Here is a 52510-nt window from a genome sequence, read left to right on the forward strand (position 1 = left end):
CAGGGCGCTGCCCTGGACCCGTCGGGGGGGGATAATCCCCCCCGAACCCCCGTATACCTGAACAAATACGGGAAAAGTACCTATTCGAATCGTCAAGGAGATCGTTATGGCCGTGTTGAACTTCATTCCCCTGGGGCTGCTGGCCTTCGTCGTCTACAAAGCCTTCCGCCAGGGCCGCACCTGGGATTATACCGACCGCTACTTCCAGGAAAACCGCCATCGCACCGGCCTGAAATTCTGCAACTGGTTCGGCATTCCCAAACCATGACCCCCTCCGTCCGTCTGATCTTCGCCGACAGTGAACGTTCGGCGGACATGTTGTATGCCACGGGTCTCTTCGTTCCGGATGCCTTTGTGTTCCTGCGGGAGGAGTCGGGGCGCAGCCACGCGATTCTTTCGGCGCTGGAAGTCGATCGGGCCAGACGGGTGGCCCGGGTCGATCAGGTACACGAATGGAGCGCCTTGCGACGGCGCTTTTTCCCCGACGAAGGAGCGGATGTCGGGGAGGAGCGCATTCTGGCGGCCCTGCTCCACGAGTGGGGCAACCCGCGTGTCGAGGTGCCGGAAGATTTTCCCTTGGGGTTGGCACGAAAACTGGAAGGGCTGCAGTGTGAGGTCGTTCCCGTAGAGGGGGCTTTCTGGCCGCAGCGGGCCATCAAGCGGGATGACGAGGTTGCCGCCGTCGTCGAAGCCTTGCGGATTACCGGGCAGGGCATTCAGGCGGGCATCGAGCGGATCCGCCAATCCCGCATCGGCGAGGATGGTTTCCTGTGGGTTGACGATCATCACCTGACCAGCGAAGAGGTGCGCGCCGAGATCCACGCCGCCCTGGTTCGCGAGGGGGCCGCTCCGCACCACACCATTGTGGCGGGAGGGGCCCAGGGTGCCGATCCCCACGAGGAGGGGCGGGGTCCGTTGCCGGCCCGTTGGCCCATCATCATCGACTGCTTCCCGCGTTTGGAAAAGAACGGCTACTGGGGGGACATGACGCGCACCGTCTGCCGGGGAGCGCCTCCCGAACGTCTGACACGGGCCTGGGAGGCGGTGCGGCAAGCGCAGGAGGTTGCTTTCGCGGCCATCCGTGAGGGCATCGACGGGGCCACGGTGCATGCCGCGGTCGCCAGCCATCTGGAGCAGGCGGGGTTTCCCACCGAAACGGATGCGGCGGGTCGTCAGACCGGTTTTTTCCACGGTACCGGACACGGCCTGGGACTGGAGATCCACGAAGCACCCCGCATCAACCGTTTGGGCAAGGCCTTGCAGGCCGGGCAGGTGGTTACCGTGGAGCCGGGTCTCTACTATCCCGATATGGGCGGGGTACGTTTGGAGGATGTGGTGCTGGTGACGCCGACGGGGTGCCGTAACCTGACGGAATTTCCCAAATTTCTGGAAATATAATGTCGTTGCCTTTTAATGTCTTATATTATAAGTATCAAAAAAAGAAAATGTTCTATTCTTTGAATTTTTCAGTTATCATCTTTTAGATATTCTGGCGAAATCTCAAACAGGTTTTGCAATTTATTCATAAGAGAGATGGCGTCTGGTGCAAGCGAAGTGCGAGACGCTATAATGGCCAGCCGCAGATCGGTGTGCCCCACTTTCGATCAGGATACGGAAGATGTCCAGGCAAGGAGCCCAGGCAAGCATGAGGGAACAACAGCAGCCGCAAAGCAGCAAGTCCGGTGGCAAATCCTCATCCAATCGGGAGCAGCAGTTTTTCCTGATTGCCGGCGGGCTCATCATGGGATTGATCGTGGTTGTTGTCATCTTCAACATGATCCAGGATCCCAAGCAGGGCATCGTCAAGGAAGAGACCGTCTCCCCCGCCAAGCCCATGGTGAAGGTTCAACAGGGGCATGCCGAGGAGTCCACCGGTCGGGGTGGCGCAGGCGGTTCCTGGCTGGATGGCAATGCCGTGGCTCCGGTCTTCCAGAATCTGCAGCCTCCCCCTTCGGGTGAGTCGGCCAAGAGTGACCCGGTTGGTTCCCTGGCCCAGAAGATGGCCAGCGAGGAACCGCCTCCCGAGGATGAGGATGAACCCCCGGCCAAAGCGGGCGCCAAAGCGGCTGCGGGCAAACCGGGTGGACCCGCCATGGGTCTGACGGGCGGTGCTCCGGGCGCCAAGCCGGCGGCGGGTGCTGCCCCGGCGTCCAAGGAGCATGCGACCGCGCCGAAAGAGACCAAGGAGTCGGCGCGTCATCATCCGGCGACGCCCCAGAAGGAGACGGTGACTCCGCAGCAGCAGCAGCGATTGGCCCAGAAGGAGAAGGAAGCCGCGGCCCAGAAGGAGAAGGAAGCCGCGGCCCAGCGCCAGGCGGCCCAGAAGGAGAAGGAAGCCGCAGCCCAGCGCCAGGCGGCCCAGAAGGAGAAGGAAGCCGCCGCCCAACAACGCCAGAAAGAGGCGCTGCAAAAGGAACGCGAGGCGGCAGCCCAGCAACAGCTCAAGGATGATGCCCAACGTGAGGCAGCAGCCCGGCAGCGTCAGAAGGGACCGATCCAGAAAGAGCCTCCAGCCACCCAGAAGGAACCTTCCCGGGAGAAGAACGTCGGAGCCGGCAAAGAGACCGTCGTTGCCCGGTCTGCCCAGCCCCCTGCCGCCAAACCGGCTGCGGAGACGCCGAACAAGCCCGCTCAGGGTGCCCCCGCCAAACCGGCGACGGCTCAGACTCAGAACGCATCCGCCAAACCGGCTGCCGCCGAAGCGCCGGCTCCCGCGGCAGCCAGGGCCGCTCCGGCTCCAGCGGCCGCTCCGCCGCCTTCCACCGGCTACACCGTGCAACTCGGCTCCTTCAACAGCCGGGAAGGGGCCATGGGCCTGCAGCGGCAGGTAGGCGCCCTGCCGTTCCGGGGGCGGGCCATGCCCGTGTTCCACCAACCCATCACCACCTCGGACAACCAGACCCGCTATCGGGTGCGCCTGGGGCCCTTCTCCAGCCGGGAAGAGGCGGAGCAGGCCGCCGTCCTGGTGCGCCAGGCCACGGGGGCCGGGGGGATGGTGATCTCTCCGGGTCGATGAGGGCGTGGCCACTCGATTCCTGAGGGAGGCCACATGGCCCTAGCCGCCCCACTTCAGCTTGAGGACATACACCACCGCTTCGGACGGCAGCGGGTGCTGACCGGCGTCGATCTGCGCGTGGAACGGGGGGAGTGCGTCGTCCTCTTCGGGGCCAACGGCTCCGGCAAATCGACCCTGCTCTGCATTCTGGCCACGCTGCTGAAAGTCCAGCAGGGGGCCTATCGTCTGGGCAAGCTGGAAGCGCCGGCTCAAGGGGACCGCATTCGCGACAGCCTGATCTTTTTGGGACATCGCACCCATCTCTACGGCCATTTGACCCCGGTGGAGAATCTGCGCTTCTTCGCCGATCTGCGGGGCGAATCCCCCACCCTGGCGCAGGTGCGCGCCGCCGTGGAACAGGTGGGGTTGGGGCGTTTCATGGATCGCACCACGGCGCGTTTTTCCGCCGGCATGCGCAAACGGGCCGCCCTGGCCCGGGTTCTGCTCCTCAAACCCCCTCTGCTGCTGTTGGATGAGCCTTATTCCGCTCTGGACAGCGATGGAGTGAACTGGCTGAACGCTCTTTTGTCTGACTACTTGAAGGAAGGTGGCATGGTGGTCATGGCCAGCCACGAACCGGAACGGGTCGCCTGTCTCTATCATCGCCCCATGTATCTGCATCTGGGACATTTAAGCGGGTGGCGCCCATGATGCTGCGCGCCGCCTATCGCATCGCCTGGAAGGACGTGATGGGGGATTTCCGCCGTCGCTCCACCCTGTCGGCCATGCTCTTCTTCGCCATCTCCGTGCTGGTGGTCTTTCAGGCCGCTTTCAATCCGGACCGTCGCGAGGCCATGCAGTTGCTTCCCGGATTATTATGGGTAACAATTCTCTTTACCAGTCTGGTCGGCCTGGGACGGGTCTTCCAGGCGGAAGAAGAGGATGGCGCTTTCGAAGGCTTGATGCTCGCTCCCCTGGGGCGGGGTGTCATCTTTCTGGGCAAGTGGTTGGGCAATCTGGTGTTGACGGTGGCGGTGGAGGTGCTACTGTTGCCGTTGATGCTGATTCTGTTCAACGTGGATGGTTGGAGCAGCCTGCCGGCGGTATTCGGCGTACTGTTGCTGGGCACCCTGGGTTTGACCGGTCTCGGGGTTTTGCTGGCCGCGTTGACTCAGGCGGCCCGTTCCCGGGAGACGCTGTTGGCTCTCCTGCTGTTGCCGCTGGTGGTGCCGCTGCTCATCGCGGGGGTTCAGGCCACGGCGGCGCTGCTCTCCGGCCAGGGTGAACTGACGGCCTGGGTGCGGTTGATGGTGGTATTCGACATGATCTATCTGGCGTTGGCGCCCTGGGCGTTCGGTTGGCTGGTGGAGGAGTAGAACGGGCATGGATCGATTGGCGCGGTTTCAACGCTGGACGGGGTGGTTGACCCTGCTGCTGCTGGGAGTGGCGCTCACTCTGGTGGTCAACGCGCCCGCCGATTTTCAGCAGAGCAATTCGGTGCGCATTCTGTTCGTACATGTCCCCTCGGCCAAGATGTCCCTGTTGATGTACGTGGCCGTGACGGTATGCAGCATCTGGGTACTGGTGCGCCGCAGCGAAACGGCGGACATCCTGGCGGCGGCAGCGGCTCCGGTGGGCGCGGCCTTCGCGGCGGTCACTCTGGCCACCGGCTCCATCTGGGGCAAACCGATGTGGGGCACCTGGTGGGCCTGGGATGCCCGTCTGACCTCCATGCTGGTGCTGTTGATCATCTATGTCGGGCTCATGGCTTTGCGCAGCGCCCTCGACGATCCCCAGAAAAGCGCCCGCGCCACGGCGGTCATGGCCATCGTGGGGGCGGTGGATCTGCCGATCATCCATTTCTCCGTGACCTGGTGGCGCACACTGCATCAACCGCCTTCCATCGCCGGACCCGGAGCGGGCAAAATCCATATTGCCGGACCGCTGCTCACCCCCCTGATCGCCATGGCCATCGCCTTCATCGCCCTGGGGGCCTATATGTGGTTTGTCAACGCCCGTTTGATCAGGGCCAGCCGTCGCCTGGAACAACTCGATACGGAGCATGAGGAGCATGGCTGATTACAGTACTTACGTTCAGGCCGTTTACGGCATTGCCCTGCTGGTTTACGGTGGCTTGATCCTCACCTGGCAGCAGCGCCTGCGCCGGGTGGAAGGGGAGTTGGCCTTGCGGGAAAAGGAGGGTCAACGTGGCGGTGCAGGGTAACAAACGTCTCTTGCTCATCCTGACACTGGTGATCGTGGGGGGGGCTCTGCTGACCCTGGTCTTCACCTCGTTCACCGACTCCCTGGTCTATTTCCTCACGCCGTCCGAGGTCAAGGAGAAGGCCGCCACCTTGACCGGTCGCAAGATCCGCATCGGCGGCATGGTGCAGGAGGGTTCTCTGGAGAAGGTTCCCGACACCCTCAAGATTCGTTTCCTGGTGACCGACGGCGCCAACCGGATTCCGGTTCATTACGAGGGCATGTTGCCGGATCTCTTCCGGGAAGGGCAGGGGGTGGTGGTGGAAGGCGTCTGGCAGCCGGAAGCGCCCTTCGCCGCCTCGACCATTCTGGCCAAACACAGCGAAGACTACGTTCCGGTGGAGATGAGCAAAGAGGGCGTGGCCAAGGCCAAGGAGTCGATCCTGAAGTCCTTGCAATAACGTATCCTGCCGACCGGGTTTTCGGCTTCCTTTTTTCGGACGGTGTATCCCGGAGGGTTGTCCCATGTGGATTGAAATCGGCCACTTTGCGGCCCTGACGGCCCTTCTTGCGGCTCTGGTGCAATGGGTCGCGCCCATTGCCGGCCTTCGTCTGCAGCGTCCCGCCTGGATACGGGTGGGGCGGCAGGCGGCCTTTGCCGGTTTGCTCTTGTTGAGTCTGGCCAGTTTCGCCCTGATCAAGTCGTTTCTCGATCACGACTTTTCCGTGGCCTATGTGGCCAATCACGCCTCCCTCAAGCTGCCCATCTTCTATCTGGCCACCGCCATGTGGGGGGGGCATGAGGGTTCCCTGCTGCTGTGGGCCTGGTTTCTCTCCCTCTTCATCGCCATCGCCGCCTGGCGCCACTGGCAGACCCATCCCGATTCCATGCCCTGGGTACTCTCCATTCTGGGGGCGTTGCTGAGTGGATTCCTCCTGCTGGTCCTCTTCCTCTCCAGCCCCTTCGAGCGCATGATTCCACCGCCTGCGGACGGGCGGGATCTGAATCCCCTGTTGCAGGATCCGGGCATGGTGTTTCATCCGCCCTTCCTGTACATGGGCTATGTCGGTTTCGCCATTCCCTATGCCTTCGCCATGGCGGCGCTGATCACCGGTCGGGCGGGGGAGGAGTGGATTCTGGCCACCCGACGCTGGACCCTCTTCTCCTGGGCCATGTTGACCACCGGCATCATCTTCGGCGGTTACTGGGCCTATTATGAATTGGGCTGGGGTGGCTACTGGGCCTGGGATCCGGTGGAAAACGCCTCCTTCATGCCCTGGCTGACGGCTACCGCCTATCTCCACTCCGTCATGGTTCAGGAACGGCGGGAGATGTTCAAAACCTGGAACCTCTTCCTGATCATCGCCACCTTCGCCCTGTCGTTGTTGGGTACCTTCCTGGTGCGGTCGGGGGTGCTTTCGTCGGTGCATGCCTTTGCCACCGATCCGGGTCGCGGTATTTACATCCTCGTTTTCATGGCGGTGGTGCTGGTCTTTTCTTTCGGCCTGCTGGTGCAGCGCTCCGACCAGTTGCGGACTCCCACCACGCTGGAGAGTTTGCTGTGCCGGGAGAGTGCGTTTTTGTTCAACAACCTCTTCTTCGTCGTGGCGGCGTTGACGGTGTTGCTGGGCACCCTCTTTCCTCTGGCGGTGGAGACGCTGACCGCTTCCAAGGTGACGGTGGGGGCCCCTTATTACAACAAGGTCTTCGTGCCCATCATGCTGGGCATGCTGCTGCTCATGGGGGTGGGGCCCATGCTGGCCTGGCGACGGGCGGCGGGTGGCCAGTGGAAACGCACCTTCCTTGTGCCCGGTGTGTTGGGATCGATTGCCATGGCGGGAGCCTGGGCGGCGGGGGTGCATCATCCTTACGGGCTGCTGGCGGTGCTGTTGATCTTTTTCGTGGGGGCTACCCATGTGCTGGAAGTCTGGCGTGGCGCCATGGTGCGGTCCAGACAGAGCGGGGATGGTCCCGGTACCGCCCTGTTGCGCATGATCAACCGCAACCGGCGTCGCTACGGGGGTTTTGTGGTACATTTGGGCATCTTGGTAATGGTTTCGGGATTTATCGGCTCGGGACTGTTCCAGGAGGAACGGGATCTGGTGGCCAAACCGGGGGATCGATTCCGCATCGGGGGCTGGGAGTTGAGTTTCGAGTCGATCCAGGAGACCTCCAAGCGCAACTGGACGGCCATGGAAGCGACGATTCGGGCCAGAAAGGGTGGGCAGGAGGTGGTTTTGCTGCCCCAGAAGCGGATATACAACGAACACTCCCAACCGACCACGGAAGCGGCCATTCATTCGGTGTGGAACGAGGATTTGTATGTGGTGTTGGGGGATGCGGTCGGAGAAGGCTTTGGCATACGGTTGTACCGCAATCCGCTGGTGGGGTGGATCTGGTGGGGGGCGGGGATTGTGATGTTGGGGGTGATACTGGCGTTGATGCAGGGCAGGGGATTGCCACGGAGGAAGGAATAACGGGGGTCCGGGGGGGATTATCCCCCCCGGCGGGGTTTGGGGCGGAGCCCCAAGGTGTTGCCGTGGTGGTTTTATTCGTGCGTTGTCTTTTCCTGGAATGCCATTCCAGGAAAAGACAACGCACGAAAAAATAACGGCAGTATCTTGGCGCACTCTCCCCAACTCTGCCGAGACGGATATATTTCTCCGTATCCCCCTTTCTCCTTCTCCGGGCAATTCGGCCTCTTGAGTAGCCAATCAAACAGACGATTGGCTACTCAAGAGGCCAATGGCGGGCTCGCTTTGGGCCATTTTACCGGGATGAGGCCCCGGTAAAATGGCCTTGAGCGGGGCGAGCCGAAAGGAAAGAGGAAGGGTCAAAGGAAGGGTCAAAGGAAGGGTCAAAGGAGGAGTCAAAGGAAAAGTCCTGAGGGGGCAGCGGAGCTCCCCCTCAGACTCCCCCAACCCTTTTTACTCATTAGAAGATTAAAAGAAACAACAGGATATCCAATACCATGTGGAAAAGTCTGCTTTTGGGGTCCATCGTCGCCATCCTTTTCCTCTTCGCCCTTGGATTGCGCAACGACCCCCGTTTCATTCCCTCCCCCCTGGAAAACCGTCCCGCACCCCACTTCATCGCCCCCACCCTCGACGGCAAAAACCAAGTCCGTTTCCCCCAGGACTTCCCCAACAAATGGGTTCTGGTCAATTTCTGGGGTAGCTGGTGCGGCGGTTGCGCCATGGAACATCCCTACCTGATGCTCCTGGCCAAAAAAACCCAAACCACTCCCGACTTCGCCATGGTCGGCGTCGATTTCAAGGATACCCTGGAAAACGCCAACCTCTTCCTGCGTCAATACGGCAATCCCGGTTATCCTCAAGCCTTCGATCCCAACCAACGCATCGCCATCGACTGGGGCGTCTACGGCGCCCCCGAATCCTATCTGGTCGACCCCTCCGGTCGCATTGTCCTGAAAGTCACCGGCATGCTCCAGGAAGGCTGGTTCGAAAAAGAGGTCCTCCCCCGCATTCAGGCAGGGAAAAAACCATGACTCCCATCCGTTTTCTCCTTCTGACGCTCCTCTGCATCGGCACCGCCACCGCCGCCGACCAGCAGGAAGATGCCCTGGAAGCCCAGGTGCGCGATATCGCCAAAAACCTGCGCTGCGCTGTCTGCCAGAACCAGCCGGTCTACGAGTCCAACTCCGACCTGGCCAAGGACATGCTCAAGCTGATCCGCGACAAACTCGCCGCCGGGGAGTCCCCGGCGGCGGTGAAACAATACTTCCATGATCGCTACGGCGACTACATCTACCTGGAACCCCCCGCTGCAGGCCGAAACTGGATCATCTGGATCGCTCCCTTCGCCGGCCTTCTCCTGGGTGCCGTGGCGCTGTGGCGGGCCATGCGGCGCTGGCAGGCGAAACCGGCGGGAACCCCAACGACCACTCCCACTGCGGACGCAGCCAAAAAGCGCATCCAACAGGAGTTGGACAAGGTGGATGTGTGAGGAGGTTTGACTATAACCTTTTAATATTTTGTCTTTTAAAGTATCAAAAAAAGGAAATGTTTTGACTTTTTCTTTTCTAGAATAGGGTGGCGTGAGTAGACCTGAGAAGATATTGTGTTGGTCTGATGGTGGAGTGAATAAGTGAAATTGGGAAGACCAAAACTAAGTGAAGTTAACTTGGCTGGATTCAAGTCAATCGGTCCAAGTGGTCAGACCATAAAATTGGGTGATATAACAATATTGCTTGGGGCTAATGGGGCTGGGAAAAGTAACTTGGTATCCTTTTTTTATCTGATTAACTTTATAACAAATAAAGCATTGCAAAAATTCATCGGGCAACAGGGTGGGGCCGATTCCATTCTTTATTATGGGGCAAAGGTTACGGAGAAGATTGACTTCACCCTCTCATTCGACCAAAAAGAAGGTGGCGAACATCAATCCTTTCGATACCAGGTTGCATTGGGTCACAGTCTGCCGGACAGGCTCTTTTTGGCGGATGAAAGGGTGATTTATCCTAGTTCAGAAAGCGTTGAAGAATATAGTATCGGATCGGGAAGTCAGGAATCAGGGCTTGCGGACCATGAAGAGCCGGCAGTAAGGTACGTTCATACTATTCTTTCACAAATGCGCACCTACCAGTTTCATGATACCTCCGATACGGCAAAAATAAAAGCCAGTGGTTACTTGGGGGATTGTCGTTACCTGAGAAGCAATGCAGGAAATCTGGCAGCTTTTCTTCGAATGATGAAATGCTCTGAAAAATATAAAATATATTATGATCGTATTATGCGGCATATTCAGAAAATTATGCCTCAATTCGGTGGCTTTGAATTGGCGGAATGTTCCAAAGAGGAAGATGCCGGATATGGGATGTTGAATTGGCATGAGATAAATCGTGCCTCCGAAGCTCTTTTCGGACCACATCAAATTTCGGATGGCTCATTACGTTTTATGGCCTTGGCGACATTATTGTTGCAGCCGCCGCAATTGATTCCGAAGGTGATTGTGCTGGATGAACCGGAATTGGGGCTGCATCCGGCCGCTTTGAGGGAATTGGCAGCCATGATCCGCATGGCCGCCGCCCATTGTCAGGTGATCGTCGCCACGCAATCGACCCGGTTGGTGGATGAATTCCAGGCGGAAGAAATTGTGGTCGTGGAACGGGATCTGTCCAACCGGTGCAGTGTGTTTAAACGTTTAAACACGGCGGCCTTGTCGGATTGGTTGGCTCGATACAGTCTTTCGGAGTTATGGGAGAAAAATGTTCTTGGAGGGCTTCCGTGAATTTCATTCGCCTCCATGTCACCGGGGAGGGACAAACGGAACAGGCTTTTGTAAAAGATTTATTGGCAGACTATCTCAGCCAATTCCATGTTTTCACGGATGCCCGATGTGTCTTGACAAGCAAAGATAATAAAGCTGCTAGAGAATATCGAGGGGGATTGATCAACTATCAAAAGGCTAGGCAGGATATTGTCAGCTGGATGAAAGAAGATAACCATCCGGAATGCCGTTTTACCACCATGTTCGATTTGTATGCCCTGCCGGATGATTTCCCAGGCTATCAAGATGCCCAGCGACAAACAAATCCTTATGTCAAAACTCGTATTCTTGAAGAAGCCATGGCGAAGGATATCAACGATTGGCGATTCATTCCTTATCTGCAATTGCATGAATTTGAAGCATTTATTTTTGCCGATCCAAAAAAACTGAACTGGGAATATCTGGAACATGATGAACCTATTGCCAAATTGGTGGCAATAGCCCTTTCCCAGGATCCGGAACTGATCAACGAAGGCCCGGAGACGGCACCATCCAAGCGGATTTTGACCCACATACCAGAATACGATAAAGTTGTTGGGGGCGGTATGACTGTTCAGAAAATTGGTTTAGAAACCCTGCGTGTTAAATGTCCTCACTTTGATGCGTGGGTGCGTAGTCTGGAGTCTTTAACCAATGCAACAAATAAAAATCTTAACGAAACCCTATGGCGCTTCTGATATGAAGAAATGCATCAACGTCAAAGGATAGAACATTTCCTTTTTTTGATACTTTAAAGGCAAAATATTAAACGTCAGAACCCGGAACCATTCCCCGCACCACCCGATCTCTTTGTCCGTAGTCCTTTAACACCGTTACCTCCTTGAAACCGGCTTCCTCAAACAGTCGGGAGACTCTCTCTCCCTGTTTCCAGCCGATCTCCACAGCCAGCAGGCCACCCGGTTTCAAGTGGGGCCGGGTTTGGGGAATCAGCTCCCGATAGATCATCAATCCGTCTTCCCCACCCCAGAGAGCTTCCTGGGGTTCCCAGCGATAGACTTCCGGCGCGAGGTCGCGCCATTCCGTGGCGTCGATGTAGGGGGGATTGGAGACGATCACGTCAAAGGTTTCGTCAGGCGTGAGAGGGGTGAGCAGGGAGCCGGAACGGAGGTCACAACGGGAGCTGAGTTTCAGGGTTTCGGCGTTGGTTTGGGCGCAGGCGATGGCGGTTGCGGAGATATCGGTGGCCACGCCTTGGCTGTTGGGGAAGTCGTGCAACAGGGAGAGCAGAATGGCTCCGCTGCCGATGCCCACGTCCAGGAAACGCCACGCTTTCTGGCGGTCCTCGCAGTGGTTGCGCACCGTTTCGACGAGGCATTCGGTGTCGGGACGGGGGATGAGGACGCCGGGGGTGATGTGGAGATCCAGGCTCCAGAAGCCTTTGTTTTGCAGGATGTAGGCCACGGGTTCGCGTTCGCCACGACGTTTGATCAGGGTGCGATAGTTGGCCAGTTCGTCGGGGGTCAGGGGGCGATCGGGATCGAGGAAGAGCCGCAGACGGTCGATCCGCAGGGCGTGGGCCAGAAGGAGTTCGGCGTCGAGGCGGGGGGAGTCGCAGCCGCGTTCCGAGAGCCAGGTGTGGCTCCAGGTGAGAAGGGTGCGAACGGTCCAGGTGGTAGGCATGGAAGTCCTTTTAATATTTTTCCTTTAAAGTATCAAAAAAAGAAAATGTTCTGTCTGTTGACTTTTTATTCTGTAACTTTTCAGATATACGGGGGTTCGGGGGGGATTATCCCCCCGACGGGTCCAGGGCAGCGCCCTGGGACTCTTCCGTTTGCTGTTGACTTCCGACCCCCTGGGGTCCAGGGGGCACCCCTGGGACTTTTCCTTTCGCCGTTGACCTGATCTTGTTGCACTGTGCAGGGGTCTGAATGGTTACTTTATTCTTTTCTATAAATATTTTATTTAATAAATAACAAATACAGAAAAGTCAAAGAATAGAACATTTTCTTTTTTTGATACTTAAAAGATAAAATATTAAAAATCAATATCCCCTGAAAACAAAAAAGGGGAGCTTGCGCTCCCCCTTTCAAGTCGACACACTTTCCCGACTACTTCCGGTGTGTATTGGCCGCCATGAAGGTCTTGGCGGAATTATCCAACAGAACCAGCAACGGCTCGCTACGGGCCTTGAAATCGGCAATGAACTTGGGCGCCACACCCTTGGCCGTCGGCAACTGCGCCGACAACGGATTGACCTGCTGCCCGTTGATGTGAACTTCGTAATGCAGATGAGGACCGGTGGCCGTGCCCGTCATGCCCACATAACCGATGACTTTACCCTGACGCACATAAGACCCGACATCCACATTGCTGGCCACCCGGCTCAGATGGGCATAAGCCGTGGAATAGGTGTCGTTATGGCGCACCATGATCAAATTGCCGTAACCCCCCTTGGGACCGACATACACCACGGTTCCGTTACCGGCTGCCCGTACCGGGGTTCCGGTGGGAGCGGCATAGTCCACACCCTTGTGGGCGCGGTTGAAGCCGAAGACCGGGTGCAGGCGGCTGTTGGAAAAATAGGAGGAGATGCGGGTGAAGTCCACCGGTGCGCGGATGAACATCTTGCGCACGTTGTCGCCATTGGCGTTGAAATATCCGGAACGTCCTTCGGGATCGGTATAGCGCACCGACTTGAGGACATTGCCCTGATTGATGAACTCGGCGGCCAGGATCTCTCCGGTACGCACCATCTTGCCTTCGGAGAAGAGTTCTTCGTAAACCACGGTGAAGCGGTCGCCGGCATGGATATCCCGGGCGAAGTCGACATCGTATTCGAACATCTCGGCCAGCTTGACGGTGAGCTGCTGGGAGAGACCCGATTTGCGGGCGGCGGTGAAGAGGGAATCGTTGATGATGCCGGAAATAGCGTTGACCTTGATGTCGAAACTCTTCATCTCGACGCGGGGTACATAGTTGCCGGAGGTGTTGCGGGTGACCCAGAGAACCTTGTCATCCCCGATGGGGTAGGAGAGTCCGGCCAGATCCCCCTTGCGGTCGAAGGCCAGCCGCATGATGTTGCCGACTTTGAGCTGCTCGGCCAGATCGAAGACCGGCTTGGCGGCTTTGCCCACTTCGACGGCCACGGTGGAGGGCACCTGACGACGGGCCAGCACGCGGGTCAGATAATCGCCGGAGAGAACCTTCTCTTCGATGACATGGGCCGACTTGTCGAAGTATTTCCGGGCCTGGGGGGAGATGGTGGACTTTTCGCTCTTTTCGGCGACGACGCGCTCCGGGGTCTTGCTCTCGGAAGCGGGCAAAGCCACGGGGGCCAGGGCGATGCGCTCGAAGGGGGTGGCCACGAAACCGGCCACGAAGCGGGGATCCTTGCTGGATTGGGCGATGAGCTGCAGGGTCTTGTTCTCGGCGACCGGAGCCACCAGTGCGACCAGGTTGTCGCTCTTGTCGAAGGCCAGCTTCAGGGTCAAACCGGGGGTCAGCTTCTTGGCCAGGTCGAAAACCTCCTTGGAGGCTTTTTCCGTGGCGAGGATGCGACGGGTGGGAACATTGTGACGCTTGAGCAGGGTATGAAGGGTGTCACCTTTGCGAACCGTCTCGGTGGCTTCCCGAACCGGCAGAATATCGGAGAAGAAGGAAGAGGCGCGCTCTTCACCCCCGTCGGCTTTTTTGGCGGCAGCGGGGGTTTCGCTCCTGGCGGAGCGGGGAGCGGGCACGGGAGTGGGCACGCCGTCGGCGTCGTCCTTGTTCTGGGCGGAACGAATGGGGGATGTCTCTTTTTTGACGCCGGACTGCGTCAAATCCGCGTCATCGGTGTCGTCATCCTGACTGACCGTGCGGGAGTGTTTGAGCTGCATGGCGGGGATTCGGGGCAAGGGGGGCGGCGAGGGGATACGCAGCTCCGCCTTGTTGCTGCCGGGTTCCGGGGTGGCGGTGTTGGCGGCCGTTCCCTGCTGCGTCAGCAGCAGCAGAACCGAGAGACCACCCAACGACCAGAGACCTTTTTGTTTCCGCTGTGCGCTTGATGCCACGCTGCTACCCTCCATGCCTGTTTGCACGTCCGTGTGCTGGTATCTGCTTGCTGCTCGGAAAACAGGATGCTTTCCTCACTTCTTATCGTTGAAGTGATGGACTCCTCCATATTGGTTCAGGGGCCAAGCAATTCGCGGACCGTTTTCCCTGGCCGTTCAGATTGTGTCGTTTTCCCCACATCTTGGCCAATCCGCCGATTATAGGGAAAAATTTTTATTACGCCAGGAAAAGATGCCGCTCTGCGGAAGAAAAGACCGAAGGGGGTCTCCGAGGCTTGGTGAAGATAGAGTAACATATTGTTTTCTCAACGTTATTCTTTACCGTTCATTGAATGGGATATAACAATTGATGCAGGCTTGCCGGGCAAAATTGATATGGGGATGAGAAAATATTATGGCCACCTATTGCCGATTCAGGGCGGTAAGCCAGGAAGAAAAGTCCTCTCGGGCTCGGGCTACCATGACCGTTTTGCGTTGCGCACGGGGTGTCTCCTCGGGCAGTGGCGTGAAAAGTCCGAAGTTGCAGTTCATGGGTTGCAACGGTCCCAGGGAGCCGACGGTGATGTGGTGCAGCAGGGCGCCCACGGCGGTGGTGGCCGGCGGGGGGAGGGTTTCGCGGTCCTGATACAGATCGGCCAGGAAACGCCCGGCCAGGGCGCCCATGGCGGTCGATTCCACGTACCCCTCGACGCCGGTGATCTGTCCGGCGAACAGAATGCGGGGATCCTTGCGCCAGCGCAGAACGCCGTCCAGCTCCTTGGGGCTCTCCAGGAAGGTGTTGCGGTGTACCGAGCCGAGGCGGGGAAATTCAGCCTGTTCCAGACCGGGAATGGTACGGAAGAGACGTTGCTGTTCCGGCCAGAGCAGACGGGTCTGAAAACCCACCATGTTCCACAGGCTGCCCTGATGGTTGTCCTGCCGCAGTTGCACCACGGCGTAGGGACGTCGCCCGTCCTCGAAGGGATTCTGCAACCCCACCGGCTTCATGGGACCGAAACGCAGGGTCTGCGGACCCCGGTCGGCCATGATTTCGATGGGCAGGCAGCCTTCGAAGAAAGGAATTTTCTCGAACTCCCGCAACGGGGCCCGCTTGGCGTTTTTCAACTCTTCGACGAAGACGCGGTACTGATCAGGACTCAAGGGACAGTTGATATAATCCGCCCCTTCGCCCTTGTCGTGACGGGACTGTTTCCAGACTTTGGAAAAGTCGATGGATTCGGTGGTGACGATGGGAGCGATGGCATCATAAAAAGAGAGGCGGTTGCGTCCCATGGCCGTTTCCAGCCAGGCGGCGAGGGTATCGGCAGTCAGCGGGCCGGTGGCCAGCACGACCCAGCCCTCCTCGGGCGGGGCGAACAACTCTTCGCGACGCAGGGTGATCAGGGGATGCTGCTCCAGCCGTTCGGTGACGAAGGCGGCGAAGGCCTCCCGATCCACCGCCAGGGCGCTGCCCGCCGGCACGCGATGGTGATCGGCGGCGGCCATGATCAGACTGCCCAGACCGCGCAACTCCTCGTGCAGCAGCCCCACGGCGCTGCGTTCCGCATCATCGGAACGCAGGGAGTTGGAGCAGACCAGTTCGGCGCAACGGTCGCTCTGATGCGCCGGCGATGAACTCACGGGGCGTCTTTCCACCAGAGTGACCGCGATGCCCCGTTGCGCCAGTTGCCAGGCGGCTTCGCTGCCGGCCAGGCCGGCTCCGACCACGGTGACGGCGTTCATCGGCGGTTCCAGGGATTTTTGGGCAGGAAGGCGGGTACGCCGGGGCGCACCCCCCGAAAGACCTGGGTGTTGACCAGACTCTGGTCGGCGATCTCCTCCCGAGGGATCTCCCGCAGGAAACGGGAGGGATTGGTGGGCATGGAGCCGGTGCCGAGCTGTCGCCAGCGGGCGTGGGTCAACACCAGCCGCTCCCGGGCCCGGGTCATGCCGACATAGGCCAGACGCCGCTCCTCTTCCAGATTGCCTTCGTCGATGGAGCGTTGATGGGGCAACAGCCCCTCTTCCAGCCCGGCCAGGAAGACCACCGGAAATTCCAGCCCTTTGGCGGCGTGCAGCGTGGAGATCACCACCCGGTCGATGCCGCTGCGATCGTCCTGATGCATGTCGGCCACCAGGGCGGCCTCTTCCAGGAATTCGACGATATTCTCCCGGCGGGCCAGCTCGTTGGCCAGTTCGTTGAGGTTTTCGAAACGCTCCTGTTTCTTCTCCTCGCCTTCCAGGTACTTCAGATAGCCCGACTGCATCAACACCATGTCGAGAACCTGATTCGGCGGCATTTGGGAATCGAGGGCGGCGCGTCCGTTTTCCAGCACGGCCACCAGCTCTTCCAGCCCCTTGCGGGCCGGTCCCTTGATGGCGGCGAGGCAATCGGGCGTGGCGGCCGCTTCCAGCAGGGAGCATTGGTGTTCGTTGGCCCACTCCCGCAACTTGAGCAGGGCCACGTTGCCCACGCCGCGACGGGGCACGTTGACGATGCGTTCGAAGGCCAGGTCGTCCCGGCTGGTCACCAGCAGACGCAGATAGGCCACCGCATCGCGGATTTCGGCCCGATCCATGAACCGCATGCCCCCCACGATCTGATAGGGCACCATCTCCTTGTTGAACGCCTCTTCCAGGGCACGGGTCTGGCGGCTGGTGCGCACCAGAATGGCGAAATCGCGGTGGGAGCGCCCCTCCTTGCGCATGGCCTGGCCGATTTCCCGGGCGATGTAACGCGCTTCGCCGTTGCTGTCTTCGGCGGCGTAGAGGGTGATCTTGGCCCCCTCCTGACCTTCGGTCCACAGCGTCTTGCCCATGCGGCCGGAGTTGTGGGTGATCAACTGCCCGGCCACCTTCAGAATGCGGCTGGTGGAGCGATAGTTCTGTTCCAGTCGCACCACCCGCGCCTGGGGAAAATCTTCCTGGAAATTGAGCATGTTGTCGATACGCGCCCCGCGCCAACTGTAGATGACCTGATCGTCGTCCCCCACCACGCACAGATTGCCGTGTTTGGCGGCCAGAGCCCGCAGCCAGCGGTATTGCACGGCGTTGGTATCCTGGTATTCGTCCACCAGCACGAAGTGGAAGGCCTCCTGGAACCGCTGCAGAATCTCCGGTTGCTGTTGCCACAGCAGCAGGCAGTTGAGCAGCAGGTCGCTGAAATCCATGGCGTTGAGCCGCAGCAACTCTTTCTGATAACGCTGAAACAGATCGACGATGCCGGCGAACTCCCGACTGGTGCGGAACATGTCGGCGTGGAGCTGGTCGGGGGTGATGGCGTCGTCCTTCCAGCGGGAGAGTCCGGCGGCGAGCTTGCCCGGCGTCCAGTAGACGTGGCTGAAGCCCGCCTCCTCCATGATGCGTTTGAGCAGCCGCTCCTGGTCCGAGGTGTCCAGAATGCTGAAAGGGGCCTGATAACCCAGCAGATGGCTGTGCTGACGCAGCATGCGGGCGCCCATGCCGTGAAAGGTGCCGATCCACATGGCGTGCAGATTGATTTCCGGAAGGGTGCGTTCCACCCGCTCGCGCATTTCGCGGGCGGCTTTGTTGGTGAAGGTCACCGCCAGAATCTGATCGGGCCGGGCCATGCCGGAGACCAGCAGATAGGCCAGACGATGGGTCAGCACCCGGGTTTTGCCCGAACCGGCTCCCGCCAGCACCATCAAAGGCCCTTTCCCGGCGCCCACCGCTTCCTTCTGGGCCGGGTTCAGGGAGTCCAGCAACGCTTCCGCTTGCAACATGAGATCACGCTCCCGACGCATTCGGACCTAAAGAACCGAACCATTCCGTCCGATAGATCCTTACAGAGGGAGGATAGTAAGCGCCCAGCCCTCCCGCCACAAGGACCACCGCTTTCCGGGGGAAGGTTGCATGAATATCCACGATGTCCCGAGCCGTCTCGCACCCGCCACGAATCCGAACCCCACCCGCTCCGGTCGGGTGACGGCGGCTTCCGCGCCCAACACCTTCGACAAGGTGCTGCGACAGGCTGTGGCCGAACTTGCGGCGCCGCGCATCGCCCCGGAAGAGTTCGACATGCACCTCTTCGGCCTGTTCATGCAGTCCGTTTACGGTGACGAGCAGAAGACCCCCTCGCCCCGGAGCCTGCTGGTCGATCCGGATCAGGAGAAGACCACGACGGAAAAGAGCCGTCCAGCCACCGATATCGTGGTGTAGCTCATGGGGCCACCCGCGATTCTCATCACCGGCTGTTCCAGCGGCATCGGGCGATGTGTGGCCCGGGGTCTCAAGGAACGCGGCTGGCGGGTTTTCGCCACCGCCCGTCGCGAGGAGGATCTGCAGGCTCTGCGCGAGGAGGGACTTGAAGCCCTCTATCTGGAGTTGAACGATTCGGCCTCCATCGCCGCCGTGGTGCACGAGGTGATGACACGTACCGGCGGGCAACTCGACGCCCTGTTCAACAACGCGGCCTATGCCCAACCCGGTGCGGTGGAGGACCTGCCCCGTCAGGCGTTGCGGGAGCAGTTCGAAACCAACCTCTTCGGCGGCCACGAGTTGATCTGCCGTATCCTTCCCTTCATGCGCGCCGCCGGAAAAGGACGCATCCTGCAGAACAGCTCCGTGCTGGGTTTCGTGGCTCTGCCCCTGCGCGGGGCTTATGTGGCCAGCAAATTCGCCCTCGAAGGTCTGAGCGACACCTTGCGTCTGGAACTCGCCGGTACGGGTATCCGGGTGATTCTCATCGAACCCGGTCCCATCGTCTCCCGCATCAAGGAGAACGCCCTGCTGGCCATGCAACGCCATATCGACCCGGAGAAGAGCGTGCATCGCGAGCGTTATGCCCGGCGTCTGGCCTCCCTGGAAGAGAAGGATGTGGTCTCCCGCTTCACCCTGCCGCCGCAGGCCGTTCTGGCCAAGGTTGTCGAGGCGCTGGAAAGCCCGCACCCACGAGCCCGCTATCGCGTCACCGTTCCCACCCGCCTCATGGCTTTAGCCAAACGGTTGTTGCCCACCTCCCTGCTGGATCGTCTGCTGCAACGCGGCCTCTGGTGATCCCCCTTGCGATGTACACCTTCCGGGGTGTATCTGAAAGCAGGAGCGTGGGTCGTCCGAATGAGGGGGATTTCTTTCTTGAACACCTTTTTGAGCCATGTAGACCGTCATACCGGCCAGCCGGGGCTTTTCTGCCGGGATTTGGAGCTGCTTCAGGTCAATCTGGGGCTGCGCTGCAACCTGGAGTGTCACCATTGCCATGTGGCGGCCTCGCCGCGTCGCAAGGAGGCGATGTCCCGGGAGGTCATGGATCAGGTGCTGGCCTTGAGCGAAACCAGCGGCTGCCGCAAAGTGGATATCACCGGCGGGGCCCCGGAATTGCACCCGCATTTCCGGGAGTTCGTCACCGCCTTGCATGATCGGGGGCTTGAGATTCAGGTACGCACCAATCTGGTGGTCCACCTGGAAGCCGGCATGGAGTGGGTGGCCCCGCTGCTGCGGGATCTCAAGGTGCAACTGGTGGGTTCCATGCCCTGTTACCTGGAAACCAACGTGACGGCGCAACGCGGTCCCGGAGTTTACCAGGGCTCCATCATGGCCATGCGCCGTCTCAACGAACTGGGTTACGGTCGCTCCGCCGATTTGCGGCTCGATCTGGTCTACAATCCCGGCGGTCCCTTTCTGCCCCCGATGCAATGCCGCCTGGAAGCCGACTACCGTCGCGAGCTGCATACCCGTTTCGGCCTCGACTTCACCTCGTTGCTGACCATCGCCAACATGCCCATCGGGCGTTTCCGGGCCGATTTGCGCCAGCAGGGCCGGGAAGACCAGTACCGCGCCCTGCTGCAGGACGCCTTCAACCCCGCCACTCTGGAGGGGTTGATGTGTCGTCATCAGGTGAGCATCGCCTGGGACGGCACCCTCTACGACTGCGACTTCAATCTGGCCCTGGGCCTGCCCCTCGCCACCGCCAACCGGCTGGAAGAGTGTCGGCCCGAGGTGTTGGCGCAACGCCCCATCGTTACCGGCGACCACTGTTTCGGCTGCACCGCGGGCAGTGGTTCCTCCTGCCGGGGGGCGTTGGTGGCCTGAACCGTGGAAACCCTCTCTCCCGATCTGTGTGTGATAGGTGGTGGTTCCGGCGGATTGTCCGTCGCGGCGGGGGCGGCTCAAATGGGCGCGCGCACCGTTCTGCTGGAGCGACATCTCATGGGGGGGGAGTGCCTCAACAGCGGCTGCGTGCCTTCCAAGGCGCTGCTGGCGGCGGCTCACGAGGTTCATATGGCCCGCAAAGCCATGGCGCTCGGCGTGGAGGTGGCCTCTTTCCGGGTCGATATGAACCGGGTTTGGCAACGGGTTCAGGAGACCATCGCCGCCATTGCGCCCCATGATTCCCAGGAACGTTTCGAGTCCCTCGGGGTGCGGGTCATTCGGCAGGAGGGGCGTTTTACCGCCCCCGACGAGGTGGCGGCGGGCGATGTGCGCATTCGCGCCCGGCGTTTCGTGGTGGCTACCGGCAGTCGTCCCGCGGTGCCGCCCATCGCCGGTTTGAAGGAAGCGCCCTTTTTCACCAATGAAAATCTCTTCACCAACCGGTTGTTTCTGCCCCATCTGCTGGTGTTGGGAGGTGGTCCCATCGGATTGGAGATGGCCCAGGCCTATCGCCGTCTGGGATCGGAAGTCACTGTGGTGGAGCGGGCGCGTCTGCTGCCCCGGGCCGACGCCGAGGCGGCGGAGGTGGTGCGCCAGGCTTTGGAAAACGAAGGGGTGCGCTTCCTTCAGGGCGTGGAGGTGAACGCCGTCTCGGGAGAACCCGGCGCCATCACGCTGCATCTGCGGCAGGATGGCCGGGAGAGGATTTTGCAGGGTTCCCACCTTCTGGTGGCGGTGGGGCGCAAGCCCAATCTGGAAGCGTTGGAACTGGCCGCGGCGGGCATTGTCCATACCCCCTCGGGCATCACCGTGGATGGGGGCATGCGCACCTCCAACCGACGGGTTTACGCCATCGGGGATGTGTGCGGCGGGCCTTTGTTCACCCATGCCGCCGGGTATCAGGCGGGTATCGTCATTCGTCATGCCTTGTTTCGCCTGCCCGCCCGGGTGGATTATACGGCGTTGCCCCAGGTGACCTACACCGATCCGGAGTTGGCCCAGGTGGGGCTTTCGGAAGAGCAGGCCCGGGAGCGGGGCCTGGTCGTTCGGGTGCTGCGCAAGCCCTTTGCGGAGAACGATCGCGCCCGCGCCGAAGGGACGCCTGCCGGTTTCGTCAAAGTGGTTGTGGAAAAACGCGGTCGCGTTCTGGGGGCCACCCTGGTGGGTGACAAGGCGGGGGAGTTATTGCAGCCCTGGATATTGGCCCTACACAAGAAGCTGAAAATCGCCGATCTGGCCACCCTGATTGCGCCCTATCCCACGTTGGGTGAGATCAACAAGGGGGTGGCGGGCGGATTCTTCACGCAAACCCTCTATTCGTCCCGCACCCGCAAACTGGTTGCCTTTCTTTCTCGTTTCGGATGAGGAAGCGGGGTACCCGCCCGGATTGGTTTGTGGTAAAAGAGGGGCGGGCGTTTCCCGGCAGCACGGGTGGAATTTTTTTCCTTTCAATATTTTATCTTTTAAATATCAAAAAAAGGAAATGTTCTATCCTTTGACTTTTCTGTTTTTCGTATAGGTTATTAAATTTTTATTAAAAATATTTACAATATAAAAAGATAAAGTCAAAAGACAGAACATTTCCTTTTTTTGATACTTAAAAGATAAATATTGAAAGTCAAAATAATTAAGAATATTTTCCCGCCGCACTTTGTCCTGGAGTTCGTTCATGGATCAAGACCGTTTGGACAGACTTTGCATCACCACCCTTCGTATGCTGGCAGCGGATGCCGTCGAAGAGGCCAAGTCGGGACACCCCGGCCTGCCCCTGGGGGCCGCGCCCATGGCCTACGTCCTCTGGTCGCGATTTCTGCGCCACAATCCCGGCAATCCCTCCTGGATCGATCGGGACCGCTTCATCCTCTCGGCGGGCCACGGTTCGGCCCTCCTTTACGCCTTGCTGCACCTTTTCGGCTACGGCCTGCCTCTGGAGGAGGTACGCCGCTTCCGCCAATGGCAAAGCCGCACCCCCGGCCATCCCGAATACGGTCACACCGTCGGCGTCGAAGCCACCACCGGTCCGTTGGGACAGGGCTTCGCCATGGGCGTGGGCATGGCCCTGGCGGAACGCCATCTGGCGCAATGCTACAACCAGCCGGAGTTTTTCCCGGTGGTCAACCACTTCACCTACGCCATCTGCTCCGACGGCGACCTGATGGAGGGCATCTCCTCGGAAGCGGCTTCCCTGGCGGGACAGCTCTGTCTGGGCAAACTGATCTATCTTTACGATAACAACGGCATCTGCATCGAAGGTTCCACCAACCTGACCTTCAGCGAAGACGTGGCCCGTCGTTTCGAAGCGTATGAGTGGCATGTGCAGCAGGTGGAGGACGGCGAGGATCTGGAAGCCATCGCTGCCGCCATCGAAGCAGCCCAGGAAGAGGAGGAGCGCCCCTCCCTGATCATGGTGCGCACCCGTATCGGTCACGGCAGCCCGTTGGCCGGAACGGCGGAAGTCCACGGCGCTCCCCTGGGAACGGCGGGACTGGCGGCCACACGGCAGTTTTACAACTGGCCGGAAGAGCGCTTTCATGTACCGGAAGAGGTGCGGGAGGCCTTCCGGGAGATGGTGCGTCGCGGGGTGGAGCAGGAGGAGGAGTGGCAGGCGCGGGTGGAGGCTTGTCGCACCCGTTATCCCGACGAGATGAGCTGTATGGAATCCCGTTTGCGGGGTGAATTGCCCACCAAGTGGGACACTGGTTTGCGGGCCCTGACCTGGAGCGACAAGGGCATTGCCACCCGGGCCGCGTCGGGCCAGGTGATCAACGCCATTGCGCCCCATTTGCCGGCCATGATCGGCGGGTCGGCGGATCTGGCGCCGTCCAACAACACCTGGATCAACTCTTCCGAAGCGCGCAACATCCATTTCGGGGTGCGGGAGCATGCCATGGGGGCCATGGCCAACGGCATGGCGCTGCATGGTGGTCTGTTGCCCTTCGTGGGCACTTTCCTGGTCTTTTCGGATTACATGCGCGGGGCCATTCGCTTGTCGGCTTTGATGAAGACCCCGGTGGTTTATGTGTTGACCCACGATTCGATTGCCGTTGGGGAGGATGGTCCCACCCATCAGCCGGTGGAGCATGTGGCCAGCCTGCGGGCCATTCCGGGATTGACGGTGATGCGTCCCGCCGACGGGCCGGAGACGGCGGCCTGCTGGCGTCAGGCGGTGACGGGTGGCTCGCCGGTGGCCTTGATTCTGACCCGTCAGAAGCTGCCTTTGTTGCCTCACGGGGCGGATGTGGATGCCCAGGTGGCGCGGGGCGCTTATATCGTGGAAGAGGGCGAGGGCGAGCCGGAAGCGATTTTGATCGCCACGGGCAGCGAGGTTGGGCTTGCGCTGGAGGCGCGTCGGGTATTGGCCAAAGAGGGGCGGCGGGTTCGGGTGGTTTCCATGCCGTCGTGGGAGTTGTTCGCGGCCCAGGGGGCGGACTATCGGGAGCGGGTACTGCCTGCGGCGGTCAAGGCGCGGGTGGTGGTGGAAGCGGGCACCTCTTTCGGCTGGCACCGTTGGGCTGGGGATGCGGGCCGGATGATCACCGTGGATCGGTTCGGGGCTTCCGCGCCCGGTGAGAAGGTCTTGGAAGAGTATGGCTTTTCCGTAGCCAATGTCGTGTCCGTGACCCGAGAAGTCCTGGATAAATAACCCAAAAGGGTTTTGCCTTTCAATATTTTCCTTTAAGTATCAAAAAAAGGAAATGTTCTGTCCTTTGACGTGCTTTTAATTATTAGTATACATAGTATAACTAATAATAGATTAACAAATCTAACGTCAAAGGACAGAACATTTCCTATTTTTGATACTTAAAGAAATATATTGAAAGGATGTGATTCTCATGGCAACGAATACTCAACGAGTGGTTTACTCTACCGAGCTTGGCAAAATGTGTCCGGAATGCGGCAAACCGGCAACAAACTGTATTTGCCGCAAAAAGGGTCCTGTTCTCCCGTCTGACGGGGTGGTGCGGGTGCAGCGGGAGACCAAGGGCCGGGGTGGAAAAGAGGTGACGGTGATCAAAGGCGTTGCCGGAGACCCCCTGTTTCTGGCACAACTGGGCAAGGAACTCAAAACCCTGTGCGGCTCGGGCGGCACCGTGAAGGACGGCGTGATCGAGGTGCAGGGGGACCATGTCGAACGGGTGATGGAACATCTGCAAAAGCGGGGCATGCGGGTCAAACGGGCGGGGGGATAAACCCGGCTGCTTGACCGGACCATCCCCCATCTTCCGAGGATGTTGCCAACAAGCAGCCAACTCGTCGGACAGGAACCATGACCGACCCGGATTCCGAAAACAACCTCCTGATTCACCGGGCGCGTCATGGCGACCGTCAGGCCTTCGGGAGTCTGCTGGAACGTCATTACCATCAGATCTACCGACTGGCCTATCGATGCTGCGGTATTCGCGAAGACGCGGAAGAGATTGCCCAGGAGGTTTGCCTCAAACTGGTGCGCTCCTTGGGGGAGTTTCGCGGTGAGGCCGCCTTTTCCACCTGGTTGCACGGTTTGACCCTGAATGCCGCCCGGGATTATCTGCGTTCCCGACGTACCCGCTGGGAACGGGAAGACGACGGGTTGGAACTGGATGCGCTGCCCGGTACGACCCTCGACCCCGAACGCCATCTTCTCTCCCGGTTGATTCTGCGCTGCATCGCCCTGCTGCCGGAAACCTTGCGCTCGGCGGTGCTGTTGGTTCACTCCGAGGGACTCAATCATCGTCAGGCGGGACAAGCCTTGGGCTGCGCCGAAGGAACCGTCTCCTGGCGTCTGTCGGAGGCGCGCAAACGCCTCTCCCTCTGTCTGGATCAAGGAGGTTGACGCCCATGAGCCCCCGTGATCTTCATGACGACGACCTGAACAAGGCCTTCCAGGAGACTCCGGTGCCCCCCGCCGGGGAAGAGGCCCGTCGCAAAGCCATCGAAACGGCCCTTTCGGCTTTTTCAGCCCAACCTCAAAATATTTTCCAAGGATTCCCGCCGCCGCCTCGTCTCAATCCCGTGAGAGCATGGATTCGACACCTCATGGGAGATTGGACAATGACCACCTGGCAAAATTGGAAAAACATCACGGCGTTGCTGGTGACGGCGGCCTGCGTAACGCTGCTGATCGTCCAGCCGGACATGAAACAGAGCCTGCAAACCGGCCGGATGCCGACGACTTCGCTCGAAGGCGCTCCTCCGGCGACGGTTCCCCTCCCGTTAGGGAATGTCCAAGACGGATTGACCGCCACACCGCAACAACCGGCGAAAGCACTTTCCCCTTCCCCGGCGCCCGCTCCACAGGGGGATCGCGCCATCAATCAGTCCCAGGACAGGGAGAAGGCCAACCGGCTTGCCCAACGTGAAGCGGTGCCGGGGCCGGAAGCGAAACGCGCACCCAAACCGGAACCCAGGCCGGAGCCCAAACCGGAGCCCAAACTGTCCAAGCCGGAGCCAATGCCATCCAAACCGATGATGTTCAATCTGGAATCGGCGATATTGAAGCATATGGCCGAATCGGCTCCGACCGACGCATCGATGGCAAGGACGACGGGTTCGGACAAAAAGACCGAAGCCCAGGCCATGCCGACGGTGTCGGGCTTGGCCAAAATCGCGCCTGCGCCTTTGGTGGTCGAGGAAAACCGGGATCGCTTTCGTGCCTTTGACGACAATCCGATGCAGGTCACCCGGGAGCATCCGGTTTCCACTTTTTCCGTGGATGTGGATACCGCTTCCTATGCCTTTGTGCGCCGGCTGATCAACAGCGGACAAAAACCCGCGCCGGATGCGGTGCGGGTGGAGGAGATGATCAACTATTTCGATTACGACTATCCGTTGCCAAAGGAGCGCACGGAGCCGTTTGCCACCTCGGTAAACCTTTATCCCTCGCCGTGGAATCCCGAGACGCGCCTGATGCAGATCGGCATCCGGGGCTATGAGCTGTCCAGGGAGAAGCGTCCCCAGGCCAATCTGGTCTTCCTGGTGGATGTTTCCGGCTCCATGAATGCACCGGACCGGCTGCCGCTGGTCAAGCAGTCCCTGGCCATGTTGGTGAACCATCTGGAAGCGGAAGACCTGATCTCCCTGGCGGTGTATGCCGGGAAATCCGGCACGGTGCTGGAGCCGACGCCGGTCAAGGAACGGAGCAAAATTCTCGCGGCGCTGGAGCAGTTGCAGGCGGGTGGATCGACGGCGGGTGGAGAGGGCATCCGTCTGGCTTATGAGCTGGCGCAGAAGAACTTCAAATCCGAGGCGGTGAACCGGGTGATTTTGGCCACGGACGGGGATTTCAACGTCGGCATCACCGATCCCGAGGCGCTCAAAGGCTTTGTGGCGGAAAAACGTAAGACCGGAGTCTTCCTGTCGATTTTGGGAGTTGGTCGGGGCAATTATCACGACCGGTTGATGCAGGATCTGGCGCAGAACGGCAATGGCGTGGCCAATTACGTCGATACCTTGAACGAGGCCCGCAAACTGTTGGTTGAGGAGGCTTCCGCCAACCTCTTTCCCATTGCCAAGGATGTCAAAATCCAGGTGGAGTTCAACCCGGCGCGGGTGGCGCAGTATCGCCTGATCGGATATGAAACCCGCGCCCTGAAGCGGGAAGACTTCAACAACGACAAAGTGGATGCCGGTGACATCGGTTCCGGACACCGGGTGACGGCGCTTTATGAGATTGTCCCGGTGGGCAGCCGTGGAACGATGATCGACCCGTTGCGTTATGGGGCGGAAGCCAAGGCGGAAGAGCAGGCGGTTGTGGATCCGAAGGCGGAGTACGCCTTTCTCAAGATCCGTTACAAACTGCCCAAGGAGGAGACCAGCAAGCTGATAACCCGTCCCGTGACCGAACGTGATGCGGTGGCGCGGTTACAGGATGCTTCTTCCGAGGCCCGGTTCGCCACGGCGGTGGCGGCGTTCGGTCAGAAGCTGCGGGGTGGGAAGTATCTGGGAGATTTCGATTACAAGGCAATCATCGATCTGGCCAACGAGGCCAAAGGCAAGGATGAGTTCGGCTATCGTGCGGAGTTCGTGGGGATGGTGCGTCTGATGCAGGCGATGGACAAACCCTGAAGTGACCGGGAAGGCCGGGGAGGATTGCTCCTCCCCGGCGGGATCAGATGGGGTTACCCGACCACGGCATATTCCACGGCACGGGGGTTGTCCATGCGCGTGCTGGCTTGCAGAATCTCCATCCCCACCAGATTTCCTGCCTGGTCATAGTCCAGAATGACACCGGGTTTTGCTTCATCACTTTCTTCGATGTGGTGATCATTGAAGAGGATGCGCATGACATCCACCTCCGGGTCATAGGTGACTTTCATGGTGTTCTCCAATATTTGTTGATTTTGCTGGTACGATAAACAGTGACAACCACTTCAGGATCTGTCATCGGATTGATGATCACTCTGACCAGAAATACACCTTTATCTTCAAAATCAACAATCGATTGATAAGCAACCAAGCCTGCTCTTTCCGGAACGATTTGCTGCGGTTCAGACAGAATGGCCTCGACAACATCTTTGTTGATGCTACGTTGGGCCATCTCCTCCAAGGCGTGTTGAGAAAATCGGTGGTGCAATAGAATTTGCTTTCTGGGCCTTGATCATCGTTTTGGCCAATGGGTCGTCGCGTCTGCCTTCTTGACGGGCATCTGATTGGAAAAACGCATCAATTTCCGGATCTGTCCCAACTTCCCGACCGGTTTGGCCCAAACGATGATCAAGGCCGGAAAGTCAAAGGACAGAACATTTCCTTTTTTTACTTTTTAAAGGATAATATATTGAAAGGCAACGGAATCATACTCAACTCCGCAGGCCCCTGAAGAACTCTCCCACCGCCTCCGCCCCTTTCCGATCGTGAATATCGATGGCGGCGGAACCCACCACGGCGATTTCGGCAATACCGGCCAGGGCGGCGACATCCTCCGGCCCCTTGACCCCGAACCCCACCGCCAGCGGTACCGAAGTCACCCGGCGGCAGCGCTGCAAAAACCCTCCCAGGCTGCGCCCGAAATCGGTCTCCTGCCCCGTGACCCCTTTGCGGGCCACGCAGTAGGCAAAGCCGCTGGCCGGTTTCCCCAACTCCTCCAGACGGGCATCGGTGGTCATGGGGGTGAAAAGCTGGATCCAGTCCATCTTTCGGGTGGTGGCCGCCGCCATGGCCTCGGTGGCCTCCTCCAGCGGCAGGTCGGGAATGATCAAACCCTGCAATCCCGCCGCCGCCGTCTCCTCCATGAACCGATCCACCCCGCGGGCGAAAAGGATGTTGCAATAGGTCATGCCTAAAAAGGGAATCGCAAAATCCCGGACGATCTCCTTCATGAAACGCAAACCGTCGCTCACCTTGAAACCCCGCTCCAACGCTTCCTGATTGGCCCGGGCAATGACCGGACCATCGGCCATGGGTTCGGAAAAGGGAATTTGCAGCTCCATGATATCGACTCCCGCCGCCACCATGGCGGCGATGACGCGCCGGTTCTCCTCCAGAGAGGGATAACCCAGAACCAGATGGGACATGAGCAGCACCGGTTGCGCCGTACCGGCTTCACGACGCTTGTTCAGTGCGGCGCGCAGGGTTGCTTCCAGAGGAGAGGCGGTCATGACTCAGGACTCCTTGTCGAGGGCGGCGTACTGGGCGGCTTTTTCCTGGATGAAGGCCCGCCAGGGTCGATCCTCCAGGGCGTCGGCGATGGTGAAGATGTCCTTGTCGCCCCGTCCGGAAAGATTGACGATCACCAATCCACCGGCAGGCAAACCGGGCATCTCCCGGAAGGCGGCGGCCAGGGCGTGGCTCGACTCCAGCGCGGGAATGATACCCTCCCGCCGCATCAGCCGTTGCAGGGCTTCAACCACTTCGCTGTCGGTGGCGGCTTCGAACCGGATGCGACCGTTCTCCTTCAGATGGGCCAGAATGGGGGAAACCCCCACATAATCGAGCCCGGCGGCCACGGAGTGGGTCTCCCGCATCTGGCCGTCCTCGTCCTGCAGAAAATAGGTGCGATAGCCCTGAGCGGTGCCGATACGGCCTTCGGTGGATGCCAGCCGGGCGGCGTGCAGCCCGCTCTCCAATCCCTTGCCACCCGCTTCGACGCCGATCAGCTCCACCGTGTCGTTGAGAAAGCCCTGAAAGATGCCCAGGGCGTTGGAACCGCCACCCACGCAGGCATAGACCCGATCGGGCAGACGTCCCTCCTGACGCAGAATCTGCTCCCGGGCCTCCCGACCGATGACGGACTGAAACCAGGAGACCATCTCCGGAAAGGGATGGCAGCCGCAGGCGGTGCCCAGCACGTAATGGGTATCCTCCATGCTGCCAACCCAGTCGCGCATGGCCTCGTTGATGGCGTCCTTGAGGGTCTGGGAGCCGGAGGTGACGGAAACCACCCGGGCGCCGAGCCGCTCCATCCAGAAGACGTTGGGCCGTTGCCGGGCCACATCCTTGGCGCCCATGTAGATGACGCACTCCAAACCCAGCCGCGCCGCCATGGTGGCGGTGGCCATGCCGTGCTGCCCGGCGCCGGTTTCGGCGATGACCCGCCGTTTGCCCATGCGCTTGACCAGCAAGCCCTGTCCCATGACATTATTGGCCTTGTGAGCCCCGGTCTGGTTGAGATCCTCCCGCTTGATGTAGAGACGCCGCCCGAAATCCCGGGAAAGGTTCTCCGCGAAGGTCAGGGGCGTGGGGCGACCGGCGTAGTTTTCCATCAGGTGCAGATAGTCGGCCCAGAATTGGGGATCTTCCTTGGCCTCCCGGAAGGCAACCGCCAGTTGCCGGATGGTTTCATGCAGAATTTCCGGGATGAAGGCCCCGCCGAAGGGACCGAAATAGCCAGCTTTCATGGAACGCTCTTTCGATGGTGGGAAGGGGAGCCACGTCGGCAGTTTAACCGGCTACACCGTTTCGGACCAGAGCTGGCGCATTTTCGGCAAGTATTAGGTGGCGCACGACGAGAGCAAGAGATATCATCTATAAAAAAATGGGCACAATGGTGGCTGGTCCACCCGATACTGGAGAGGAGGAACGATCATGACTGGGAAAATGACCGCATTCCTGCTGGCGGTAGGTCTGAGTGTGTCGGTGGTTTCGGGGGTTGCGGCCACGGAGGAGGAACTGCCCTCCACCAAGGTCAGTTTCAGGGAAGATGTCATGCCCATCCTGCAGATGCGTTGCCTGGAATGCCATCGTACCGGTGGACCGGGGGAAGTCTACTCCGGATTGAACATGGAGACCTTCGAAGGGTTGATGCGGGGCACCCGCTTCGGACCGGTGGTGGTGCCGGGCCAGGCCATGGTGAGCAATCTGAACGTGATGGTGGAAGGCAAGGCGGGTATTCGCATGCCGCACAATCGCAAACGGCTGACCAAATGCGAGACCAAAATCCTCCGGGATTGGGTCAACCAGGGGGCCAAGAACAATTAGTGCAACGTGATTTTCCGGATTCCAGGGCGGTGTTCGCCGCCCTGGTGAACCTCTCTCCTGTGCCATGAATTGACCACCATGATGAAGGTACGCAAGGCTGTATTCCCGGTTGCGGGGTTGGGAACACGTTTTCTGCCGGCCACCAAGGCAGTGCCCAAGGAGATGCTGGCGGTGGTGGACAAACCGCTCATCCAGTATGCGGTGGAAGAGGCCCGCGAGGCGGGTATCGAGCAGTTCATCTTCGTGACGGGTCGGGACAAGGGCGCCATGGAGAGCCATTTCGACTACGTCCCCGAGCTGGAACAGAATCTCAAAAGCCGGGACAAGGAGGCGCTGCTCAAGGCGGTGCGGGATGTGGTGCCCGACTCCGGCACCATGGTCTATACCCGCCAGAACCTGCCCCACGGTCTGGGGCACGCGGTCTGGTGCGCCCGGGAGCTGGTGGGACGGGAACCCTTCGCGGTCATCCTTCCGGACGATCTGGTCCATGCCGAGGTTCCGGTTCTGAAGCAGATGGTGGAGCAGTTCGAGCAGTACGAGGCCTCCATCGTGGCGGTGCGCGAGGTGGCCCGGGGCGATACGGACAAGTACGGCATTCTGGATGTGGAAGGCGGTCCGAGTCAGGATACGGTGGTGCGGGTACGCGGGCTGGTGGAAAAACCGTCGCCGGAAAACGCCCCCTCCACCCTGGCCATCATCGGACGCTACATCCTGATGCCGGAGATCTTCCCCCTTCTGGGGCAGCACCGGGAAGGGGCCGGAGGCGAGGTGCAGCTCACCGACGCCATGGCCCAGCTTCTGGTCAAACAGTCCCTCTACGGCTACCGTTTCGAGGGAACCCGCTTCGATTGCGGCAGCAAGACCGGTTTTCAGATGGCCAATCTCTATTACGCTCTGGAACGTTCCGAAATGCGTTCCACCCTGCTGCCGTTCATGCAGGAACAGCTTGCCAAATGGCATTCTCCCCAGAATTGACTAACCAAGGATGGTCAAAATGCGTATAACCATGATTGGCACCGGATACGTTGGTCTGGTATCGGGGGCCTGTTTTTCGGAATTCGGTGTGGATGTAACCTGCACGGACACCGATGCGGGCAAGATCGAGCGGCTGAACCGGGGAGAGATTCCCATTTACGAACCGGGTTTGGACCGGCTGGTGGTGCGCAACCATCAGGCGGGGCGGCTGCATTTTTCCACCGACACCGGCACGGCGGTGGCCCAGTCGGATGTGGTCTTCATCGCGGTGGGCACGCCGGAACGCAAGGAGGACGGCGCGGCGGACCTGAGCTACGTTTTCGACGCGGCCCGCACCATTGCGCGGCACATGCAGGGTTTCACGGTGGTGGTGACCAAATCGACGGTGCCGGTGGGTACCGGGGCCCAGGTGGCCCAGTTGATCCGGGAAGAGAATCCGGACGCCGACTTCGCCATGGCCTCCAACCCGGAATTTCTGCGGGAAGGTTCGGCCATCGAGGATTTCATGCGACCCAACCGGGTGGTCATCGGGGTCGATTCCGAACGGCCGGTGGAGCTGTTGCGGGAGTTGTACCGTCCCCTCTACCTGATCGAAACCCCGATTCTGTGGACCAACATTCCCTCCTCGGAGCTGATCAAATACGCCGCCAACGCCTTTCTGGCCACCAAAATCACCTTCATCAACCAGATGGCCAATCTGTGCGAGAAGGTGGGAGCCGATGTCCACAAGGTGGCCAAGGGCATGGGGCTTGACCAGCGCATCGGCAGCAAGTTCCTGCACCCCGGTCCGGGTTACGGCGGCTCCTGTTTCCCCAAGGACACCCTGGCGCTGATGCGCACGGCGGCGCAATACGGCGAGCCGGCCACGGTCGTGGAGGCGGTGGTTGCGGCCAACCAGCGGCAGAAGGAACGCATGGTGACCAAAATCAAGGAGGCTTTTCGGGCTCCCTTGCAGGGGGCGGTGATCGGCGTGCTGGGGCTGACCTTCAAACCCAATACCGACGATATGCGCGACGCCCCCTCCCTGACCATTCTGCCCGGACTGGTGGCGGAAGGGGCCAAGGTGAAAGCCTTCGATCCCGAAGGCATGCATGAGGCCAGGCAGTTCCTGCCGGATATCACCTACGTGGAGAACGTCTATGCCGCCTGCGAGGGCGCGGACGCCCTGCTGATCCTGACGGAGTGGAATCAGTTCCGCAATCTGAACCTGAATCGCATCAAGCAGATCATGCGGCCCCGGGAGCATGGGGAGTACCTGCTGTGCGATTTCCGCAACATCTACGAGCCCGACACCATGCGCCGGGCCGGCTTCCAATACGTGTGCGTGGGGCGCTGAGACCATGAAGGCCAATCCGCTCATTTTTCGGGAATACGATATTCGCGGCGTGGTGGGCAAAGACCTGACGGAAGAGCTGGTCCTGGAGCTGGGGCGGGTGTTCGTGCATCACGCTTTGGGCAAACTGGGCGTTGCGGATCGTCCGTTGCGTCTGGCTCTGGGTCGGGATGGGCGGGTGTCGTCGCCCTCGCTGGCGGCGGCCATGGCGGAGGGCCTGCGCCGGGCCGGGGCGGAGGTGGTCGATGTGGGTCTGGTTCCCACGCCGGGGCTCTATTACGCCATCCACCATTTCGCCGCGGACGGCGGTCTGATGCTGACCGGCAGCCACAATCCCCCGGATTACAACGGCATCAAGATGACTCTGGACGGGCATCCGGTCTACGGGGCGGAGATCACACGCCTGCGGGATCTGCTCGCCGAGGGGGTGCAGCAGGATCGTTCCGGCGGCTCGGTGCGGCGGGAAGAGGTGTTGGAAAGCTATTTGCAGCGGCTGACGCGGGATTTTCGTCCGGGCCGTGCCTTGAAGGTCATCCTGGACTGCGGCAACGGGGCTACGGGCGTGGTGGCCCCGGCTTTGTTGAAACGGTTGCCGGGGGTGGAAGGCGAGGTTCTCTTCGCCGAAGTCGACGGCACTTTTCCCAATCACCACCCCGATCCGACGGTAGCGGAAAATCTGCACGATCTGAAAGCGCGCATGAAGGAGACGGGAGCGGAGCTGGGCATCGCGTTCGACGGGGACGGGGATCGCATCGGCGCGGTGGATGCCGAAGGGCGTATCATCTGGGGGGATCGCATGCTGGTGCTGTTCGCCCGTGATCTGCTGACCCGGCAGCCGGGGGCCACGGTTCTGGGGGATGTGAAGTGTTCCCAGGTGCTTTTCGACGCCGTGGCGGCGGCCGGGGGCAAGCCCCTGATGTGGAAGACGGGCCACTCCCTGATCAAGGCCAAGATGAAGGAGACCAAAGCGCCGCTGGGTGGGGAGATGAGCGGGCACCTCTTTTTCGCGGATCGCTATCTGGGTTACGACGACGCCCTTTACGCCGCCGTGCGCCTGATGGAGCTGGCGGTCGCCGCGCCGGAGCCGTTACCGCAGCGTTTGAACGACCTGCCGCCGGTCTGCTCCACCCCGGAGATGCGCCTCTTCTGTGAGGACGAACGCAAGTTCGGGGTCATGGAGCGGGTGCTGCAGCGGCAGAAGGCCTCCGGGCAAGAGTTTTCCGACGTGGACGGGGTGCGGGTGAAGCTGCCGGGCGGCTGGTGGCTGTTGCGGGTGTCCAACACCCAGCCGGCGCTGGTGGCCCGTGCGGAAGCGGTCAGCCGGGAGCGGCTGGATGAGATCGTGGCCCTGGTTTCGGCGCAGTTGGCCGAGGAAGGGGTTGCCTTCCCCGCCTGGGAGCCCGCATGAAACCGAAGAAGGAGCTGTTGACGGCGGCGGAGATGTCGGTGAACCTGGCGGGCATTCCGCTGGCCACACCGGTGGTGCTGCTTTCCGGCTGTGTCGCTTTCGGAGAGGATCTGTTTCACATCAAGGGGTTTCCCTGGTCGGCGGTGGGGGCCATCTGTCTGAAGGGCACCACCCTGGAGCCTCGGGCGGGTAATGCGCCCCATCGGGTGGCGGAAACGCCTTCCGGGCTGCTCAACGCCATCGGCTTGCAAAATCCGGGGGCGCGGGCGGTGGTCGAGACCATTCTGCCGCGTCTGACCGGGAGGCTCGCGCCCTGGCCGGTGCAGCTCATCGCCAACATCGCCGGATCCACGGTGGAAGAGTACGGCGAGGTGGCCCGCATCTTCGACGACAGCCCCGTGGCGGGTATCGAGATCAACATCTCCTGTCCCAACGTCAAGAAGGGCGGCGCGGCTTTCGGCGCCGATCCGGAGGTGGCGGCGCGGGTGGTGGCGGAGGTGCGCAAGGCCACTTCCAAACCGCTGTTCACCAAGCTCTCCCCCAACGTGACCGACATTCGCCTGATGGCGCGGGTGGCCATGGAGGCCGGCAGCGACGGACTGTCGGTGATCAACACCCTGATGGGCATGGCCATCGATATCCGCAATCGGCAAGCGATTCTGGGCAATGTCCAGGGGGGCTTGTCCGGCCCGGCCATCAAACCGATCGCTTTGTTGAAGGTCTGGCAGGTCTGGCAGGAGCTGCGGGAGAAAAAGGTGCCGATCATCGGGCAGGGAGGCATCGCTTCGGCCCGGGACGGCATCGAATTTTTTCTGGCGGGGGCCAGCGCCATCGGATTGGGTACGGCGCTCTTTCGTCAGCCGCTGCTTCCGGGCAAAGTGGTGAGCGGGATGCGTCGCTATCTGGAGGAGGAGGGCGTCTCGCGGGTGAGCGATTTGACCGGCACTCTGGGAGTGGGGGGGGCATGACACAGTCTTCGCTGCTGCGAGTCGTTCTGGCCCAGCCACGCGGTTTCTGCGCCGGGGTGGATCGGGCCATCGCCATCGTGGAGAAGGCCCTGGAGACGTTCGGACCGCCCATCTACGTGCGTCACGAAATCGTGCATAATCGCTGGGTGGTGGAGGATCTGCGCCGCAAGGGGGCCATTTTCGTTCAGGAGCTGGAGGCGGTGCCCAAGGGGGCGGTGGTGATCTTTTCCGCCCACGGGGTCTCCAAGGCGGTGGAGGAAGAGGGCCGGGGGCGGGGTCTGAAGGTATTGGATGCCACCTGTCCCCTGGTGGAAAAGGTGCATCGCGAGGCGCAACGCATGGACCGGGAGGGGCGGCAGGTGATCCTGATCGGCCATCAGCGCCATCCCGAGGTGGAAGGCACCATGGGGCAGTTGCCGGCGGGAAAGATGAAGGTGATCTCCCGAGCGGAAGAGATCGCGCGGTTGGACATTCAGGAGGATCGCCCCGTCGGTTTCATCACCCAGACCACCTTGTCGGTGGATGAGACGGCGGAGGTGGTGGCCGGCCTGAAAGAGCGTTTCCCGTCGATTCGGGAGCCGGCCCGGGAGGATATCTGCTACGCCACGCAGAATCGCCAGAACGCGGTCAAGGAGCTGGCGCGCGTCTGTGATTGCGTTCTGGTTCTGGGGGCGCCCAACAGCAGCAATTCCAACCGGCTGCGCGAGGTGGCCGAGCGCATGGGGGCTCGGGCCTATTTGATCGAGTCGGCCCGTGACGTGCAACAGGAGTGGCTGGAAGGGGTTGCGGTTCTGGGAGTGACTGCGGGAGCCTCCGCCCCGGAGATTCTGGTGGATGACTTGCTGGCGTGGTTGGGAGTTCCCCCGGAGCGGGTGGAGTGTCTCTCCGTCAGCGAGGAGAAGATGTTCTTTCCACTTCCCAAAGGATTGCAGGGTTGAATCCTTTGGCTTTCAATATGTTATCCTTTAAGTATCAAAAAAAGGAAATGTTCTGTCCGTTGACGTGTCATATCTGTTCAGCCTCCCTTTCCCAGAGGGAGGGGATATTTTATTCAGCTCCCAACTGGCTGGAACCTGGTTTTGGACGAGGCAATGGGTAGTTTTAACTTTTCTATTATCTTTGAGCCCAAGGCAAAATCCCTCCAGAACAGTCACGAGGAATTTGCACAAATGACCATTAAAAAGTCAAAAGAATAGAACACTTTCATTTTTTACTTTCTAAAAGACAAAATATTAAAAGTCAAAATAGCAGAAGTGTTGCATCGCCCTCGTACCTCAGGAGTATCCCATGTCTTTGGCCTCCTCTTCCCGGAACATCTCAGCCCTTCTCGGGAACATGCGCATTCGCTGGCGACTGGCGCTGCTGGTCATTCTCTCCCTGTTGTCCATGGCGATTATCAGCCTGCTTCTGCTGCGCTCGCTTCATACCCAACTGATGGTGGGTCGGGAGGACAAGGTTCACGATCTGGTGGAATCGACCGCCGGCATTCTGAGCCACTTCCACAAACAGGCCGTTCGGGGTGAGATCAGTGCGGAAGAGGCCAAGAGCCGGGCTTTGGCGGTCATCCGGGAGTTGCGTTTCGACAAGGACAACTATTTCTGGATCAATGACATGCAGCCCCGCATGGTCATGCATCCCATCAAGCCGGAGCTGGACGGAAAGGATCTGGGCGACTTCAAGGATCCCGCCGGCAAAAAGTTGTTCATCGCTTTTGTGGAGACCGTGAAGAAACAGGGAGCGGGATTTGTGCCGTATCTCTGGCCCAAGCCGGGCGCCAAGGATCCCGTGGCCAAGATTTCCTACGTGGCGGGTTTCGAACCGTGGGGCTGGATCATCGGGGCGGGAATCTATATCGACGACGTGGAGACCATTTTCTGGCAGGAGGCCCGATATGATCTGATCGACCTGCTGATCGCCATGGTGATTTTGAGTGGTTTGGCCATGGTGATCGGGCGCAGCATCGTGGTGCCGCTGCAGGAGATCGTCGTCCTGTCGGATCGTCTGGCCGAAGGGGATTTGACCGCGACCCACCTTCATTCCAGCAAAGATGAAATCGGGCAGTTGGCCGGGGCTTTCGGACGGATGGCGGATGCATTGCGGGGTTTGATTGCCCAGTTGGTCGGCGAATCGATCCATTTGCAGGAGACCGCTACCGGTTTGAAAGGGGTTTCCCAATCGATCGGCGCCGCATCGGAGCAGTTGAGTCAGCAGAGCCGCACGGTGGCGTCCGCGACCGGGCAACTCAGCACCACCATGCAGAATATTCGTCAGTCGGCTTCGGGCGCCAACGAAAATATGGAGGTGGTGGTAGCCGCCACGGAGCAGTCCCGGGTCAACATGCAGACCATTTCCGCAGCGGCGGAGCAGGCCAGCGTCAACTTGAGCACGGTGGCCTCCGCCACGGAGCAGGCGGACAACTCCATGAATCAGGTGCGTGATGCGGCGGAGCGCACGGCGTCGAATGTCAACACGGTGGCCTCTTCGGTGGAACAGTTGACGGCATCGATTCAGGATGTGCGCACGCGGTGCCAGATGGCCAATGACCAGTCCCAGGCGGCGCGACAGCGTGCGGAGAGCAACTTCCAGATTGTGGAGCAGATGACGGAATCGACCCAGGAGATTGGTCAGGTGGTCAAGGTGATCAACAGCATCGCCTCCCAGACCAACATGCTGGCGTTGAACGCGGCCATCGAGGCGGCGGGTGCGGGGGAGGCGGGACGTGGTTTCGCGGTGGTGGCCAACGAGGTCAAGACCCTGGCCAGTCAAACGGCGGAAGCGACGCAGTTGATCAGCAGCAAGGTGGATGGCATTCGCAAGAATGCACTGCGGGTGACCCATGCGGTTTCCGAGGTGACTCAGGCCATTGATGCCATCAGCCAGGCCAATGGGGAGATTCTGTTCGCGGTGGATGAGCAGAGTCGGGCGACGGAGGAGATCTCCCGGTCGATGGTGGTGGTTTCGGAGGAGACGGGCGAGGTGACGCGGCGGGTGGCGGAATCGACCTCGGGCATGAACGAAATTGCCCGCAGCGTCACGGAGATTTCGCAAGGTATCGGGGAGGTGACGCGAAGTGTGGCGGATGCCTTCATGGGTATCGAGGGGGTGAAGGAGCAGGTGGATCGGGCGGCGTCCGAGACGGACTCCATCGCCCGGTTGGTGGAGGAAGCGAGCGATACCTCGGAGCATATTTCCGGGGAGGCGAATCAGTTGCGGGATGCAGCGGGGGGATTGGAGAAGAGCGGGCATGAGTTGACGGAGCGGGCGAGGGGTCTGGCCAAGGTGTCGGAGACGCTGCAGGTGATCATCTCCCGTTTCAAGGTGTAGGGGAAAAGGTATCTGTTCAGGCATACGGGGGTCCGGAGGGGATAATCTTTCCGCACCCCGTAGAGCCGTAACTTTCTTTCCCTACCCGACATATCGGGAGATATCCACCTCATCCAACTGCTCCGGCAGGAGATAATGCTCCCCGTAACGCCGGTACACTCCCGAAGTCAGAAACAGGTCGAACAAATCGGGATCGATGTGCCGATCCTTCTTGAAGAACGAGAGGATCTTCACCGACTCCGATAAGGTCTTGGCCTTCTTGTAAGGCCGGTCCGAAGCCGTCAACGCCTCGAAAATATCGGCAATGGCCATGATGCGCGACGGTACCGAAAGCCCCTCCAGGGTCAGTTTTCGTGGATAGCCGCTGCCGGTCAACGTTTCGTGATGCGTGCCGGCATACTCCGGAACCCGCCGCAAATGTTTCGGAAACGGCATTTGATCCAGCATCACGATGGTTTGAACGATATGCTCGTTGACCTTGTATCGTTCCTCGTCGGTCAAGGTGCCCCGGGCAATGCGCAGGTTGTACAGTTCGCCGAAATTGTAGAGATTCGGGGGCACGTTGATCTGAAAACCGTACTTCGGATCCAGCGCCACATCCTCTCCACGGGGCAGAAGATGGTGCGGCTTGTCCGCCAGCAGCGTTTCTTCCACCGGCAACGTCGCTCGCGGCATCCGGTCGTAGCGTTTGAGTTCCTCGTGGGAGAGTCCCAAACGATCGTCGAAATGACGCCACCAGGTCTCCCTGGCAATGCGTTCCAATCGTTCCACCTTGCCGGGGTCCATGTATTCGCCACCGATATTGCATTCGGCCACAAAGGCGAAATCTTCCAGCAATTGCTTTTTGCGTACCTCAAATGCCGCTGTCGCCCGTTCGATCGTCTCTCCGGCAGCGATGGCCTGCAGCCGTCCGATCTCGGCATCCCGCAACAGGATCTCGAAGCGGGTGCGAATTTCGTGAATGCGATTGTAGATGGTCTCCAGCTTGGTGGCCTTGTCCACCACATACTCCGGGGTAACCACCTTGCCGCAGTCGTGCAGCCAGGCCCCGACGCGGAATTCCCGCCATTCGTCCTCGGTGACGAAGCGGAAGGAGGCCAGTGGGCCTTCTGAAACCTTGGTGGCCTCTTCGGCCAGCATGACCGCCAATTCCGGAACCCGTTCGCAGTGGCCGCCGGTATAGGGGCTTTTGGCGTCAATGGCGCTGGCGATGATCTTGATCAGCGAATCCATGAGCACTTTCTGGGCTTCGATCAGATTCTGGTTCTCCAGCGCCACGGCGGATTGGGCCGCCAGGGCTTCGACGAAGCCGATCAACTCCTTGGGGAAGGCAATCACCTCGCCGCTGACCGGATCGAGGGCGTTGAGCAGTTGCAACAGTCCGATCACCTCCCCTTCGCGCGGCGAAAGGGGCACGGTCAACATGGAGACGGTACGAAAGCCGGAAGCCTCGCTGAACCGCTTGGTGCCGGAAAGATCGAACCGGGTCTCCCGATAGACGTCGTCGATGATGACGGTCTGATTGTTCAATGCGGCATAGACAACGACAAATTTGTCGTTGGCCTGTCCGGTAACGGGATTGAGCAACGGAATCTCGAAAGCGGGCAAGGGCTCTTCGTTGGTGCGCAAGGCGAAGCTCAGGGTATTCCGTTCCGTTTTGAGAAAGAGGGTGGCGGCGGCGCACTGGGCAATCTCCCGGGCCCCGAAGAGGATGTGGCGCAACAGCACGGTGCGATCCTGCTCCCGGGCGAGTTGAATGCCGTTGGCGACCAGGCGGGCCAGTTTTTCTTCGGCGAGTTTCAGTTCCGAGGTGCGCTGTTTGATGGAGTGTTGCATGACCACCTGGGCTTCACCGAGGGCGTTGATTTCGTAAAGGAACGACTCCGGCTTGTGGGGTTCGGTGGAGAAGTCGAGCTGTTTGAGGCGTTCGGAGTTGCTGGCCAGGGATTGCAGCGACTGTACCACCTGCCGGGAACCGAGCAGGGCCAGGGGCAGCAGGACCAGCAAAATGGCCAGGGAGGCGAACAGCACATCCTGACGGGCTTTGTCGATGGGTTCGGAGAAATCGCTCATGGGCGCCAGGCTGACCACCTGGAAGGCCAAACCACCGATGGGGGGAGAGACATGCCGCGACACCACGAATTTCCGGGTCCGGCTGCCCTCTCCAAGAGAGGTGACCTCGGAGACGCCGGTGGCGCGGGTGGTATGCAGGGATTTCAGGAAGGGATCGTCGATCTTCTCCAAAGGGGTCAAAGCGGTTACCGACACGCCGTCGAAGAGTTTACCGGGGCTGTGAAAAGCCAGCACGCGCCCGTCGCCGTCCAGCATGAGAATGGCGCCGTTCGGCGTCAGGGAGATTTGGGAGAGAAAGGTATTCAGGGAGAACAGACTGATGTCGGTACCCAGTGCGCCGGTGCGCTCCGCAAGGGGGGCGGCCACCGTGAGGCCCAGCTCTCCGGTGGAGGAGAAGAGGTAGGGGGGTGTCACCGCGAGTGTGCCGCTACCGAGGGCGGATTTGTACCACACCCGTTCGGTCGGGGCGTATTTGGCCGGATCCTGCCGTTCCGAAATAAAGCGGCGGTTTTCGTCGTAGAAGCGCCAAGTCTCCTGTCGGCTGGTTTCGTTTTCCCGAAGAATGGTGCGCATGGCGAAAAAAGCGTTGTGCGGGGCTTTCAGAGCGACTTGGATACGAACATCGCCGCGAATGGCGATGACTTGAAAAAATTCGTCATTTTCCAGGCCGAAGTAGTGTGAGTAGAGGGTTGGATCGGCTTCCAGGGAGTTGACGAAGGAGGTGAAGAGCGCCTGGGGGTTGATGTGACCGTGATCGACGAAGTGACTCAGTTCGTCCCGGGTTTGTGTGGTGACGAAGCGGGCGTTGTGGCGCACCATGCCGACGATTTCCCCGACGGCCTGTTGGGCGATGAGGGAGAAGCGCTCCTGGGCGTTTTCCTCGGACATGTTGGTGAATTTGCCGAAGACGGTGACCAGGAAGATGGATGATAACAAAATTACAAGAGAGGTTGTTGTAACAATCACCCAGTTTTGAAAACGCATCTTCATTTTCTTCATCCTGGTTTTTTCGTCGGCGAGATATAATAAATTATTTTGATTTTCAATATTTTATCTTTTAAGTATCAAAAAAAGGAAATGTTCTGTCCGTTGACTTTTCCTCAGTCAAAAGAACAAATTGCAAAACGGCGAAGCAATGGGTCTTGATTAGCTAAACGAATAAAAAAAGAAACGTCAAAGGACAGAACATTTCCTTTTTTTGATACTTAAAAGATAAAATATTGAAAGTCAAAAGATCAAAAGCATAACCCGGCAGGACCTCGGGAGTTTTGCAACTCCTTCCTGCATGATCGGACGGTGTTCAATCGGAATCCCGGCTGTCTTTCATCAGTCGCTGTTTCTCCATCTGCCAGTCTCTCTCGCGGATGGTATCCCGCTTGTCGTGAAGCTTTTTGCCCCGCCCGATGCCGACCTCAATCTTGACCTTGCCGTTTTTCCAGTAGGCTTTGAGGGGAATGAGCGTCAACCCCTTTTCCCGGGTGACGCCGATGAGACGGCGCAGCTCGTGCCGATGCACCAGGAGCTTGCGGGACCGGACCGGATCATGGTTGAAAATGTTGCCGTGACTGTAGACGGGAATGTTGGCGTTGAAGAGGAACAGCTCACCCCCTTGCAGGATGCCGTAAGACTCGTTGAGATTGAGCTTTCCGGCGCGGATGGTTTTCACCTCGGTGCCGGAGAGCATGACGCCGGCTTCGAAGGATTCCAGGATCTCGTAGTTGAAATGGGCTTTTCGATTGGTGGCGATGACGCCGGACATGGGTATTCTCCACTACTGCAAGGTGCGCAGGAAACCGATCAACCCCAGGCGGCGTTTTTCCGCCTTCACCCCGGTAAAGAGCATGCGGGTGCCGGCAACCATACCCGGAGGATCTTCCAGGAAAAGGGAGAGGGAACGTTCGTTCCAAACCAGATCGGAAGGCAGACGACGCATGGCTTCCGAATAACAGAATCCCGGTGAACTGGCCACCGCTCGGCCCCACACCCCCCACAAAGGGGGGCCGATGAGGATTTTGCGCTGGGAGGTGAGATCGTGGCAGGCGGTGCATTTGCGGGCCTCCTCCTGTCCGGCGCTCACCCGCTCGGGATCGATGGCCCGGGTGGGATGGCCTTCGGCGGATTCGCGCAGCCGCAAGGCCAACCGGCTGACCGCCGGGGGTTTGCCCAAGGTGGAGAGATAGGCGATCACCTGGGGGCGTTCCGCCGGGCCGAGGGAGGCGTTGAAGCTCATATGGGTTCCCGGCACGACTTTGGAAGGCGAAGTGAGAAAGGCCTCCAGGGTTTCACCGTTCCAGATCAGGCACGCCCGACTTTTGGCCCGCATGCCTTCGGAATAGGAATAGTGGGGTACGGTACCCGCCTGCCGCTGCCAAACGCCGACCAGAGAGGGACCGGCCAGTCCCTGCCGGGTTTTGCCATCCAGATGGTGACAGGCCCGGCAGGCCTCGGCGAGCAGCTTGCCCCGCGCGACCTCCGCGGCGGTGCCGGCCAGGGCGGGTTCGGCAAGCCACAGCGCACCCGCCGACAGCAGGAGGTTCCGGAGCAGGCGGTTAGGGAAAAGGTCAGGCATGCCCCTCCGGGAGAAGGCCGAGTCGCGCCATGGCCTGACGCAGGGCTTCCCGACGGCCCTCGGAAAGAGGGGTCAGCGGGAGGCGGATCTCGGGAGTACACAGCCCCCGCAGAACTGCCGCCGCTTTGACGGGAATCGGATTGGTTTCGCAGAACATCAGGGCGTGCAGCGGCAAGAGGGCCTCGTGTTCCTGTCGGGCGCCGAACAGGTCTCCGGCCTGCCAGCGTTCCCACAGTTTGACCATGCGGTGGGGAGCCACGTTGGAAGTGACCGAGATCACCCCGTGGCCGCCGATGGCCAGGAAGGGCAGGAAGGTGCCGTCATCGCCGGAAAGCAGGGTGAAGCTGTCCCCGCAGGCGGCGTGCAGGCGCGCGGCCCGTTCCAGATCGGCGGTGGCCTCCTTGATGCCCACCACCTGGGGCAGATGAACCAGACGCAGCACGGTTTCGGCCTTCATGTCCACGGCGGTGCGTCCCGGCACGTTGTAAAGCACCAGCGGCAGGTCCACGGAGCGGGCGATGGTTTCGTAGTGGGCCACCAGACCATCGGGGGTGGGTTTGTTGTAATAAGGGGTGATCAACAGGGCCCCGTTGGCGCCCACGCTTTTGGCGTAGCGTGTCAACTCCACCGATTCCCGCGTACAATTCGATCCGGTTCCGGCCAGCACCGGTACGCGACCCCCGACCAGCTCCACCACCCGGCGAATGACTTCGCGGTGTTCGTCGTGGCTCAAGGTGGCCGATTCGCCGGTGGTGCCGCAGGGTACCAGGCCGTGTATGCCGTTGGCGATTTGAAATTCCACCAGGCCGGCCAAAGCGACCTGGTCGATCTCGCCATCCCGGAAGGGGGTGATCAGTGCGGTGAAGACGCCTTTGAACATGGCTTGTTCCTTCATGACGGGTGCAATGGACGCAACGAGCCCTTGATCAAGCAAGCTAGCGGAATCACTGCCACATCTCAACCCGTTTTGAGCGTTGCGGGTGGGATTAACGCCCGGCATCGATTTTCCCCGGAAAAGGGGTTACTCTCGTGACCAGCTGTGGTATCTTTTGACTTTCAATATGTTATCTTTTAAGTATCAAAAAAAGAAAATGTTCTATCTTTTGACGTTGATTTTAAAAAAGTATTTTAATTAGATGATGATAATTAAAATTAATTCGTCCCGAATCTTGCAAACCTGAATATTGGTCGGCCTGGATCGTCCAAGTAGAAATAAAAGATGAAAAGTCAAAGGACAGAACATTTTCTTTTTTTGATTTTTAAAGGATTGAATATTAAAAGGAAACAGAATGGAAAGGATGTCAATACCGCAAACCGTGGTGGCCGAAGCCCGGGAAAAGCTGCTGGCGGGTGGCTGGCGGGAAGAGAATCCGGCCCTGGTGGTCTGGGGCCAGGGACAACGGCTCTTTGCCATGGACCACCGGGGGGTCGTCGCGGTGTGGCCGGTCAGCACCGCCCGGACCGGTTTCGGCAATCGGGAAAACAGCGGCTGCACCCCGCCCGGCCTGCATCGCATTCACGCCTGTTATGGGGAGGGCCAACCTTTGGGTGCGGTGTTCAAAAGCCGTCAACCCACGGGAGAGGTGGTGCCGGAGAGCAGGGAAGCGCCAAGAGACCTGATCACCACCCGCATCCTCTGGCTGGAAGGGCTGGAGGAGGGTTGCAACCGGGGCCCGGGCATCGACAGCCGGGAACGCTACATCTACATCCACGGCACCGACGACGTGGCACGCCTGGGGCAGCCGGTCTCCGCCGGATGCGTGCGCATGCACCCCGAACACATTGCCGCCTTGTACGAACAGGTGGATACCGCTACCCTGGTCCTGATCCTGTCGGCGGAGAATGCCCAACCTACGAGTCGTAAAGATCTTCGCAATGGACAACCTGTTGAAAACGTGGACCTTGCGCCTGGCTGATCCGCACATTTCCGGACTTCTGGCGGCGTTGACCATCGGCACCCTGGTCGTGGTGGGACTGGGACCGGCCATCGGCCCCTTTCTGACCGCGCTGGTGGTGGCCTATCTCCTGGAAGGGCTGATCCGCCCCCTGACACGCATCCGTGTTCCCCGCATCCTGGCGGTATTCGTGGTCTTCAGCCTGTTCATCCTGCTGTTGCTGCTCTTCTTTCTGGTACTGATGCCGACGTTGGCGCAACAGATTTCCCAGTTGATCGATGAAGTGCCCCGCATCAATCGCACCCTGCAGGAGATTCTGGTGCGCTTTTCGGCCTATGCGGCAGGATTGGTCAATCCGGCCATGGTGGAAAATCTCCTGTTGCGCCTGGTGGAGGCCTCCCAGAATCTGCTGGCCAGTACCGTCACCTACCTGCTGCACGGTTTGCCGGGACTGTTTTCCATTTTGATCTATCTCTTTCTGGTGCCTTTTCTGGTCTTCTTCTTCCTCAAGGACAAGGAGGCGATGCTGGTGGCGGTGCAGCGTTTTCTGCCCCGAAACCGCACGCTGCTCATCCGGGTCATGCGGGATGTGGATGCCGGAACCGGCGGCTATATTCGCGGCAAGGTCTGGGAAACCCTTTTGCTGGGGCTGGTGACCTACATCGTCTTCGCCTTGATGAACTTCCAGTATGCCATGCTGCTGGCCATTCTCACCGGACTCTCCGCCCTGATCCCCTTTCTGGGGGTGATGGTGGTGATCATCCCGGTGGCGGTGCTGGGGGTGGTGCAGTGGGGCCTGACCTTCGAGGCGGTCAAGCCGCTGATCGCCTACAGCATCCTGCAACTGGTGGACGGCAATATCGTGGCCCCCCTGATCCTGGGCGAGGCGGTGAAGATCCATCCCGTGACCATTATCCTGGCGGTGCTGGTTTTCGGTTATCTGGCGGGCCTGCTGGGGGTCTTTTTCGCGGTGCCCCTGGCCATCCTGGTGAGAAGCGTCTTCGAGGTGCTGCGCAACCCGGATCCCCGGACCGGTCCATGACCCGCCGGGAACACGCCATCGGCCTTCTGCAAGCCTTTTTCCGCCAGCCGGGACCACTTGACCTCTCCCTGGCGGCCTACTTTCGCGCCCATCCCGAACTGGGAGTGCGGGATCGCCGCGTGGTGCGCACCCTCTGCTACGCCGTGGTGCGTCACCGCTGCCTCCTGGAAGAGGAGGGGGGCGTGGAACCCGCCGGGCAACTGGCGGCCCTGGTTGGTCTGCAAGGTGGGGAACCCGACGGCGCGCCCGGTGAGGAGGAGGCCTGTCTGGCCGACCTGCAACGCCGGGCCTCGACCTTGCCGACGCCCTGGCAACGCCACAGCCTGCCCTCCTGGCTTTGGCAGCGGCTGGCCGGAGACCGGGACGAGGCACAGGCCGAAGCCCTGGCGACCTTTCTCAACGGTACGGCTCCCCTCGATCTGCGTCCCAGCAGGCGACGCCACACCCGCCAAACCTGGCTGGAGCGGTGGCAGGAGGCCGGGTTCGACTGCCGGGCCACCCCCTGGTCCCCGTGGGGTTTGCGTTTTCCCCAGCCGGTCTCGCTGGAAGGGCATGCGCTCTTCGCGGAGGGGGCTTGCGAAGTCCAGGACGAAGGCAGTCAACTGATCGTGCCCCTGCTGAATCCCCAATCCGGTCAGCTCCTGGTCGATCTCTGCGCCGGAGCGGGGGGCAAAAGCCTGCAGATGGCCGATCTCCTCGACAACCGGGGCGAGGTGATCGCCTGCGATACCGCCCTCAACCGGTTGCAACGCCTGCCTCCCAGGGCCAGGAAATCGGGTCTTTCGATTATTCACCTCTTGCCTCTGCGCCACGAACGCGATAAAAAATTACTGAAACTTGCGCAAAAAGCGGATGGGGTATTGGTGGATGCCCCCTGCTCGGCCTCCGGCACCTGGCGACGCCATCCCGATCTCAAATGGCGGGCGGATCCGGGGGAGATGGCGGTGTTTCCCCTGCGCCAGGGAGCGCTTCTGGCGGCGGGGGCTCAGTTGGTCCGACCCGGAGGTCGTCTGGTCTACGCCACCTGCTCGGTGTTTGCAGAGGAAAACGAAAAGGTGGTATCCTCCTTTCTTGCCGATTATCCGGAATTTTCTCTGGTTTCCGTAACGAAGACACTGGCTGGCTTCGGGATTGTGTCGTTGCCGAATGGGGAACCCTTCCTTCGGATGGTTCCTCATGTTACCAATACGGATGGATTTTTTGCTGCACTTCTGATGCGTGCTTCAACAAGGAATCGCAATCGATGAACACCATCAAACGCGCTCTGGTCAGCGTTTCCGACAAGACCGGCCTGCCAAAATTCTGTCAGGGACTCGCCTCCCTGGATGTCAAGATCGTCTCGACCGGTGGTACTGCGGAGCTGTTGAAAAAACACGGCATTCCCGTCATGCAGATTTCGGAGCTGACCGGTTTTCCCGAAATGCTCGACGGACGGGTGAAGACGCTGCATCCCAAAGTACACGGGGGCATCCTGAGCGTGCGGGACAATCCCAAACATCAGGTTCACATGAAGATCCACGGCATTCGCCCCATCGATATGGTGGTGGTGAATCTCTATCCCTTCGAGAAGACCGTGGCCGATCCCCAGTGCGTATTGGAACTGGCCATCGAGAACATCGATATCGGCGGTCCCTCCATGTTGCGCTCCGCCGCCAAGAACTACCGCTTCGTCTCCGCCGTGACCGATCCGGAGGATTACGATCGTATTCTGGAAGAGATGCGGCTGAACTGCGGTGCCATGTCCGAAAGCACCAACGCCTACCTGGCGCGCAAAGCCTTCACCCGCACGGCGGCCTACGACGCGGCCATCAGCAACTGGCTCTGCTCCCTGGACGAAAACGGTACCCCGGATCTCTTTCCCAGCAGCGTCACGCTGCAGTTTCGCAAATCCCAGGAGATGCGTTACGGGGAGAATCCCCATCAGCGCGCCGCGTTCTATGTGCAACCCAAAGCCTCGGGCTCGGTGGTGGCCGGGGCCAAACAGCTGCAGGGCAAAGAGCTCTCCTTCAACAACATCAACGACGCCAACGGCGCTCTGGAGCTGGTCAAGGAGTTCTCGGAAGCCGCGGTGGTGATCGTCAAACACACCAATCCCTGCGGTGTGGCCCAGAACCCGGACATCCTGGAAGCCTATCGTCGCGCCAGGGCGGCGGATCCGGTTTCGGCTTTCGGCGGTATCATCGCCTGCAATCGGGAGATCACCGGTGCGGTGGCCCGGGAGATTTCCAGCACCTTCGTGGAGGCGGTCATCGCCCCGGGTTTCGATGCGGAAGCCTTGGAAGTCCTGGGCGCCAAGAAGAATCTGCGCCTCTTGCAGCTTTCGGGAACGGTGGGACCGGACGAAGCGGTGCCTCCGGGTCTGGAGGGATTCGATTTCAAACGGGTGGCGGGGGGACTGCTGATTCAGGAGGCGGATCGCCATGTGCTGGACCCCGCCTCCCTGCGGCTGGTCACCCGCCGGGAACCGACACCGGAAGAGTTGCAGGATCTCCTGTTCGCCTGGAAGGTGACCAAGCACGTCAAATCGAACGCCATCGTCTACGCCAGGGAGTGTTGTACCGTGGGGGTGGGCGCCGGTCAGATGAGCCGGGTGGATGCCTCGCGCATTGCGGTTTGGAAGGCCCAGGAAATCGCCCGGGAAGCCGGTCGCACGGACAACCCCGTTCTTGGTTCGGTTCTTGCATCGGATGCATTCTTTCCCTTCCGGGATGGGGTGGACGCCGCCGCCGAAGCGGGGGCCAAAGCCATCATCCAACCCGGCGGATCGGTGCGGGACGAGGAAGTCATTCTCGCCGCCGACAGCCATGGCATGGCCATGGTGTTTACCGGAGTGCGTCACTTCCGGCACTGACTGTTCATGCAAAGGTGGCCTCAATGAAACGCATCACCATCGCTTCTCTGCTGGTGTTCCTGTTGGCTCCCGTCATGGGGGTGCAGGGAGACGAAGCCGGTTATCGCACCTGGGAAAAGGGCCTCAAGTCCCGGTCCGACCTCTCCACCCGGGCGGCCAAAGGAGAAGCCTATCCCCAGATCGAACGGGGCTACTGCTATATAACCGGCAAGGGGGGCTGCATCCGGCAGTTGGCCAGTGGTACGGATCTCTGGATGAAAGCCCTGCGTCAAGGGGAACACTGGATCATCAATGACCTGATCCTTTCCCTGGCGGAAGAGAGCCCCAGCGGAAAAAAGGATCCGGGGATTCCCTGGATGCGCGACTGGAAACCCCTGTGCGAAGCGGCCGGCTATGCCAAGGAACATCAGCTCGAAAGCCTCATGGGCGGAACGCAGAAAAGCTATGCCGCCTTGTGCTTCCTGGCAGGCAAGTTTGTGGAACGGGATGAAGAGTACGGTGTGCAGTTGCTGGAGATGGCCCACACCGACAACGGCCTGACCGATGCCGGTGAGATCCTCGCCGATATCTTTGCCAAGGGTCGCTACGGTATCGCGGTCAATCGGGCGCGGTCGGCTTCCTACCGGCAGACGCCTTCTCACTGATCCCTCCGTCTGTCCCCACGTTTCAGCCCAGGCGCTCCGTTTACGGGGCGCCTTTGCTTTTTTCTCTGCCTCCATCCGGGAACTTTCCTTCTCACGCTGTCTCTAACCGCCAATGTACCCCGAAAGGTTGGAAAATTTTGGCTATCCACGTTTCCCGTAAAAGGAGGGAGTGAATGAAAGCAAATGTTGGAAATCTGGATCGTGGCCTCCGCATCTTGATTGGGGTTGTTATTCTGCCCCAGGCGTTCATCGGTTTGCAGACTCCTTGGGCCTGGTTGGGTCTTATCCCGCTGTTGACAGGATTCATCCGCTTTTGTCCCATCTATCCCCTGGTTGGCCTCAATACCTGCTCCACCGAAGACACCAGCCGCTGAGGGTTTTCTCGTATCGATACACAGGCCTCGACGTGCGGAGGGGGTTGGGAGGAGTCGCTCCTTCCAACCCCCTTTTCTTTGCCACGCCGGTTTCGCAAAATATCCCGGAGATGCCTGGATCCTGGATTCTTGAGCGGAATTTAGCCATGCTGGTATCGCGGGGAAACGCTTCGACATCAGGGCCTGTTAACCATCACCCTCTTTTGGCCCCTGGCGGCGTTGCAATCCGGTTCGGAATGCTCATGCCGGAGAACTGCACTCCGCTTCCTCACCGTCTTGCGCCTTGCCAGGAACCAAAATCTGGCGATTGTTAACACGCTCTAACGGGCGAAAAGGATGTGACATGGGCATGAAGATTTTGCTGGTGGGAAGTGGCGGGCGTGAACACGCCCTGGCCTGGAAGATTGCCCGTTCTCCCCTGGTGGAGCGTCTGTGGTGTGCCCCGGGCAACGCCGGCATGGCTCGGGAGGGCAAATGTGTCTCCATTCAGGCGGATGATGTGGATGCCCTGGTGCGTTTCGCCAGGGAGAAGCAGATCGATCTGGTGGTGGTGGGGCCGGAAGTATCCCTGGTGCTGGGCCTGGTGGATGCCCTGAATGCGGTCGGCATCGCCGCCTTCGGTCCGAGTCGGGCGGCGGCGGAGATCGAGGGCTCCAAGGTCTTCATGAAACAGGTGTTGAACAAGGCGGGCATTCTGACGGCGGGTCACGGGGTATTCACCGACATTCAGGCGGCCCGGGCCTATGTGCAGGGGCAGGGAGCGCCCATCGTGATCAAGGCATCGGGTCTGGCGGCGGGCAAGGGGGTGACGGTTTGCCACTCCCTGCCGATGGCCATGGAGACCCTGAACCGCATCATGGTGCAGCGGGAGTTGGGCAGCGCCGGCGAAACCGTGGTGGTCGAGGAGTATCTGGAAGGGGAGGAGGCCTCTTTCCTCGTTCTGGTGGATGGCAAGAACGTCATTCCCCTGGCCGGTTGCCAGGACCATAAAGCACTGGGAGAGGGGGACACCGGTCCCAACACCGGCGGCATGGGGGCCTACTCCCCGGCGCCGGTGTTGAGTCAGCGCCTGACCCAGCGGGTTCTCGATCAGATCATCGAACCCACGGTGGCCACCCTGGCCGCCATGGGGCGTCCCTATCGCGGGGTGCTGTATGCGGGACTGATGATCGACGGATCGCGGATTCAGGTGTTGGAGTACAACGCCCGCTTCGGAGATCCGGAGACCCAGCCTCTCATGATGCGGATGAAGTCCGATCTGGTGCCGCTGATGATGGCGGCTTCCGGCGGTTCGCTGGCGGATTGCGCCATCGAGTGGGATCCGCGCACGGCGTTGTGCGTGGTGATGGCCTCCGGGGGGTATCCCATGTCGTATCGCAAGGGGTTGCCGATTTCCGGTTTGGATACGGTGGCCAATCTGGAGGATGTGCAGGTTTTTCATGCCGGCACCGCCCAGAAGGGTCAGACGCTGGTTACCGACGGCGGGCGGGTGCTGGGGGTGACGGCCCTGGGCGAAAACGCCACGGCGGCGCGGCAACGGGCTTACGAGGCGGTACGTCTCATTCGTTGGGAAGAGGCCTATTACCGGCGGGATATCGGTTATCGGGCGGTGGCGCGGGAAGCGGAAGAGGAGTATCCGGACCAGGCCTGAGAAATCAATACGGGGGTCCGGGGGATCCCCCCCGGCGGGGTTCGGGGCAGCGCCCCGAGGTGTTGACGTTGACGTAGCGGGTCGAAGCCCTGAAGAAAAGCGCACCAACCCGATCTCCCGCACGATCTTGGTAAATGCTTCGACCCGCCGGAGGGGGCAAGGGGAGGGCCTCATCCTCCCCATCCTTTTTGGACGTGCCCATTCCGCCTTGGTTCGGGTTTGCTTCGAGAGTCATTCTTTTGTTCGAATGGCCCCGGCTTCGTCTTGTTGGTGCGTTCAAGGATGGGGAGGATGAGACCCTCCCCTTGCCCCCTCCGGGCGGGTCGAAGAGGTAACAGGGTTTGGCAGCAGTTCGGAGTTGGTCATTTCACTTTAAAGCTTCGACCCGCCAAGGCCACGTCAACACCTCGGGGCGCTGCCCCGAACCCCGCCGGGGGGGATAATC

47 protein-coding genes are annotated in these 52510 nt (G+C 60.1%); 35 read left to right on the forward strand and 12 right to left on the reverse strand.

Going from position 1 to position 52510, the window contains the following annotated elements; all coding sequences use genetic code 11:
* Positions 1–106: 106 nt before the first annotated feature.
* From HQL56_01915 to HQL56_01975, 13 genes are all read left to right on the forward strand, one after another.
* Entirely contained in the window at positions 107–268 is a 162-nt protein-coding gene (locus HQL56_01915) for a hypothetical protein (protein MBF0308270.1), read from the forward strand.
* Complete coding sequence (locus HQL56_01920; protein MBF0308271.1) at positions 265–1398, forward strand: aminopeptidase P family protein; 1134 nt, start codon at positions 265–267, stop codon at positions 1396–1398. The genes HQL56_01915 and HQL56_01920 overlap by 4 nt, the downstream gene beginning before the upstream one ends.
* 247 nt (positions 1399–1645) lie before the next feature.
* Positions 1646–3016, forward strand: coding sequence for an SPOR domain-containing protein (locus tag HQL56_01925; GenBank protein ID MBF0308272.1), 1371 nt, complete (start codon positions 1646–1648; stop codon positions 3014–3016).
* 33 nt (positions 3017–3049) lie between these two features.
* Entirely contained in the window at positions 3050–3706 is a 657-nt protein-coding gene (gene ccmA, locus HQL56_01930; GenBank protein MBF0308273.1) for a heme ABC exporter ATP-binding protein CcmA, read from the forward strand.
* Positions 3703–4371, forward strand: coding sequence for a heme exporter protein CcmB (locus HQL56_01935; GenBank protein MBF0308274.1), 669 nt, complete (start codon positions 3703–3705; stop codon positions 4369–4371). Before ccmA ends, HQL56_01935 begins: the two co-directional genes overlap by 4 nt.
* A 7-nt stretch (positions 4372–4378) precedes the next feature.
* Positions 4379–5074, forward strand: coding sequence for a cytochrome c biogenesis protein CcsA (ccsA, locus tag HQL56_01940; GenBank protein ID MBF0308275.1), 696 nt, complete (start codon positions 4379–4381; stop codon positions 5072–5074).
* Complete coding sequence (locus tag HQL56_01945) at positions 5067–5219, forward strand: hypothetical protein (GenBank protein ID MBF0308276.1); 153 nt, start codon at positions 5067–5069, stop codon at positions 5217–5219. Before ccsA ends, HQL56_01945 begins: the two co-directional genes overlap by 8 nt.
* Positions 5203–5658 (forward strand): cytochrome c maturation protein CcmE, encoded by a 456-nt coding sequence (gene ccmE, locus HQL56_01950; protein MBF0308277.1) that lies wholly within the window; start codon positions 5203–5205, stop codon positions 5656–5658. Before HQL56_01945 ends, ccmE begins: the two co-directional genes overlap by 17 nt.
* A 64-nt stretch (positions 5659–5722) precedes the next feature.
* Complete coding sequence (locus tag HQL56_01955) at positions 5723–7675, forward strand: heme lyase CcmF/NrfE family subunit (protein MBF0308278.1); 1953 nt, start codon at positions 5723–5725, stop codon at positions 7673–7675.
* A gap of 494 nt (positions 7676–8169) precedes the next feature.
* Positions 8170–8706: a DsbE family thiol:disulfide interchange protein gene (locus tag HQL56_01960; GenBank protein ID MBF0308279.1), complete on the forward strand. Its 537-nt coding sequence runs from the start codon at positions 8170–8172 to the stop codon at positions 8704–8706.
* Entirely contained in the window at positions 8703–9164 is a 462-nt protein-coding gene (locus HQL56_01965; protein ID MBF0308280.1) for a cytochrome c-type biogenesis protein CcmH, read from the forward strand. Before HQL56_01960 ends, HQL56_01965 begins: the two co-directional genes overlap by 4 nt.
* Before the next feature lie 147 nt (positions 9165–9311).
* A complete protein-coding gene (locus HQL56_01970; GenBank protein ID MBF0308281.1) occupies positions 9312–10448 on the forward strand; it encodes an AAA family ATPase in 1137 nt (378 codons plus the stop codon).
* Entirely contained in the window at positions 10415–11164 is a 750-nt protein-coding gene (locus HQL56_01975) for a DUF4276 family protein (GenBank protein MBF0308282.1), read from the forward strand. The genes HQL56_01970 and HQL56_01975 overlap by 34 nt, the downstream gene beginning before the upstream one ends.
* Positions 11165–11231: 67 nt before the next feature.
* Here the strand turns inward: HQL56_01975 and prmC are convergent, their stop codons facing one another.
* The 4 genes from prmC to HQL56_01995 all read right to left on the reverse strand — a co-directional run bounded on the left by prmC (position 11232) and on the right by HQL56_01995 (position 18201).
* On the reverse strand, positions 11232–12107 hold the full coding sequence (gene prmC / locus HQL56_01980) for a peptide chain release factor N(5)-glutamine methyltransferase (protein MBF0308283.1): 876 nt from the start codon (positions 12105–12107) through the stop codon (positions 11232–11234).
* Between the two features lie 428 nt (positions 12108–12535).
* Positions 12536–14479, reverse strand: coding sequence for a peptidoglycan DD-metalloendopeptidase family protein (locus HQL56_01985; GenBank protein MBF0308284.1), 1944 nt, complete (start codon positions 14477–14479; stop codon positions 12536–12538).
* A gap of 402 nt (positions 14480–14881) precedes the next feature.
* On the reverse strand, positions 14882–16201 hold the full coding sequence (gene trmFO / locus HQL56_01990; protein MBF0308285.1) for a methylenetetrahydrofolate--tRNA-(uracil(54)-C(5))-methyltransferase (FADH(2)-oxidizing) TrmFO: 1320 nt from the start codon (positions 16199–16201) through the stop codon (positions 14882–14884).
* Positions 16198–18201 carry a UvrD-helicase domain-containing protein gene (locus tag HQL56_01995; protein ID MBF0308286.1) on the reverse strand — a complete coding sequence of 668 codons (2004 nt, stop codon included), beginning with the start codon at positions 18199–18201 and terminating at the stop codon, positions 16198–16200. Before HQL56_01995 ends, trmFO begins: the two co-directional genes overlap by 4 nt.
* A gap of 130 nt (positions 18202–18331) precedes the next feature.
* Here HQL56_01995 and HQL56_02000 point away from each other — a divergent pair, with 130 nt between their 5' ends.
* The 8 genes from HQL56_02000 (at position 18332) to HQL56_02035 (ending at position 27610) form a co-directional block, all read left to right on the forward strand.
* On the forward strand, positions 18332–18637 hold the full coding sequence (locus tag HQL56_02000; protein ID MBF0308287.1) for a hypothetical protein: 306 nt from the start codon (positions 18332–18334) through the stop codon (positions 18635–18637).
* A 3-nt stretch (positions 18638–18640) separates the two neighbouring features.
* Complete coding sequence (locus HQL56_02005) at positions 18641–19474, forward strand: SDR family oxidoreductase (GenBank protein MBF0308288.1); 834 nt, start codon at positions 18641–18643, stop codon at positions 19472–19474.
* Between the two features lie 60 nt (positions 19475–19534).
* Positions 19535–20506, forward strand: a complete 972-nt coding sequence (arsS, locus tag HQL56_02010) for an arsenosugar biosynthesis radical SAM protein ArsS (GenBank protein MBF0308289.1) — start codon at positions 19535–19537, stop codon at positions 20504–20506.
* 3 nt (positions 20507–20509) lie between these two features.
* Entirely contained in the window at positions 20510–21931 is a 1422-nt protein-coding gene (locus tag HQL56_02015) for an FAD-dependent oxidoreductase (GenBank protein ID MBF0308290.1), read from the forward strand.
* A 304-nt stretch (positions 21932–22235) separates the two neighbouring features.
* The gene (gene tkt, locus HQL56_02020; protein MBF0308291.1) at positions 22236–24209 is read left to right on the forward strand and encodes a transketolase; all 1974 of its coding nucleotides are present in this window, start codon (positions 22236–22238) and stop codon (positions 24207–24209) included.
* 190 nt (positions 24210–24399) lie between these two features.
* Positions 24400–24756, forward strand: a complete 357-nt coding sequence (locus HQL56_02025) for a translation initiation factor Sui1 (GenBank protein MBF0308292.1) — start codon at positions 24400–24402, stop codon at positions 24754–24756.
* Positions 24757–24833: 77 nt separating this feature from the next.
* The gene (locus HQL56_02030) at positions 24834–25379 is read left to right on the forward strand and encodes an RNA polymerase sigma factor (GenBank protein ID MBF0308293.1); all 546 of its coding nucleotides are present in this window, start codon (positions 24834–24836) and stop codon (positions 25377–25379) included.
* A 617-nt stretch (positions 25380–25996) separates the two neighbouring features.
* A complete protein-coding gene (locus HQL56_02035; protein MBF0308294.1) occupies positions 25997–27610 on the forward strand; it encodes a VWA domain-containing protein in 1614 nt (537 codons plus the stop codon).
* A 53-nt stretch (positions 27611–27663) separates the two neighbouring features.
* Here HQL56_02035 and HQL56_02040 read toward each other — a convergent pair whose 3' ends face one another.
* The 4 genes from HQL56_02040 to trpB form a co-directional block, all read right to left on the reverse strand.
* Entirely contained in the window at positions 27664–27861 is a 198-nt protein-coding gene (locus tag HQL56_02040) for a DUF2283 domain-containing protein (protein MBF0308295.1), read from the reverse strand.
* A complete protein-coding gene (locus tag HQL56_02045; protein MBF0308296.1) occupies positions 27858–28118 on the reverse strand; it encodes a DUF4258 domain-containing protein in 261 nt (86 codons plus the stop codon). Before HQL56_02045 ends, HQL56_02040 begins: the two co-directional genes overlap by 4 nt.
* A 223-nt stretch (positions 28119–28341) precedes the next feature.
* Positions 28342–29139: a tryptophan synthase subunit alpha gene (locus HQL56_02050; GenBank protein ID MBF0308297.1), complete on the reverse strand. Its 798-nt coding sequence runs from the start codon at positions 29137–29139 to the stop codon at positions 28342–28344.
* Positions 29140–29142: 3 nt separating this feature from the next.
* A complete protein-coding gene (trpB, locus tag HQL56_02055) occupies positions 29143–30378 on the reverse strand; it encodes a tryptophan synthase subunit beta (GenBank protein MBF0308298.1) in 1236 nt (411 codons plus the stop codon).
* A gap of 199 nt (positions 30379–30577) precedes the next feature.
* Between trpB and HQL56_02060 the strand changes: the two genes are divergently transcribed.
* From HQL56_02060 to HQL56_02090, 7 genes are all read left to right on the forward strand, one after another.
* Entirely contained in the window at positions 30578–30958 is a 381-nt protein-coding gene (locus HQL56_02060) for a hypothetical protein (GenBank protein MBF0308299.1), read from the forward strand.
* Positions 30959–31039: 81 nt separating this feature from the next.
* Complete coding sequence (gene galU / locus HQL56_02065; protein ID MBF0308300.1) at positions 31040–31933, forward strand: UTP--glucose-1-phosphate uridylyltransferase GalU; 894 nt, start codon at positions 31040–31042, stop codon at positions 31931–31933.
* 19 nt (positions 31934–31952) lie between these two features.
* Positions 31953–33269, forward strand: a complete 1317-nt coding sequence (locus HQL56_02070; protein ID MBF0308301.1) for a UDP-glucose/GDP-mannose dehydrogenase family protein — start codon at positions 31953–31955, stop codon at positions 33267–33269.
* A 4-nt stretch (positions 33270–33273) separates the two neighbouring features.
* Complete coding sequence (locus HQL56_02075) at positions 33274–34674, forward strand: phosphomannomutase/phosphoglucomutase (GenBank protein MBF0308302.1); 1401 nt, start codon at positions 33274–33276, stop codon at positions 34672–34674.
* Between the two features lie 32 nt (positions 34675–34706).
* Positions 34707–35642, forward strand: a complete 936-nt coding sequence (locus tag HQL56_02080; GenBank protein ID MBF0308303.1) for a dihydroorotate dehydrogenase — start codon at positions 34707–34709, stop codon at positions 35640–35642.
* 14 nt (positions 35643–35656) lie between these two features.
* Positions 35657–36580 (forward strand): 4-hydroxy-3-methylbut-2-enyl diphosphate reductase, encoded by a 924-nt coding sequence (ispH, locus tag HQL56_02085; GenBank protein MBF0308304.1) that lies wholly within the window; start codon positions 35657–35659, stop codon positions 36578–36580.
* Positions 36581–36929: 349 nt separating this feature from the next.
* Complete coding sequence (locus tag HQL56_02090) at positions 36930–38966, forward strand: cache domain-containing protein (GenBank protein ID MBF0308305.1); 2037 nt, start codon at positions 36930–36932, stop codon at positions 38964–38966.
* A gap of 81 nt (positions 38967–39047) precedes the next feature.
* Here the strand turns inward: HQL56_02090 and HQL56_02095 are convergent, their stop codons facing one another.
* The 4 genes from HQL56_02095 to HQL56_02110 all read right to left on the reverse strand — a co-directional run bounded on the left by HQL56_02095 (position 39048) and on the right by HQL56_02110 (position 44488).
* On the reverse strand, positions 39048–42029 hold the full coding sequence (locus HQL56_02095; GenBank protein ID MBF0308306.1) for a GAF domain-containing protein: 2982 nt from the start codon (positions 42027–42029) through the stop codon (positions 39048–39050).
* A gap of 310 nt (positions 42030–42339) precedes the next feature.
* A complete protein-coding gene (gene smpB, locus HQL56_02100; GenBank protein MBF0308307.1) occupies positions 42340–42798 on the reverse strand; it encodes an SsrA-binding protein SmpB in 459 nt (152 codons plus the stop codon).
* Between the two features lie 12 nt (positions 42799–42810).
* Positions 42811–43608 carry a c-type cytochrome gene (locus tag HQL56_02105; GenBank protein MBF0308308.1) on the reverse strand — a complete coding sequence of 266 codons (798 nt, stop codon included), beginning with the start codon at positions 43606–43608 and terminating at the stop codon, positions 42811–42813.
* Entirely contained in the window at positions 43601–44488 is an 888-nt protein-coding gene (locus HQL56_02110) for a 4-hydroxy-tetrahydrodipicolinate synthase (GenBank protein MBF0308309.1), read from the reverse strand. Before HQL56_02110 ends, HQL56_02105 begins: the two co-directional genes overlap by 8 nt.
* A gap of 418 nt (positions 44489–44906) precedes the next feature.
* On the opposite strand from HQL56_02110, the gene HQL56_02115 reads away from it, so the two are divergent.
* From HQL56_02115 to purD, 7 genes are all read left to right on the forward strand, one after another.
* Entirely contained in the window at positions 44907–45524 is a 618-nt protein-coding gene (locus HQL56_02115) for a L,D-transpeptidase (protein MBF0308310.1), read from the forward strand.
* On the forward strand, positions 45496–46545 hold the full coding sequence (locus HQL56_02120; protein ID MBF0308311.1) for an AI-2E family transporter: 1050 nt from the start codon (positions 45496–45498) through the stop codon (positions 46543–46545). Before HQL56_02115 ends, HQL56_02120 begins: the two co-directional genes overlap by 29 nt.
* Complete coding sequence (locus HQL56_02125; protein ID MBF0308312.1) at positions 46542–47792, forward strand: RsmB/NOP family class I SAM-dependent RNA methyltransferase; 1251 nt, start codon at positions 46542–46544, stop codon at positions 47790–47792. The genes HQL56_02120 and HQL56_02125 overlap by 4 nt, the downstream gene beginning before the upstream one ends.
* The gene (purH, locus tag HQL56_02130; protein MBF0308313.1) at positions 47789–49396 is read left to right on the forward strand and encodes a bifunctional phosphoribosylaminoimidazolecarboxamide formyltransferase/IMP cyclohydrolase; all 1608 of its coding nucleotides are present in this window, start codon (positions 47789–47791) and stop codon (positions 49394–49396) included. The genes HQL56_02125 and purH overlap by 4 nt, the downstream gene beginning before the upstream one ends.
* A 23-nt stretch (positions 49397–49419) precedes the next feature.
* Positions 49420–50040, forward strand: a complete 621-nt coding sequence (locus tag HQL56_02135) for a hypothetical protein (GenBank protein MBF0308314.1) — start codon at positions 49420–49422, stop codon at positions 50038–50040.
* Between the two features lie 173 nt (positions 50041–50213).
* Positions 50214–50414: a DUF2892 domain-containing protein gene (locus HQL56_02140; protein MBF0308315.1), complete on the forward strand. Its 201-nt coding sequence runs from the start codon at positions 50214–50216 to the stop codon at positions 50412–50414.
* A 349-nt stretch (positions 50415–50763) separates the two neighbouring features.
* The gene (purD, locus tag HQL56_02145) at positions 50764–52065 is read left to right on the forward strand and encodes a phosphoribosylamine--glycine ligase (GenBank protein MBF0308316.1); all 1302 of its coding nucleotides are present in this window, start codon (positions 50764–50766) and stop codon (positions 52063–52065) included.
* Positions 52066–52510: the final 445 nt, after the last annotated feature.

Source organism: Magnetococcales bacterium (assembly GCA_015231925.1).
In the GTDB taxonomy this organism is placed as follows: Bacteria; Pseudomonadota; Magnetococcia; order Magnetococcales; family JADGAQ01; genus JADGAQ01.

Bases quoted from the DNA above. Each gene is read 5' to 3' on its own strand.
- HQL56_01965 (MBF0308280.1), top strand. From the start codon at position 8,703: ATGACTCCCATCCGTTTTCTCCTTCTGACGCTCCTCTGCATCGGCACC.
- HQL56_02060 (MBF0308299.1), top strand. From the start codon at position 30,578: ATGACCGCATTCCTGCTGGCGGTAGGTCTGAGTGTGTCGGTGGTTTCG.
- tkt (MBF0308291.1), top strand. From the start codon at position 22,236: ATGGATCAAGACCGTTTGGACAGACTTTGCATCACCACCCTTCGTATG.
- prmC (MBF0308283.1), bottom strand. From the start codon at position 12,107: ATGCCTACCACCTGGACCGTTCGCACCCTTCTCACCTGGAGCCACACC.
- HQL56_02105 (MBF0308308.1), bottom strand. From the start codon at position 43,608: ATGCCTGACCTTTTCCCTAACCGCCTGCTCCGGAACCTCCTGCTGTCG.
- HQL56_02030 (MBF0308293.1), top strand. From the start codon at position 24,834: ATGACCGACCCGGATTCCGAAAACAACCTCCTGATTCACCGGGCGCGT.
- HQL56_02070 (MBF0308301.1), top strand. From the start codon at position 31,953: ATGCGTATAACCATGATTGGCACCGGATACGTTGGTCTGGTATCGGGG.
- HQL56_02075 (MBF0308302.1), top strand. From the start codon at position 33,274: ATGAAGGCCAATCCGCTCATTTTTCGGGAATACGATATTCGCGGCGTG.
- HQL56_02050 (MBF0308297.1), bottom strand. From the start codon at position 29,139: ATGACCGCCTCTCCTCTGGAAGCAACCCTGCGCGCCGCACTGAACAAG.
- trpB (MBF0308298.1), bottom strand. From the start codon at position 30,378: ATGAAAGCTGGCTATTTCGGTCCCTTCGGCGGGGCCTTCATCCCGGAA.
- HQL56_01925 (MBF0308272.1), top strand. From the start codon at position 1,646: ATGAGGGAACAACAGCAGCCGCAAAGCAGCAAGTCCGGTGGCAAATCC.
- HQL56_02035 (MBF0308294.1), top strand. From the start codon at position 25,997: ATGCCATCCAAACCGATGATGTTCAATCTGGAATCGGCGATATTGAAG.
- HQL56_02040 (MBF0308295.1), bottom strand. From the start codon at position 27,861: ATGAAAGTCACCTATGACCCGGAGGTGGATGTCATGCGCATCCTCTTC.
- HQL56_01935 (MBF0308274.1), top strand. From the start codon at position 3,703: ATGATGCTGCGCGCCGCCTATCGCATCGCCTGGAAGGACGTGATGGGG.
- HQL56_02115 (MBF0308310.1), top strand. From the start codon at position 44,907: ATGTCAATACCGCAAACCGTGGTGGCCGAAGCCCGGGAAAAGCTGCTG.
- HQL56_01945 (MBF0308276.1), top strand. From the start codon at position 5,067: ATGGCTGATTACAGTACTTACGTTCAGGCCGTTTACGGCATTGCCCTG.
- HQL56_02005 (MBF0308288.1), top strand. From the start codon at position 18,641: ATGGGGCCACCCGCGATTCTCATCACCGGCTGTTCCAGCGGCATCGGG.
- HQL56_01995 (MBF0308286.1), bottom strand. From the start codon at position 18,201: ATGTTGCAAGCGGAAGCGTTGCTGGACTCCCTGAACCCGGCCCAGAAG.
- HQL56_02135 (MBF0308314.1), top strand. From the start codon at position 49,420: ATGAAACGCATCACCATCGCTTCTCTGCTGGTGTTCCTGTTGGCTCCC.
- HQL56_02140 (MBF0308315.1), top strand. From the start codon at position 50,214: ATGAAAGCAAATGTTGGAAATCTGGATCGTGGCCTCCGCATCTTGATT.
- HQL56_01960 (MBF0308279.1), top strand. From the start codon at position 8,170: ATGTGGAAAAGTCTGCTTTTGGGGTCCATCGTCGCCATCCTTTTCCTC.
- HQL56_02080 (MBF0308303.1), top strand. From the start codon at position 34,707: ATGTCGGTGAACCTGGCGGGCATTCCGCTGGCCACACCGGTGGTGCTG.
- purD (MBF0308316.1), top strand. From the start codon at position 50,764: ATGAAGATTTTGCTGGTGGGAAGTGGCGGGCGTGAACACGCCCTGGCC.
- arsS (MBF0308289.1), top strand. From the start codon at position 19,535: ATGAGGGGGATTTCTTTCTTGAACACCTTTTTGAGCCATGTAGACCGT.
- ccsA (MBF0308275.1), top strand. From the start codon at position 4,379: ATGGATCGATTGGCGCGGTTTCAACGCTGGACGGGGTGGTTGACCCTG.
- trmFO (MBF0308285.1), bottom strand. From the start codon at position 16,201: ATGAACGCCGTCACCGTGGTCGGAGCCGGCCTGGCCGGCAGCGAAGCC.
- HQL56_02095 (MBF0308306.1), bottom strand. From the start codon at position 42,029: ATGAAGATGCGTTTTCAAAACTGGGTGATTGTTACAACAACCTCTCTT.
- purH (MBF0308313.1), top strand. From the start codon at position 47,789: ATGAACACCATCAAACGCGCTCTGGTCAGCGTTTCCGACAAGACCGGC.
- HQL56_02125 (MBF0308312.1), top strand. From the start codon at position 46,542: ATGACCCGCCGGGAACACGCCATCGGCCTTCTGCAAGCCTTTTTCCGC.
- HQL56_01920 (MBF0308271.1), top strand. From the start codon at position 265: ATGACCCCCTCCGTCCGTCTGATCTTCGCCGACAGTGAACGTTCGGCG.
- ccmA (MBF0308273.1), top strand. From the start codon at position 3,050: ATGGCCCTAGCCGCCCCACTTCAGCTTGAGGACATACACCACCGCTTC.
- galU (MBF0308300.1), top strand. From the start codon at position 31,040: ATGAAGGTACGCAAGGCTGTATTCCCGGTTGCGGGGTTGGGAACACGT.
- HQL56_02000 (MBF0308287.1), top strand. From the start codon at position 18,332: ATGAATATCCACGATGTCCCGAGCCGTCTCGCACCCGCCACGAATCCG.
- smpB (MBF0308307.1), bottom strand. From the start codon at position 42,798: ATGTCCGGCGTCATCGCCACCAATCGAAAAGCCCATTTCAACTACGAG.
- HQL56_02110 (MBF0308309.1), bottom strand. From the start codon at position 44,488: ATGTTCAAAGGCGTCTTCACCGCACTGATCACCCCCTTCCGGGATGGC.
- HQL56_02025 (MBF0308292.1), top strand. From the start codon at position 24,400: ATGGCAACGAATACTCAACGAGTGGTTTACTCTACCGAGCTTGGCAAA.
- HQL56_01975 (MBF0308282.1), top strand. From the start codon at position 10,415: ATGGGAGAAAAATGTTCTTGGAGGGCTTCCGTGAATTTCATTCGCCTC.
- HQL56_01915 (MBF0308270.1), top strand. From the start codon at position 107: ATGGCCGTGTTGAACTTCATTCCCCTGGGGCTGCTGGCCTTCGTCGTC.
- HQL56_02090 (MBF0308305.1), top strand. From the start codon at position 36,930: ATGTCTTTGGCCTCCTCTTCCCGGAACATCTCAGCCCTTCTCGGGAAC.
- HQL56_01955 (MBF0308278.1), top strand. From the start codon at position 5,723: ATGTGGATTGAAATCGGCCACTTTGCGGCCCTGACGGCCCTTCTTGCG.